At 61.5% G+C, this 56,326-nt stretch carries 54 protein-coding genes and 1 tRNA gene (1 of these 55 only partly in view); 15 read left to right on the top strand and 40 right to left on the bottom strand.

Annotated elements, in window-relative coordinates; genetic code table 11:
* Positions 1–99 precede the first annotated feature (99 nt).
* Complete coding sequence (locus PQR54_RS32840) at positions 100–1,215, bottom strand: AI-2E family transporter (protein ID WP_408253018.1); 1,116 nt, start codon at positions 1,213–1,215, stop codon at positions 100–102.
* Positions 1,216–1,485: 270 nt separating this feature from the next.
* Between PQR54_RS32840 and PQR54_RS32835 the strand changes: the two genes are divergently transcribed.
* The 4 genes from PQR54_RS32835 (at position 1,486) to PQR54_RS32820 (ending at position 5,441) form a co-directional block, all read left to right on the top strand.
* Positions 1,486–2,700, top strand: coding sequence for a DUF2863 family protein (locus PQR54_RS32835; protein ID WP_408253016.1), 1,215 nt, complete (start codon positions 1,486–1,488; stop codon positions 2,698–2,700).
* A gap of 234 nt (positions 2,701–2,934) precedes the next feature.
* Positions 2,935–3,813 (top strand): response regulator transcription factor, encoded by an 879-nt coding sequence (locus tag PQR54_RS32830; protein WP_408253014.1) that lies wholly within the window; start codon positions 2,935–2,937, stop codon positions 3,811–3,813.
* Positions 3,814–3,926: 113 nt separating this feature from the next.
* A complete protein-coding gene (locus PQR54_RS32825; protein ID WP_408253026.1) occupies positions 3,927–4,601 on the top strand; it encodes an energy-coupling factor ABC transporter permease in 675 nt (224 codons plus the stop codon).
* A gap of 183 nt (positions 4,602–4,784) precedes the next feature.
* Positions 4,785–5,441, top strand: a complete 657-nt coding sequence (locus PQR54_RS32820) for a BspC domain-containing protein (RefSeq protein ID WP_408253012.1) — start codon at positions 4,785–4,787, stop codon at positions 5,439–5,441.
* 113 nt (positions 5,442–5,554) lie between these two features.
* Here PQR54_RS32820 and PQR54_RS32815 read toward each other — a convergent pair whose 3' ends face one another.
* Positions 5,555–6,709 (bottom strand): M14 family metallopeptidase, encoded by a 1,155-nt coding sequence (locus tag PQR54_RS32815; protein ID WP_408253010.1) that lies wholly within the window; start codon positions 6,707–6,709, stop codon positions 5,555–5,557.
* A gap of 33 nt (positions 6,710–6,742) precedes the next feature.
* On the bottom strand, positions 6,743–7,525 hold the full coding sequence (gene yaaA / locus PQR54_RS32810) for a peroxide stress protein YaaA (RefSeq protein WP_408253008.1): 783 nt from the start codon (positions 7,523–7,525) through the stop codon (positions 6,743–6,745).
* 57 nt (positions 7,526–7,582) lie between these two features.
* Here yaaA and PQR54_RS32805 point away from each other — a divergent pair, with 57 nt between their 5' ends.
* Together PQR54_RS32805 and PQR54_RS32800 are read left to right on the top strand one after the other, a co-directional pair.
* Positions 7,583–8,080 (top strand): putative toxin-antitoxin system toxin component, PIN family, encoded by a 498-nt coding sequence (locus tag PQR54_RS32805; protein WP_408253006.1) that lies wholly within the window; start codon positions 7,583–7,585, stop codon positions 8,078–8,080.
* A gap of 142 nt (positions 8,081–8,222) precedes the next feature.
* Positions 8,223–9,395 carry a pyridoxal phosphate-dependent aminotransferase gene (locus PQR54_RS32800; RefSeq protein ID WP_408253004.1) on the top strand — a complete coding sequence of 391 codons (1,173 nt, stop codon included), beginning with the start codon at positions 8,223–8,225 and terminating at the stop codon, positions 9,393–9,395.
* A 106-nt stretch (positions 9,396–9,501) separates the two neighbouring features.
* On the opposite strand, the gene PQR54_RS32795 is transcribed toward PQR54_RS32800, so the two are convergent.
* Entirely contained in the window at positions 9,502–10,149 is a 648-nt protein-coding gene (locus PQR54_RS32795) for a glutathione S-transferase family protein (RefSeq protein ID WP_408253002.1), read from the bottom strand.
* Positions 10,150–10,278: 129 nt separating this feature from the next.
* Between PQR54_RS32795 and PQR54_RS32790 the strand changes: the two genes are divergently transcribed.
* The 6 genes from PQR54_RS32790 (at position 10,279) to PQR54_RS32765 (ending at position 16,715) form a co-directional block, all read left to right on the top strand.
* Complete coding sequence (locus tag PQR54_RS32790; RefSeq protein WP_408253000.1) at positions 10,279–11,844, top strand: 3-hydroxyacyl-CoA dehydrogenase; 1,566 nt, start codon at positions 10,279–10,281, stop codon at positions 11,842–11,844.
* Entirely contained in the window at positions 11,841–12,629 is a 789-nt protein-coding gene (locus PQR54_RS32785) for an oxepin-CoA hydrolase, alternative type (protein WP_408252998.1), read from the top strand. Before PQR54_RS32790 ends, PQR54_RS32785 begins: the two co-directional genes overlap by 4 nt.
* 22 nt (positions 12,630–12,651) lie before the next feature.
* Complete coding sequence (locus PQR54_RS32780) at positions 12,652–13,368, top strand: histidine phosphatase family protein (protein ID WP_408252996.1); 717 nt, start codon at positions 12,652–12,654, stop codon at positions 13,366–13,368.
* 21 nt (positions 13,369–13,389) lie between these two features.
* Positions 13,390–14,496, top strand: coding sequence for a phosphotransferase (locus tag PQR54_RS32775; RefSeq protein WP_408252994.1), 1,107 nt, complete (start codon positions 13,390–13,392; stop codon positions 14,494–14,496).
* 104 nt (positions 14,497–14,600) lie between these two features.
* Positions 14,601–15,860, top strand: coding sequence for an acyl-CoA dehydrogenase family protein (locus PQR54_RS32770; protein ID WP_408252992.1), 1,260 nt, complete (start codon positions 14,601–14,603; stop codon positions 15,858–15,860).
* Between the two features lie 153 nt (positions 15,861–16,013).
* Positions 16,014–16,715 carry a glutathione binding-like protein gene (locus PQR54_RS32765; RefSeq protein ID WP_408253024.1) on the top strand — a complete coding sequence of 234 codons (702 nt, stop codon included), beginning with the start codon at positions 16,014–16,016 and terminating at the stop codon, positions 16,713–16,715.
* 92 nt (positions 16,716–16,807) lie between these two features.
* On the opposite strand, the gene PQR54_RS32760 is transcribed toward PQR54_RS32765, so the two are convergent.
* The 30 genes from PQR54_RS32760 to PQR54_RS32615 all read right to left on the bottom strand — a co-directional run bounded on the left by PQR54_RS32760 (position 16,808) and on the right by PQR54_RS32615 (position 45,228).
* Positions 16,808–17,284, bottom strand: coding sequence for a MaoC family dehydratase (locus tag PQR54_RS32760; protein ID WP_408252990.1), 477 nt, complete (start codon positions 17,282–17,284; stop codon positions 16,808–16,810).
* Entirely contained in the window at positions 17,281–17,739 is a 459-nt protein-coding gene (locus tag PQR54_RS32755) for a MaoC family dehydratase (RefSeq protein WP_408252988.1), read from the bottom strand. Before PQR54_RS32755 ends, PQR54_RS32760 begins: the two co-directional genes overlap by 4 nt.
* Positions 17,740–17,774: 35 nt before the next feature.
* Entirely contained in the window at positions 17,775–18,902 is a 1,128-nt protein-coding gene (locus PQR54_RS32750) for an acyl-CoA dehydrogenase family protein (RefSeq protein WP_408252986.1), read from the bottom strand.
* 10 nt (positions 18,903–18,912) lie between these two features.
* Positions 18,913–20,109, bottom strand: a complete 1,197-nt coding sequence (locus PQR54_RS32745) for an acyl-CoA dehydrogenase family protein (RefSeq protein ID WP_408252984.1) — start codon at positions 20,107–20,109, stop codon at positions 18,913–18,915.
* A 48-nt stretch (positions 20,110–20,157) separates the two neighbouring features.
* Positions 20,158–20,583, bottom strand: coding sequence for a DUF1178 family protein (locus PQR54_RS32740; RefSeq protein WP_408252982.1), 426 nt, complete (start codon positions 20,581–20,583; stop codon positions 20,158–20,160).
* A gap of 227 nt (positions 20,584–20,810) precedes the next feature.
* A complete protein-coding gene (locus tag PQR54_RS32735) occupies positions 20,811–21,335 on the bottom strand; it encodes a helix-turn-helix transcriptional regulator (protein WP_408252980.1) in 525 nt (174 codons plus the stop codon).
* 54 nt (positions 21,336–21,389) lie between these two features.
* Positions 21,390–21,635, bottom strand: coding sequence for a hypothetical protein (locus PQR54_RS32730; RefSeq protein WP_106306779.1), 246 nt, complete (start codon positions 21,633–21,635; stop codon positions 21,390–21,392).
* A gap of 341 nt (positions 21,636–21,976) precedes the next feature.
* The gene (locus PQR54_RS32725; RefSeq protein WP_408252977.1) at positions 21,977–22,561 is read right to left on the bottom strand and encodes an NUDIX domain-containing protein; all 585 of its coding nucleotides are present in this window, start codon (positions 22,559–22,561) and stop codon (positions 21,977–21,979) included.
* 42 nt (positions 22,562–22,603) lie between these two features.
* Positions 22,604–22,900 carry a DUF2818 family protein gene (locus PQR54_RS32720; protein WP_054034952.1) on the bottom strand — a complete coding sequence of 99 codons (297 nt, stop codon included), beginning with the start codon at positions 22,898–22,900 and terminating at the stop codon, positions 22,604–22,606.
* Positions 22,900–24,372, bottom strand: coding sequence for an NADH-quinone oxidoreductase subunit NuoN (gene nuoN, locus PQR54_RS32715; protein ID WP_408252975.1), 1,473 nt, complete (start codon positions 24,370–24,372; stop codon positions 22,900–22,902). Before nuoN ends, PQR54_RS32720 begins: the two co-directional genes overlap by 1 nt.
* Before the next feature lie 23 nt (positions 24,373–24,395).
* The gene (locus PQR54_RS32710) at positions 24,396–25,886 is read right to left on the bottom strand and encodes an NADH-quinone oxidoreductase subunit M (protein ID WP_408252973.1); all 1,491 of its coding nucleotides are present in this window, start codon (positions 25,884–25,886) and stop codon (positions 24,396–24,398) included.
* A gap of 14 nt (positions 25,887–25,900) precedes the next feature.
* A complete protein-coding gene (gene nuoL / locus PQR54_RS32705; protein WP_408252971.1) occupies positions 25,901–27,988 on the bottom strand; it encodes an NADH-quinone oxidoreductase subunit L in 2,088 nt (695 codons plus the stop codon).
* Between the two features lie 17 nt (positions 27,989–28,005).
* Entirely contained in the window at positions 28,006–28,311 is a 306-nt protein-coding gene (gene nuoK / locus PQR54_RS32700) for an NADH-quinone oxidoreductase subunit NuoK (RefSeq protein ID WP_006052894.1), read from the bottom strand.
* Positions 28,312–28,331: 20 nt separating this feature from the next.
* Positions 28,332–29,021 carry an NADH-quinone oxidoreductase subunit J gene (locus PQR54_RS32695; RefSeq protein ID WP_106306767.1) on the bottom strand — a complete coding sequence of 230 codons (690 nt, stop codon included), beginning with the start codon at positions 29,019–29,021 and terminating at the stop codon, positions 28,332–28,334.
* A gap of 193 nt (positions 29,022–29,214) precedes the next feature.
* A complete protein-coding gene (gene nuoI / locus PQR54_RS32690; RefSeq protein ID WP_012432383.1) occupies positions 29,215–29,703 on the bottom strand; it encodes an NADH-quinone oxidoreductase subunit NuoI in 489 nt (162 codons plus the stop codon).
* 15 nt (positions 29,704–29,718) lie between these two features.
* Positions 29,719–30,783 (bottom strand): NADH-quinone oxidoreductase subunit NuoH, encoded by a 1,065-nt coding sequence (gene nuoH / locus PQR54_RS32685; protein ID WP_106280370.1) that lies wholly within the window; start codon positions 30,781–30,783, stop codon positions 29,719–29,721.
* Positions 30,784–33,117 carry an NADH-quinone oxidoreductase subunit NuoG gene (gene nuoG / locus PQR54_RS32680; RefSeq protein ID WP_408252968.1) on the bottom strand — a complete coding sequence of 778 codons (2,334 nt, stop codon included), beginning with the start codon at positions 33,115–33,117 and terminating at the stop codon, positions 30,784–30,786.
* A gap of 123 nt (positions 33,118–33,240) precedes the next feature.
* Positions 33,241–34,569 (bottom strand): NADH-quinone oxidoreductase subunit NuoF, encoded by a 1,329-nt coding sequence (gene nuoF, locus PQR54_RS32675; protein ID WP_106306762.1) that lies wholly within the window; start codon positions 34,567–34,569, stop codon positions 33,241–33,243.
* Entirely contained in the window at positions 34,566–35,051 is a 486-nt protein-coding gene (gene nuoE, locus PQR54_RS32670; protein WP_106280364.1) for an NADH-quinone oxidoreductase subunit NuoE, read from the bottom strand. Before nuoE ends, nuoF begins: the two co-directional genes overlap by 4 nt.
* A 131-nt stretch (positions 35,052–35,182) precedes the next feature.
* Positions 35,183–36,436, bottom strand: coding sequence for an NADH-quinone oxidoreductase subunit D (locus PQR54_RS32665; RefSeq protein ID WP_408252965.1), 1,254 nt, complete (start codon positions 36,434–36,436; stop codon positions 35,183–35,185).
* A 9-nt stretch (positions 36,437–36,445) separates the two neighbouring features.
* Complete coding sequence (locus PQR54_RS32660; protein ID WP_106280363.1) at positions 36,446–37,048, bottom strand: NADH-quinone oxidoreductase subunit C; 603 nt, start codon at positions 37,046–37,048, stop codon at positions 36,446–36,448.
* A gap of 21 nt (positions 37,049–37,069) precedes the next feature.
* Positions 37,070–37,549, bottom strand: coding sequence for a NuoB/complex I 20 kDa subunit family protein (locus tag PQR54_RS32655; RefSeq protein ID WP_006052903.1), 480 nt, complete (start codon positions 37,547–37,549; stop codon positions 37,070–37,072).
* Positions 37,550–37,612: 63 nt separating this feature from the next.
* Positions 37,613–37,972, bottom strand: coding sequence for an NADH-quinone oxidoreductase subunit A (locus tag PQR54_RS32650; protein WP_012432376.1), 360 nt, complete (start codon positions 37,970–37,972; stop codon positions 37,613–37,615).
* Positions 37,973–38,134: 162 nt separating this feature from the next.
* Positions 38,135–38,219: transfer RNA gene (locus tag PQR54_RS32645), tRNA-Leu, on the bottom strand.
* Positions 38,220–38,332: 113 nt separating this feature from the next.
* Positions 38,333–38,710, bottom strand: coding sequence for a preprotein translocase subunit SecG (secG, locus tag PQR54_RS32640; protein ID WP_095419939.1), 378 nt, complete (start codon positions 38,708–38,710; stop codon positions 38,333–38,335).
* Between the two features lie 82 nt (positions 38,711–38,792).
* Positions 38,793–39,572: a triose-phosphate isomerase gene (gene tpiA, locus PQR54_RS32635; protein ID WP_408252962.1), complete on the bottom strand. Its 780-nt coding sequence runs from the start codon at positions 39,570–39,572 to the stop codon at positions 38,793–38,795.
* Positions 39,573–39,693: 121 nt separating this feature from the next.
* Complete coding sequence (locus tag PQR54_RS32630) at positions 39,694–40,710, bottom strand: NAD(P)H-quinone oxidoreductase (protein ID WP_408252960.1); 1,017 nt, start codon at positions 40,708–40,710, stop codon at positions 39,694–39,696.
* Positions 40,711–40,861: 151 nt separating this feature from the next.
* Complete coding sequence (gene pnp / locus PQR54_RS32625; RefSeq protein WP_408252958.1) at positions 40,862–43,018, bottom strand: polyribonucleotide nucleotidyltransferase; 2,157 nt, start codon at positions 43,016–43,018, stop codon at positions 40,862–40,864.
* A gap of 345 nt (positions 43,019–43,363) precedes the next feature.
* Positions 43,364–43,636: a 30S ribosomal protein S15 gene (gene rpsO / locus PQR54_RS32620; RefSeq protein ID WP_011487489.1), complete on the bottom strand. Its 273-nt coding sequence runs from the start codon at positions 43,634–43,636 to the stop codon at positions 43,364–43,366.
* A 188-nt stretch (positions 43,637–43,824) separates the two neighbouring features.
* Positions 43,825–45,228, bottom strand: a complete 1,404-nt coding sequence (locus PQR54_RS32615) for a branched-chain amino acid ABC transporter substrate-binding protein (protein WP_408252956.1) — start codon at positions 45,226–45,228, stop codon at positions 43,825–43,827.
* A gap of 184 nt (positions 45,229–45,412) precedes the next feature.
* On the opposite strand from PQR54_RS32615, the gene PQR54_RS32610 reads away from it, so the two are divergent.
* The 3 genes from PQR54_RS32610 (at position 45,413) to PQR54_RS32600 (ending at position 48,507) form a co-directional block, all read left to right on the top strand.
* The gene (locus PQR54_RS32610) at positions 45,413–45,964 is read left to right on the top strand and encodes a hypothetical protein (RefSeq protein WP_408252954.1); all 552 of its coding nucleotides are present in this window, start codon (positions 45,413–45,415) and stop codon (positions 45,962–45,964) included.
* Between the two features lie 228 nt (positions 45,965–46,192).
* Positions 46,193–46,828, top strand: a complete 636-nt coding sequence (locus tag PQR54_RS32605; RefSeq protein WP_408252952.1) for a carbonic anhydrase — start codon at positions 46,193–46,195, stop codon at positions 46,826–46,828.
* Positions 46,829–46,926: 98 nt separating this feature from the next.
* Positions 46,927–48,507 (top strand): SulP family inorganic anion transporter, encoded by a 1,581-nt coding sequence (locus PQR54_RS32600; RefSeq protein ID WP_408252950.1) that lies wholly within the window; start codon positions 46,927–46,929, stop codon positions 48,505–48,507.
* 111 nt (positions 48,508–48,618) lie between these two features.
* Here PQR54_RS32600 and PQR54_RS32595 read toward each other — a convergent pair whose 3' ends face one another.
* The 6 genes from PQR54_RS32595 to ilvN form a co-directional block, all read right to left on the bottom strand.
* On the bottom strand, positions 48,619–50,166 hold the full coding sequence (locus PQR54_RS32595) for a 2-isopropylmalate synthase (RefSeq protein ID WP_408252948.1): 1,548 nt from the start codon (positions 50,164–50,166) through the stop codon (positions 48,619–48,621).
* Positions 50,167–50,558: 392 nt separating this feature from the next.
* A complete protein-coding gene (pssA, locus tag PQR54_RS32590; protein ID WP_408252946.1) occupies positions 50,559–51,425 on the bottom strand; it encodes a CDP-diacylglycerol--serine O-phosphatidyltransferase in 867 nt (288 codons plus the stop codon).
* Positions 51,426–51,449: 24 nt separating this feature from the next.
* Positions 51,450–52,088 carry a phosphatidylserine decarboxylase gene (locus PQR54_RS32585; protein ID WP_012432365.1) on the bottom strand — a complete coding sequence of 213 codons (639 nt, stop codon included), beginning with the start codon at positions 52,086–52,088 and terminating at the stop codon, positions 51,450–51,452.
* A gap of 117 nt (positions 52,089–52,205) precedes the next feature.
* The gene (gene ltrA, locus PQR54_RS32580) at positions 52,206–53,906 is read right to left on the bottom strand and encodes a group II intron reverse transcriptase/maturase (RefSeq protein ID WP_171925029.1); all 1,701 of its coding nucleotides are present in this window, start codon (positions 53,904–53,906) and stop codon (positions 52,206–52,208) included.
* Between the two features lie 1,167 nt (positions 53,907–55,073).
* Positions 55,074–56,090, bottom strand: a complete 1,017-nt coding sequence (ilvC, locus tag PQR54_RS32575; RefSeq protein ID WP_074763518.1) for a ketol-acid reductoisomerase — start codon at positions 56,088–56,090, stop codon at positions 55,074–55,076.
* Positions 56,091–56,211: 121 nt separating this feature from the next.
* A protein-coding gene (gene ilvN / locus PQR54_RS32570; RefSeq protein WP_012432363.1) for an acetolactate synthase small subunit crosses the window boundary here: on the bottom strand, positions 56,212–56,326 show its 3' end. It continues 377 nt past the right edge of the window; the window shows 115 of its 492 coding nt (coding positions 378–492); its start codon lies off the right edge, out of view; the stop codon is at positions 56,212–56,214.

Here is a 56,326-nt window from a genome sequence, read left to right as displayed (position 1 = left end):
CGCTGGCTCTCCCGCCTCCCGCGCCTCGGTGTCCGAAGCACGAAAGAGCGAGATTCTAGCGAGCCGCACACCGCCTTGCAAGCGTTATCTGGAATTTATTCAAGGCACCTTTTTTACAGGGCCCGGCTCATCGACAACAAGCGCCTTCACGTCGGGTGTCGTGGCGCGCGCAGCTGGCGCGCCTATCGTCCAATCGTGGAGCACGGTATATGCGACCGCCAGCAAAGTCGGGCCGATGAAAACACCGAGGAAGCCAAAAGCGAATGCACCACCCAGGATACCGAGCATCACCAGGATAAGAGGCATGTCGCTATTCTTGCCAATCAGGATTGGCTTGATGACATTGTCGGACATGCCGACGGCCAACACGCCCCACACCACCAGGAAGATCGCCCATCCCGTCGCGCCTCCGTGGTACAGCCAGATTGCCGCGGGCAACCAGACGACAACAGGACCGCCCGGAATCACCGACAGGAAGAATGTCGCCAACCCGAGGAGCGCCGGCGCCGGAACCCCAGCGATCCAGCATCCGAAACCGGCCAGGATACCTTGCACGAGCGCCGTGCCGAGAATTCCGTAGACGACGCCTTTAACCGTGCTGCCAGCCAGTGCCAGCAGATAATCGGCACGCTCGCCGGCAATACGCCGCATGCCCGCATTCAGCCAGGCAGCCGCGCCCTCTCCCCCTGTATAAAAGAAGAAAGCCAGCACGATGCTCAACGCCAGCAACCCGAGACCATGCGTAACAGCAATCGCGGCCGCCAGAATCCACTTGCCGGCGGGCGCCGCGAGCGTACGCAATTGCGCGATCAGTTCCGAATTGCTACTTGTGAGCCGCTCCCAGAATGCCTCGATGCTAGAACCCACCAGCGGAATTCGAGCAACCCACGGCGGCAAATCCGGCAAGCCGGCCTCGAAGAGCCGCTGCACCAGCGCGACGATCTCGTGTACGTGCGCCCCAAAGGCAAAGCCCGCGTAGACGAACGGTCCAAGCACCACAATCAGAATGATCAACACGATCAACGTGGCGGCCCCTTTGCGACGGCCGCCCAAGGCCGCGGTCAGCCGCCGGTACAAGCCCCACGAGCTATAGCTAAGAATCGCGCCCCACAGCAGCGCGGTCGTGAAAGGCGCCAGCACTAGCAGCGAGCCGCCCACCAGAATAATTAGCGCGAACACCGCGGCAAGACGTTCGATCAGTTGGTCCGATTTCACGATGAATCTCCTGTTACGCCAAACTCCCGTGTCGAGCGGACGTAAGTTTGTAGAGCGCTCTCTGAAAGGGTCAGTATAGAAGCGAGGCGTGCGCCCGGGGCGTCTTATATCATCAGGCCAGGTCGCCTAGCAAAGGCCCGACGGGTCCGCTCAATAGTGCTGATTTTCCCTGTAGAAACGTCCTAATTCTTCCGGCATTGCCGGCTAAACAATATGGCGGCATAGAAAAGACTAGAATATAAGGTTCTGTGCACCCCAATTTCCGGATTTATGCGCTCGCGAATCGCCAAACGTCTCCCCCCCGATGCCGACAAGCTTGTCGGTCTCTCGCTCGCGCTTTTCGCGTCGGGCAGCCGCACCGAGGACCGCTTCTGGGAAGCGAAACTCGACGCGCTGCTGGCCAAGATCGTCCGCAACGCCAACCAGACTACGCTGGACGCCGCGCTTGATCATCTGCAGCAAAATCATCCCGATGCCTACGGCGCGCTCGCCGATATGGCGGAAACCCATAGTGAATCGTTCATCGTCGAACATGAAGGCGTGCCTTACGAGGCGCTGCTGATCGCCGCGCCCGTGCTCGCTTGGACGCGCTACATGATCCCGTCCGGCCCGCTCAAGGCCGACGCCGCCGACGCCCTGCGCGCGCATCTGCAGGCGCATGTGCTCGCGGCCAACACGCGGGTCGCCATGGCGCCGTTCCTGTACAGCATCGATCAACTGCCACGCCATCATGTCGAAACCTGGCGCATCGCCCAGCAACTCGCGCAGGCGGCCATGGCTGGCGGAAACGTCAAACTGAATTTCGGCGAGTTGCCGGAAACCTCGCCGATCCTGGCTGACCCGCGCTTCCTGCTGGCCATGGTCGCGGCGCCGGTCGGCGAACCCACATTCCGCTGGCAGGAAGAAGAACACGGCAACCGGATCGAACGCGGGCAATGCCTGGAACAATGGGCTACGCAAGGCGGCGCCAATCTGTCGCTGGTGTTGCCGGGCTGCGAATTCGAGTGCCTGCTGCCGGACGCCTATTACTCGGCCTGCCGCGACGCCGACGAACGCGTGCGTCCTCACACGGTGCGCACCGCCGTGCGCTATCTGTTCGACACGATCGGCGCGGCGCCGCAGGAGTTGCGCGCCGTTGTCGCAGGCTTCGGCGAGCGCCGCATCGACGAATACCGCGTCGGCTTCACGCGCCGCGGCAGCAATGACGTGATCTACGGCGTCGTGTGGCCGCTGTACGGCCGTGAAAATGGCGAACCCGGCATCGACGAAGAACCGCAGGAAACCGCCGCGTCGGACGATCCGCTCGAAGAAATCGTCGCGTTGCTCAAGGAAACCGGCGTGACCGAAGTGCGCCGCCATGCAGGCCGCTTCGAGCCGGAATATTGCGACGACTGCGGCGTACCGCTGTATGCCGATCCGCTCGGCGAAATCGTCCACGCCGAAATGCCGGAGGACGCGGAGCCCGCGCAGCCGCACTTCCATTGATCATCCTCGCCGGCGCATTTTGTGCGTCGGAGTCGACATAAAAAAGCCTCGCCGCGCGCGGGGTTTTTTTGTGCCCGTTCGGTTTTACGTCATTCCTCTTATGCCTTTTGGACAGGCCGTCAAACTGAAGGGAATTTGTCATCATAGGCATGGCGACGCATCGCAAACGCATCCGGCTCTCACGCGCCGTGCGCACGCATCGCGCCACTTCGCCCGACTCATCTGGAGACATGCATGCGATTCTCGATACTCAACTCAGACGCGGAACGACGTGACGGGCTCAAGGCACTGCTGCGGCAAATCGACCGTCTGGCGCGTTTCAACGAAGCACAAGACTGGCGTCAGGTCGAACGCACGCTCAAGCGTCAGCGGCCCGATCTGCTGCTGGTCGACTGGCAGGACTGGATGTCGATCGCGGATATTCGCCATCTGCTCAGCCATTACCCTGACCTGCGCATCGCCGTGCTCTCCGACCAGATCTCGCCGGCCGCCGTGCGAGATCTCATGGACGAAGGCGTGCTCGGCGTCGTGCCGCGCGACACCGATCCCTGCTTGATCGTGCGCGCGTTCGAAATGGTGCTGCTGGGCGGGCACTACGTACCGCCTGGCGCGCTGGCGCTCGATCCTCCGCTGCCACCGGACATCACTATCCGGCCGTTCGACGAAAAGAGCCCGCCGCCGCGCCGCGCCAGACTGGCCAACGTACTGTCGCCCCGTCAGCAGCAGATCATGCGCTGCGTCCATATGGGCAGTACCAACAAGATGATCGCGCGCACGCTCGGCATCAGCGAAGGCACCGTCAAGATCCATCTGACCAGCATATTCCAGCAACTCGGCGCGCCGAATCGCGCGGCCGCGGTCGCGCTCTATAACGGCTGGCTGTCCAACCATTTGCAAGTGCTGCGCAATGGCGGCGACGGCCCGGTGCGCCCAATCATGGGTCAGCCCGGCGTAGTGCCGTTGCGGCGTCGCGCGCGGCGGCGCTTTCAGTATCCGTTGCCGACTAACGACACTGCCGCATTGTTGCCCATGGCGGCAGAACCCGGCGCACCGTATGGCGACACACCGTCCACCGGGCCCGCATCCGACCCGCTTGCACAAGGTCCTGCATGAACGCATGCCGGCGCGCGCAACAGAATCCGGGCGGGCACTTTCCGGCAGCGTTTGCGCCTGCTGGCATGGAATCCGCTCACACCTTTTCTCGTCCAACGAGTAATATGAGACTCATGGGTTTCCTCTACACACCGCTTCCGTTCTGGGTCGCTGTCGGTGGCTGGGCCGCCACTGCGATAGTGGTCGCGCTCGCGCTGTGGAAAAATCCTTTCAAACGACTTCAGGACGGCACACTGCAGCATGTCTGGCTTGCGATCATCGTCGCAGTGTCGGTGCTGTGGGCAAGTAATGCGTGGCTCGACGACGGCACGGTCATGCATCTGCTTGGCGCCACGTTAGTTGTCACGTTATTCGACTGGGCGTTGGCGCTGATTGCCATGGCGGTGGTCACGGGTCTTGCCGCCGTCGTCTTCGATGCGCCATGGCAGGGCATCGCACTCACGTTCCTCGTGTACGGCGCACTGCCGGTCGGCATTTCCACTTTGCTCCAGCGCATCAGCATCGCGTGGCTGCCGCGCAATCTGTTCATGTTCATCCTCGGTCAGGGCTTTGTCTCGCCTGCCATCGCCGTGTCGCTTACGGCGGCCGCCGCCCTCGGCATTCATATCGCGCTCGCCGACGGTTCGATGACCGTGGTGCCCGCCGGCTACGCGTTCAGCGTGTTCCTGCTTGCCACCGGGGAATCCTGGTTCACCGGCATGTCAACAGCGTTGATCGCGGTCTACCGCCCTGCATGGGTCACCACTTATGATGTGCGGAGATACCGACTGGGCGGACCACGCACCTGACACTCACGCGGGCACTGAACGCGTACTAACCGCGCGCACTAACGACGATCAGCGACTCGGCCACGTCGAGCCGCCTGTGCCCACACACTACCAACAGGACAAAATATTTGTGTCAGGATTGAACTCCACCCTCTTGCCGGGCATCTTACGTGCCTCATGTCTGATTAGCGTCTAACTACCTAGATGGATCGCACCAACGTACCGCGCCGATTGCTGCGGATGGTCGGCCGGTTGGCAACATGTGCGGCGAGTCTCTCGCTCATATGCTCTGCGCCCGCATTCGCCGATCAACTCGAACAGCACAACGATCTCGTCAACAAATTTGTCAATGACCTGCACGCGGACCCGCTCGTTGCGGACTGCGCGGCTCATGGCAACTTTGTCGCCAGCACGTCGACCGCCTTCGACCATGTCGAATTTCCACCTAGTTCGTTCGACAGCGCGCATGCGTCGGTCACGCCGTGGAACGATTCGTTCGACGAGGGCAAGCAGCGCGTCAAGGTAGACAATATTGTCACCGTCGAAGGGCTCGGCATCCGCCAGAGCGGCGGCGGCGATCCTGCCGATCTCAAGTTCCGCTGCGGCTATGTCGGCGCGCAGATGCTGGCGTTCAGCTGGAACGATCCGGTGCCGCCGGCCCGTGCGCGCAGTTCGGAACCTTCGGGGTCGCGTGTATCGTCGGGCAAGCATAAGAGCGCCAAGGGCAAGCATTCAGCGAGCGGCAAGACAACGAAGAAAGCCACCACCAAGTCTTCCAAACCGAGCTCGGGCAAATCGTCGCGAACAAGCTCGAACAAAGCAACTGCGAAAAAGACGCCGGCGAAGAAGAAAACTCAATAGCAGCTCACGCTTGCGGCAGCCACCCGCCAGCGCGGCAGATCAACCACGCGTCCCAATGAAAACGAGGCACACACTGTGAAGTGTGTGCCTCGTTTTTTTATGTGCAGCGACGTTCAGGCAAATGTTTCCACGTGCCGCAAGATCGCCTGCAGCATCGCAGCGCCGAGCGCCGCGCTGCGCTCGCCGTTCCAGCCCACTCGTTCGTCGGGCAGATTGGCGTTGTCTTTGAACGGCATCTCCAAAGTCAGCGACAGGCAGCCGAATTCGTTGCCGATATACTTCGACGCCAGCTTCAGTGCGTCCTCGCGATACTTGCTCGCAGCGTAGCCATACTTGTCCTGGAAATCCGGGCTCGCCTGCTTGAATGCTTCAATGAACGCTTTCTGCTCCTGCCCTTGCCGTTCGGTAAAACCGGGCAGCATTTCGGAGCCGGCCACGAACACATAGGGCAGCGCCTCGTCGCCGTGGATATCGAAGAACAGATCGCAACCGGTGGCATGAATTGCGTCGCGCACCGCCAGCACCTCGGGGCTGCGCGCGGCATCCGGCTCCATCCACTCCCGATTCAGATTCGCGCCGGCCGCATTCGTGCGCAGATTGCCGTGCACACTGCCGTCCGGATTCATGTTCGGCACGATGTAAAAGACTGCGTGATCGTAGAGCTTGCGTGCCACCGGATCGCCCGCCCAATCGCCCCAACCCGCGAGCCGCTTCACCAGACCCTCGATAAACCATTCGGCCATCGTCTCGCCTGGATGTTGGCGCGCGATCAGCCAGATCTTCTTCTTGGGCGTATCGCCGGTTTGCGGCGTGCCGAGCGTGAGCAGCGACATGGGCCGGCCTTCCACGCTCGTGCCCAACTCGGTGAGCGTGGCCTGCGGCATCTGCTGCACCGCGCCGAGAAACTCCGAGTGACGCTCTTCGCTGTACGGTTCGAAGTACGCGTAGTAAATACGGTCGAAATCCGGCGTGTGATCGATCGTCAGCACGCGGCCGTCGTACGAGGTAGGCACGCGAAACCAGTTCACGCGGTCGTAGCTCGCCACTGCCTGATAGTCGCGCCAGCCTTCGGCAAAGGCGCACGCCGCCGCATTCTCGAAAGTCATCACGCAGCGTTCGCCAGCGGCGCCCGACAAGCGGAAATAAAACCATTGCGCGAACTCGGCATGGCTGTCCGGCCGCACGCGCAGACGGATATTGCCTGCGTCTTCGCAGGAGAGCACTTCGATCGCGCCCGCGTCGAAGTTGCTTGTAATCGATAACGTCATGATTTTCTTCCCTGCTTGTCCCCGCGGCGACGCTTATTCAGCGACGCGGCGGCGGAATACGTAAGTGGAATCGTTCGAGGCGTCGGAGTCGAACGCATAGCCGTCGATGTCGAAGTCCTTCAGTTGCTCAGGTCTGTCGAGGCGGTTCTCCACGGCATAGCGCGCCATCAGGCCACGCGCGCGCTTTGCGTGGAAACTGATGATCTTGTAGCGGCCGCCCTTCCAGTCTTCGAAAACGGGCGTGATGATCGGCGCTTCGAGCAGCTTCGGCTTGACCGATCTGAAGTATTCGCCCGATGCGCAGTTCACCAGCACGCGCGACGCCACCGTGTTCTTCTTCAATTGCGCATTCAACGCCTGCGTGATCCGCTCGCCCCAGAACGCGTACAGATCCTTGCCGCGCGGGTTAGCGAAACGCGTACCCATTTCGAGCCGGTACGGTTGCAGCAGATCGAGCGGACGCAGCAAACCGTACAGGCCGGACAACACGCGCACGTGATTTTGCGCATAGTCCAGATCCGCCGACGACAGCGTCTTCGCATTGAAGCCCTCGTACACGTCGCCGTTGAACGCCAGCACCGCCTGCTTGGCGTTGTGCATGCCGAACTTGGGCGACCACTCTGCGTAACGCTGGAAATTGAGGTGCGCGAGCTGATCCGAAATGTCCATCAGGGAAGCGATCTGCTGCGGCGACAAACGGCGCAATCCGCCGATCAATTCGGCCGCGTCGTCGACAAAATCGGGGATCGTGTGCTTTTTGACGTGAGGCGGGGTTTCGTAGTCGAGCGATTTCGCCGGCGACAGAACGATTATCATAGAGGCTTGCAGGCACGCCGTGCCTGGCGGTCAAAGACGAAAGCCAGATTGTAACGAATGCCCGGTTCCCATGCCTCACCCGACGCTTTGCGCGTCGTCCTCGATTCCAATGTGTGGATCGACATTCTCGTGTTCGACGACCCGCACACGCGGCCTATCGCGGCCGCGCTCGAAAGCGGCGCGCTGACCGCGCTGATCGACTCGCGCTGCCTCGCCGAACTGACCTACGTGCTCGACTACCCGCAATTCGTGCATCGGAATGTGGACAAGGCCGTGGCGCTGGCGGTCGTTTCACGGCTCGCGCAGTTGATCGAACCCGAGGCGCACGCGGAAGACGCCAGGCCCTTGCCGAAATGCAAAGACCGCGACGACCAGAAGTTTCTCGAGCTCGCGCACGCCGCGCGGGCCGACTGGCTGGTCTCGAAAGATCGCGCTGTGTTGAAGCTGGCCAGGCGGATCGCGCGTGACTTCGGCTTTCAGATCGCCCAGCCGGCGCCGTTCGTTGCCGCTATCGGCATGTCCCTGAGCGCCGCCGGCGAGCCTTTAAGCGCATGACCCTCGAGCCACATGGCCTTGGCCAGACGGCTAACGTGAACTCCGCGGTGCGCACACGGCGCCGCGATTCCCTACAATCAGGCTTCGCCCGTTTCAAACGACGCCTTTGTCTAACCCTTTTGCCCACGCTCCGGACAGCGCCATGAATGCACCGCACGACACGCCTTCGAGTCCCACGTTTCCGTCTCGCCTGCCGGACGTCGGCACGACGATTTTCACCGTGATGAGCGCGCTCGCCGCCGAAAAAGGCGCGGTGAACCTGGGTCAGGGCTTTCCCGATTTCAACTGCGATCCGCGCATCGTCGACGCGGTCGCGAACGCCATGCGCGACGGCCACAACCAGTACCCGCCGATGGGCGGCGTCGCGCCGCTGCGTCAGGCGATCTCGGACAAGATCGAGAAACTGTACGGCCGCCGCTACAACGCCACCACCGAAATCACCGTTACAGCGGGCGCAACGCAAGCGTTGCTGACCGCGATTCTCTGCACAGTCCACCCGGGCGACGAGGTGATCGTGGTCGAGCCGACCTACGACAGCTACTTGCCGTCCATCGAACTGGCCGGCGGCAAGCCGGTGTTCGTCACGCTCGACGCGCCCGACTACGCGATCCCGTTCGACAAACTCGCTGCCGCGATCACGCCGAAAACGCGGCTGCTGCTGATCAACACGCCGCACAATCCGACCGGCACGGTGTGGCGCGCGCAAGACATGCGCAAGCTCGAAGAGATCGTGCGCGGCACCAACGTGCTGATCCTGTCCGACGAAGTGTATGAACACATGGTCTACGACGGCGCGCCGCACGAGAGCGTGGCGCGCTATCCGGAACTGGCGCAACGCAGTTTCGTGGTGTCGAGCTTCGGCAAGACGTATCACGTAACGGGCTGGAAGGTCGGCTATGTAGCAGCGCCCGCCGCGCTCACCGCAGAGTTCCGCAAGGTGCATCAATTCAATGTGTTCACGGTGAACACACCGATGCAGATCGGCCTCGCCGACTACATGAAAGATCCCGCTCCATATCTCGACCTGCCGGCGTTCTATCAGAAGAAGCGCGACTTCTTCCGCGCCGGCCTCGCGAACTCACGCTTCAAGCTGCTGCCGTGCACGGGCACGTACTTTCAGTGCGTCGACTATTCGGCGATCAGCGATTTGCCCGAAGCCGAATTCGCGCAATGGCTGACCGGCGAGATCGGCGTCGCGGCCATCCCGGTTTCGGCCTTCTATCACGAGGCCCATGAATCGGGCGTGGTGCGCTTCTGCTTTGCCAAGCAGGAAAGCACACTGGCCACCGCGCTCGAGCGGCTGGCGCGCCTCTAGCATGCCCCGCGCGATGCAGCGAACGAACCAACGTTCCTCGCCATTGCGCGCAGCGGCCCGGGCGTGCGCGGCACGCTCCGGTTCGCCTGCTTGCGGGCAGCGCCCGTCAAGCCGGGCGCGACGCCGCGATATACGCCTTGCGGTCGTCGGTCACACGCTGCGCGGCCGGCCTCACGTTGATCGCTTTCTGATAGCTCTTCCAGTCGATCCCGGCGTCGAGCAGAAAATCGCTGCCGTAGATGGTCTGCGTCGCCATGCCCACCAGCGGCAAGCTCACATAGCCGGCCGTATCCGCGACGCTGAAGCGCTCGCCCCTCAGATACGGCCCGAACTTCGCGATCCGTTTGAAGCCGGCAATGTGATGCCTGAGCAGTTTCTCGACACGCCCTTTGGTCGCCTCGGTCACGGTGCCACCAAAGAAGGCTTCCTTGTAGAGATTGCGCACGGTCAGTTCGAGATGCACGTCGACGAACATGATCAGTTCGCGCTCTTTGGCCGCTTCCCATGGGTCGGCGGAGAAAATCGCCTTGTCGGGAAAACGCGCCGCCAGATACTCGACGATGCATTGCGATTCGCTCAGATCGCCGTCTTCAGTTTGAAGATAAGGCACTTTGCCGAGCGGCGAATGCTCGAGCATGGCCTCGTCCTGACTCGGCTTCACGGACACTTCCTCGAACGGAATGCCGTGTTCGAGCAGCACGAACTTCACTTTGTTGTAATAGTTAGAGAGCGCGAAACCGCACAGCTTGATCATGGGGTGTCTCCTTGCTTCATGTTGTATGCGACCGCCCATCAATGTCACGACAGCGGTCTTCGGACAGTCATCATCCAGTAAATTGCACGATCGTGCTATTCTAAAATAACCATGGAGTCGAGCATTCCAATGACCTCTCGCAATTTCAGCATCGACACTATCGGCATTGTCGGAACCGGAGCAATGGGCCGTGGTATCGCGCAGATTGCCGCACTGGCCGGTCTCACCGTGCGCCTGTACGACACCAACCCTGCTGCGATCGGCGCCGCGCGCGACTACCTCGCCGAGACTTTCGCCAAATTGACCGCCAAAGGCAAGCTCGACCAGGCCCGTTCGCTTGCGGCACTCGCGAATGTGAGCGGTGCGCAGAGCATCGGCGAGTTGGCCGGTTGCGATCTGGTCGTCGAGGCGATCGTCGAGAAACTCGACGTGAAACAGGCGCTGTTCCGCGAACTCGAGACCGTCGTCAGTGGCCGTTGCGTGCTGGCGTCCAATACGTCGTCGCTGTCCATCACCGCGATTGCCGCCGGCTGCAGTGACCCGTCGCGCGTGGTCGGCTATCACTTCTTCAATCCCGTGCCGCTGATGAAGGTCGTCGAAGTGATCGACGGTCTGCGCAGCGACCCCGCAGCAGGCGACGCGCTGATGAATCTCGCGCGCCGCATGGGTCACACGCCGGTGCGCGCGAAAGATATGCCCGGCTTCATCGTGAATCACGCGGGCCGCGGCATGAATACCGAAGGCTTGCGCGTGGCCGGTGAAGGCGTGGCGAGCTTCGCCGACATCGACCGCATCATGCGCGAGCAAGCGGGCTTTCGCCTCGGCCCGTTCGAGTTGCTCGATCTGACGGCGCTGGACGTCTCGCATCCGGTGATGGAATCGATCTATCACCAGTTCTATGAAGAGCCGCGCTTCACGCCGTCGCCCATTACCGGCACGCGGCTCGCGGGCGGACTGATCGGCCGCAAGACGGGCGAAGGCTTTTATCGCTACGAAGACGGCAAGCAGCAAGTGCCCGCCGAAGCGCCCGCGCCTACCGAGTTGCCGGTCAGCGTGTGGGTCAGCAAGCGTTATCCGCAAGCCCATGACGCGGTCGTGCAACTGATCGAGAAAGCCGGCGTGAAGCTCGACGACGGCGCCTCGCCCGCAGCGAACTCGCTGATCGTCGTTACACCGTTCGGCCACGACGCGACCACGGCCGCAGTCGATGAAGCGCTGGACGCAACTCGCGTCGTCGCAATCGATGCGCTCTTCCCGCTCGTCGGCGCGCAACGCCGCACGCTGATGACAACGCCCGCCACCACGCGCAACGCGCGTGACACGGCGCATGCGCTCTTTGCCGCCGACGGCGTGCCCGTCACCATGATCCGCGACTCGACCGGCTTCGTCGCGCAACGCGTGGTGGCGACCATCGTCAACATCGGCTGCGACATCGCGCAAAAACAGATCGCCACACCCGAGGACATCGATCTCGCCGTGACGCTCGGCCTCGGCTACCCGCGCGGCCCGCTAGGTCTCGGCGACGCGCTCGGCTCGACAACCATTCTCACGATCCTGCGCAACATGTTCAGTGTGCTTGGCGATCCGCGCTATCGTCCTTCGCCCTGGCTTGCGCGGCGAGCGCAACTTGGCATGTCGTTGACCCAACCCGACGCAGCTGACATCGAAACGAAGACTCAGGAGACACAACAATGAGCGCCGAACTGCTCACCTCGCGCCCCACCGAAAGCGAATCGACAATGGTCCTCACGCTCTCGAACCCCGGCGCACGCAACGCGCTGCATCCGGACATGTACGCCGCCGGCATCGAGGCGCTCGACTCGGTGGAGCGCGATCCGTCCATTCGCGCCGTCGTGATTACCGGCGCCGACAACTTCTTCTGCGCGGGCGGCAATCTGAACCGCCTGCTGGAAAATCGCGCGAAAGATCCGTCCGTGCAAGCCGAGAGCATCGATCTGCTCGGCGAATGGATCTCGGCGGTGCGTCTTTCGTCGAAGCCGGTGATCGCCGCAGTGGATGGCGCGGCCGCCGGCGCGGGATTCTCGCTCGCGCTCGCGTGCGACCTGATCGTGGCCGCGGACGAAGCCAAATTCGTCATGTCGTACGCACGCGTCGGCCTGACGCCCGACGGCGGCGGGTCGTGGTTTCTCGCTCAAGCCCTGCCGCGTCAATTGGCCACCGAAGTGTTGATCGAAGGCAAACCGATCGGCGCCACGCGTCTGCATGAGCTCGGTGTCGTCAACAAGCTGGCGAAGACCGGCGCCGTGCGCGACGCCGCAGTCGCCTGGGCCGACGAACTCGGCAAGATTTCGCCGAACTCGGTCGCCCGCATCAAGGGGTTGATCGGCGCGGCCGGCACGCAGTCGCTCGCCGATCATCTCGTGGCGGAGCGCGACAGCTTTGTCGCCTCGCTGCATCATCGCGACGGGCTGGAAGGGATTTCCGCATTCCTCGAAAAACGCGCGCCGGTCTATAAGTGAACAACGAGTGAACGAAGGGACGATGCCTGACTATCAACTGCCCAAGCGCCGTCGCATCTTTCTGATGCGTCACGGCGACGTCACCTACTTCGACGAATCCGGCCGCGCGATCGATCCCGAAACCGTGCCGCTGAACGCTAACGGCCGCGAGCAGGCCAGCGCGGCAGGCCGCGTGTTCGCCGAACAGCAGGTCCGTTTCGACCGGGTGATCGTTAGTGGTTTGCCGCGCACCATCGAAACCGCGCGGCGTGTGTTGGCCGAGACCGGCCAGCAGATCGAACTTGAAATCGAGCCCGCCTGGGAAGAGATTCGCGGCGGCAAGCTCAGCAATATTCCGCTGCAGGACATCGAGGCCGCGTTTCTCGGCGTGTTCGACGGCATCGTGCCGGAAAGCACGCGGTTTCTCGACGGCGAGACCATCGGCGCGCTCTTCGATCGCGTCTTGCCCGCGGTCGCGGCGCTGCGCGCGGACACGTCGTGGGACACCGTGCTGCTCGTTCTGCACGGTGGCGTGAACCGGGCGATCCTGTCGCATGCGCTCACGGCCGGCGGCCGCACGTTCTTCGGCCATCTGGCGCAAGCCACCGGCTGCATCAACGCGCTCGACGTGGGCGCCGCGCCGCGCGACTGGGTCCTGCGCACGATCAACTATTCACCACCGTCGCCGCTGCATCGCGACGTCCGCAACACCATGATGGAAATGCTCTACGCACAATTCACCCAATACAAGCGTAGCTGAACCCCGAACTGGAGGAGACAGATGGTGCAAGCCACACAGACCGGCGAACCAGAACATCGACCGGATTATTCGGATTTCGAAGGCACGCGCCCCGTCAGCGAGCGGCAACGCTTCGACGCCGACGCGCTTGCCGTCTGGCTGACGCAGCATGTCGACGGATTTTCCGGACCGCTCACGTTGGAACAATTCGCCGGCGGCCAGTCCAATCCGACGTTCAAGCTGCTCACGCCGTCGCGCTCCTATGTGATGCGCGCCAAGCCTGGGCCAGCGGCGAAACTACTGCCGTCGGCGCACGCCGTCGAACGTGAATACCGCGTGATGCACGCGCTCGCCGACACCGACGTGCCGGTCGCGAAAATGCTCGCCTTGTGCGAGGACGAAAGCGTGATCGGCCGCGCGTTCTATGTCATGGAGTTCGTCGAGGGCCGCGTGCTGTGGGATCAATCGTTGCCCGGCATGACGCCAGCCGAACGCGCCGCCATCTACGACGAAATGAACCGCGTGATCGCGGCGCTGCACAGCGTCGACGTCGCGGCTGTGGGTCTCGCCGACTACGGCAAGCCGGGCAATTACTTCGCGCGTCAGATCGGTCGGTGGAGCAAGCAGTACATCGCATCCGAGACCGAACCGATCGATGCGATGCAGCGTCTGATCGAATGGTTGCCGCAGCATATGCCGGCGGAAACGGGTGAGCGTGCATCGGTCGTGCATGGCGACTATCGGCTCGACAATCTGATCTTTCACCCCGAGGAACCACGCGTGCTTGCTGTGCTCGACTGGGAGTTATCGACGCTCGGCGATCCGCTCGCCGACTTCGCATATCACTGCATGGCGTGGCACGTCGACCCGGCGCAATTCCGTGGCATCGCGGGACTCGATTGGGCGGCGCTTGGCATTCCCGACGAGCAACAGTACGTCTCGCGTTACTGCCAACGCACCGGCTTCGAGATTCACGGCGACTGGAATTTCTACCTGGCGTACAACATGTTTCGTATCGCTGCGATCCTTCAGGGGATCATGAAACGCGTCGTCGACGGCACAGCAGCCAGCGCTCAGGCGCTCGATGCCGGCCGCCGCGCCAAGCCGATGGCCGAACTCGCCTGGCGCTACGCGCAGAAAGTGCGCTGACTGGCATCGCGTGCTGAATTGCGCGTCCGCTTGCGCGTCCGGTCCTGCGTTCTGCTGCGCTCCGAACAAACGTCGTCTGTTACCCGTCATCCGCGAGGTCTTACATGAATTTCGATTACACCCCGAAGGTTCAGGCGTTGCGCGAGAAACTGCTCGCCTTCTTCGACGAGCACATCTATCCGAACGAGCAGGCGTTCTATGCGGAGATCGCACGCAATCGCCAAAGCGGCAACGCGTGGCTGCCGACCGAACTGATCGAACAACTCAAACAGAAAGCGCGCGACGCCGGCTTGTGGAACCTGTTCCTGCCCGACTCCGTGCGCGGCGCCGGCCTGACGAATCTCGAATATGCGCCGTTGTGCGAGATCATGGGCCGCGTGCCTTGGGCGCCTGAAGTATTCAACTGCAACGCGCCCGACACCGGCAACATGGAAACGATCGAGCGCTATGGCAGCGACGACAACAAGCGTGCGTGGCTCGAACCGCTGCTGCAAGGTCAGATCCGTTCGGCGTTTCTGATGACGGAGCCTGAAGTGGCGTCGTCGGACGCGACCAATATCCAGACCAGCATCGTGCGCGACGGCGATTATTACGTGGTCAACGGCCACAAGTGGTGGTCGTCCGGCGCGGGTGATCCGCGCTGCAAGATCTATATCGTCATGGGCAAGACCGATCCGGAGGCACCGCGTCACCAGCAGCAGTCGATGATCCTCATTCCCGCCGACGCCACCGGCATCACCGTGCATCGGCCGCTCACTGTGTTCGGCTACGACGACGCGCCGCATGGGCACATGGAAATCACGCTCGAAAATGTGCGCGTGCCGGCCGGCAACATGCTGCTCGGCGAAGGCCGCGGCTTCGAGATCGCGCAGGGCCGACTCGGGCCGGGACGCATCCATCACTGCATGCGTCTGATCGGTCTTGCTGAACGCGCGCTCGAACTCATGTCGAAACGTTCGCTGCAACGTGTCGCGTTCGGCAAGCCAGTCGCCGCGCAAGGCGTCACGCAGGAACGTATCGCCGAAGCACGCTGCATGATCGAGCAGGCGCGTCTTCTCACGCTGAAAACGGCTTACATGATGGACACCGTCGGCAACAAGGGCGCGCGCGGCGAGATCGCGATGATCAAGGTCGTCGCGCCGAACATGGCGTGTCAGGTGATCGACTGGGCGATTCAGGCGCACGGCGGCGGCGGTGTCAGCGACGACTTTCCGCTCGCGTATGCCTACGCGTCGGCGCGAACGCTGCGTTTCGCCGACGGTCCCGACGAAGTGCACCGCAACGCGATCGCCAAGCTCGAACTCGCGCGTTATATGGATGCGGGCGCGGCGGCTCGTGTGGAGAGGCCGATCACGCGGGTTTGATGCTGAGTCGAGCCCAGCCCAGAAGTTCAGCACGGCGCCGCGAGGTCGCGGTTGACTTGCAGCGCCGCAAGCAGCATCGCGCGATCTATGCTCTAATTTTCGTCAACAGCGGCGCCCTTCGAGGCGCCGTTTTCACGAGACAAAGGAACTATGATGATCGACGTCTATAGCTGGGCAACCCCGAACGGCCACAAGATCCACATCATGCTCGAGGAGACGGGGCTCGCGTACAACGTTCACGGTGTGAATATCGGTGCGGGCGACCAGTTCAAACCCGAGTTTCTCGCCATCAGCCCGAACAACAAGATTCCGGCAATCGTCGATTCCGAAGGCCCCAAGGGCGCCGCCGGCCAGCCGTTCGCCCTGTTCGAATCCGGCGCGATTCTGATTTATCTCGCCGAGAAGACCGGCAAGTTTCTACCCACCGATCCGGCCGCGCGTTACTCGACGCTGCAATGGCTGATGTTCCAGATGGGCGGTCTGGGGCCGATGCTCGGCCAAACGCACCACTTCCGCAACTACGCGCCGGAGCAGATTGAATACGCGGTCAACCGTTACACGAACGAGACGAAGCGCCTGTATGGCGTGATGGACACACAACTAGCCAAGACGCAGTATCTCGCGGGTAACGACTATACGATCGCGGACATCGCCGCTTTTCCATGGACACGGTCGTGGCAAAACCAGGGTCTGGAACTCGACGCGTTTCCGAATGTGAAGCGCTGGCATGAAGAGATCGCCGCACGTCCGGCGGTAGTGCGCGGTGTGGAAGTGCTGGCGTCCGCGCGTCAACCGCTCATGGACGACAAGGCGAAGGAAGTGTTGTTCGGCGCGACGCAATACGCGAAACATTGAATTCGCAGCTACGGCTGAATCTGAAACTGCTTCTGGAGAAAGGCGCGAGCAGGCATGAATGCCGCTCGCGCGTTTTTCTCCCTACGCCGCGGCTAGAAATAATGCCGCGTGATGAACTCCGCGACACACACCTGCCGCTCACTGCCCTGGCGCTCCAGCGTCACGTTCCACACCACTTGCACGCCGTTGTTATCAACTTCGGTAACGGACTCGACCGCGAATTTCGCGCGCAACTGTGAACCGACCGGCACCGGCGACGTAAACCTCACGCGGTTCAATCCGTAATTGACGCCCATGCGCTGCTCGAGCGCCACCGTCTTACCGAGTAGCGCCGGAATCAACGATAGCGTCAGGAAACCGTGCGCCACGGGAGCGCCGAACGGCGACTCGCGCCGCGCCCGCTCCGGGTCGACGTGAATCCATTGATGGTCACCGGTCGCTTCAGCGAAACGATCGACGCTCACCTGATCCACCGTCAGCCATTCGCTCACGAGCGGCTCGGCGCCCACCAACGCGCCCAAAGCCGCAGCGCTGCCGAAGGTTGCGGCGGGCGCCGCGCTGCCCGTCATGATGCGGCGCCTGGATTGCGCAGCCCGAATAGTCCCTTCGAGCGCACCGTGATCACCGTTTCGCCATGCTGATTGATGCCTTCCCACTGCGTCGACACGATGCCGCGATCCGGCTTGCTCTCCGAGATGCGCTTGTCGAGCACGGCGTTCGTCATGGTGATCGTGTCACCGACACGCACCGGCTTCAACCAGCGGATATCGTCGATACCGGGTGAGCCCATCGACGTGGAACCGGCGAACGCGTTGCGCACCAGCATGCCCATCATGACCGAACAGGTATGCCAGCCACTCGCGACCAACCCGCGGAACGGCGACTCGGCGGCTGCGGCTTCATCCAGATGAAACGGCTGCGGATCGAACTTCTGTGCAAACTCGACGATCTCTTCGCGCGTGAACGTGTGCTTGCCGATTTCAATGCTTGTGCCGACTATCAAGTCCTCGTAACTCAAACCCATCGTCGCACCTCCTTGTATCCGATTCGAATGTCTGATCAGGCTTCGGCGGTCACGAAGCCAGGTAGCGCGGCGAACCGCGCGAGATGGTGATCGACATCGCCCAATGTGGTTTCGATGATAGCAAGCCGTTTGAACAGATGCGCCGCGGCCACTTCGTTCGTGACGCCCATGCCGCCATGCAACTGAACCGCCTGCTGGCCAACGAAACGCGCGGCCTGACCGACCCGTGCCTTCGCGGCGGAAACCGCGCGGCGACGTTCGTCTGCATCCATGCTCGTGTAGCGCATCGCGGCCAGATACGTGACCGAGCGCGCCTGCTCGGCGTGAATCAACATCTCGACCATGCGATGCTGCAAGGCCTGAAACCGCGCGATCGGCTGGCCGAACTGCTGACGCGTCTTGGTGTAGTCGACAGTGGCGAGGTTCAAGGCGTCGAGCGCGCCGATCGCCTCGGCGCACAACAGCACCGTGCCGTAATCTGCGATGTGTTCGAGCGCGGCCGCACCGGCGTGTTTGCCGGCAAGGCGGCGCGCGGGCGTATTGTTGAATTCGAGTGTGGCGGCACGCTGGCCGTCGATCGTGCGGTAGTCCGTAATCTTGACGCCTGCCGCATTGCGCGTCACGACGAAGAGTGCGATCTCGCCGTTCAGCCGGGCCGGGACGATCCAGTGATCCGCTTGCGCGCCGTGCTGCACCACCGACTTAGTGCCTGTCAGTGTCAGTTGCTCGCCCTGCCCGCTTGCGCTTGTCTCGACCGCGAACAGGTCGTAGCGCGAATGCGGTTCGTGAAATGCCACCGCCAGTTTGATCTCGCCCTGAGCTGCGCGCTCAAGCAGCGACGCGTCTTCGCCCTGGTCCCCACCCGCGAGGCGCAATGCCTCGATGCCGACCGCAGTCGCCCAATAAGGCTCGACGACCAGCGCGCGACCCAGTTCCTGCATGACCACCAGCATATCGATCGGGCCGCCGTTGAAACCGCCTTGCGCTTCCGGCACCGGCAACGCTGTCAGGCCCAGTTCGGCAAACGCGGCCCAATGCGCGTCAGACACGCCGGCTTCCGATCGCACAATCGCCTGACGCGCTTCGAACCCGTAGCTCTTGTCCAGATAGCGACGCAGCGCGTCGGCGAATTGCTGCTGTTCGTCGTTGAAAGTGAAGTCCATGCGCCGCTCCTCAGAGTCCGAGAATCATCTGCGCGATGATGTTCTTTTGAATTTCGTTCGAGCCGCCGTAGATCGACGTCTTGCGGAAGTTGAAGTAGTACGCGGCAAGAGGCGCGGCATCGTCGTCGCCGGCCAGGCTGTGTTCGCGTTCGCCTTCGAGGAACGGTATGTCGAACGGTGCGGCAAGCGGCCCGACTGCTTCGAACATCAGTTCGGTCAAGGCTTGCTGGACTTCCGTGCCCTTGATCTTCAGCATCGACGCTTCCGGCCCCGGTCCGCGTCCGCCTGTCTCGTTGGCGACGACGCGTTGCACGGTGACTTCGAGCGCCATCAACTCGATCTCGAGGCTCGCGACTTTCGCGGCGAACACCGGGTCTTGCAGCAGCGGCTTGCCGTTCTTTTTCTGATTCAGCGCAAGGCGTTTCAGAAAAACGAGCTCGCGCTTCGACTGACCGACCCGCGCGATGCCGGTGCGCTCGTGGCCCAGCAGATATTTCGCGTAAGTCCAACCGCGATTCTCTTCGCCAACCAGATTCTCGACCGGTACCTTCACGTCTTCGAAAAAGACTTCGTTGACTTCGTGGTCTTCGTCGAGCGTAATGATCGGCCGCACGGTGATGCCCGGTGTTTTCATGTCGATCAGCAGGAACGAGATGCCCTCCTGTTTTTTGGCGCCGCTGTCCGTGCGCACCAGGCAGAACATCATGTCGGCGTATTGGCCGAGCGTGGTCCAGGTTTTCTGACCGTTGACCACGTAATGGTCGCCGACGCGCTCGGCGCGTGTGCGCAGCGAGGCGAGATCCGAACCCGAGCCCGGCTCGGAATAGCCCTGGCACCACCAGTCCGTACCGTCGAGAATGCGCGGCAAGTAGTAGCGCTTCTGCGCCTCGTTGCCATACTTCATCAGCACGGGGGCCACCATGGAAACACCGAAGGGCAGCACGGATGGCGCGCCGATGCGCGCGCACTCTTCGTCCCAGATGTGCCGCTGGGTCGCGTCCCAGCCCGGGCCGCCATATTCTTTCGGCCACGCGATTACCGACCAGCCACGCGTGCCGAGCAGTTTATGCCAGCCTGCGTAGTCTTCGCGGGCAAGACGCTTGTGATTGAGTACCTTGTCGCTCAGCTCGCGTGGCAGATTCGCTTCGAGCCAGGCGCGGATGTCTGCGCGGAACGCGTTATCAGCGGGGGAATAGTCCAGATCCATGTGTCGTGCCTCCTGGCCGCTACCACCCGCCGCCAGTGAGCCACTGCGCTATTGCAGCGGTTCCTTCAAGGCAGCCGGGATTGGCAGCGGCATCACTTCGATGCCTTCTTCGACCAAGGCTTTCGCGTCTTCCGGCGTCGTGACACCGCGAATATTGCGTGCGGGCGCTTCGTTGTAGTGAATGCGCCTTGCTTCCTCGGCGAAGCGGTCGCCCACGTTCTCGGTCTTTTCCAGTACCTCGCGCAAGGCGCGCATCACACGCGCCTGCATTTCCCCTGCGCCCGCTGGGGCTTTCGTTTCGGTCGCACCCGACAGGTTCAGGCGCGGGGCCGACGGCAAACGGCTCACCTCGTTCGCGCCGCAGATCGGACATTCGACGAGCTTGCGGGACCGCTGCGATTCGAAGTCATCAGCCGAAGCGAACCAGCCTTCGAAGCGATGGCCATGCGGACACTGTAAATCGAGGACCTTCATGTGGAATCAGGGCTTGCGTGCCAGTTTAGCGCAAAACGTAAATTTGTGAACGGTCGTTCGTAAATTTTTACGGACGAAGGTACCGACGCCAAAAGTTGCTGACATTCGAACGCGGTGGGCGATTTTAACGCTTTGCGCAAACGCCTGCCGAAGGCGCTCCGTAAGGCAAACAGGCTTGCCGATCACACACGCGTGCGCGGCTTCGCACGCTGCATGCCGTACTGCTTCTATGCGACAAGACATTCCAGTTGACGGCCAAGCCGCGGCTCGAGCTCGCGTGCCTCTTTCGCGAGGTTGATCTGCTTGACCGCTCTTGCAATGTCGAACACGTCTGCCTTGATTTCATAGCCGCCGCGCGCAGCGAGCCAGTCAAGGACGTCCGACAGATGCCATACCGACGCACTGCCCTCGTGGACCGGCGGCGGAAAGTCGAGTGCGTGGCTCAGCATCAGCTTGCGCATGTTTTGCCGCGACACGCCGGCGACTTCGGCGACGTCAGTCAGGCCGACGAAATCGGGGCCGGCCTCGACAAGACGCGCGGATGGCACCACCCGTTTTACGTCCTGGAGAGCGCTGACCAGCGCCTCGAATGCGGACGCGCCTTCGCGAGTAAAAAACAGCGCGATACGGCCCGGTTGCCCGATACCAACCGTGGCGTCGTCGCACCCGGCTTCGCCCAGACGCTCGACGATCGCGTCAAGATCGCAGTCTTCAGCCGCGAGCCGGTACTTCAATGTGAACACATATTCCATAAGTTACTCCTGCCTTCATTCAGTCCCAAGGCTTTCGCCCAAAGAACAGATTCGCTACCGCCGCGCCGTGCAGTTGTCGACGATGCGCCGCAGATGTCTGGCGTGATTGCCGGGATTCTTCGGCGTGCTCCAGACGCTCGATATGCAGAACTCGCCGCACCGACATTCCGCGTCTTTGTCAGGACAGTACATTTTTCCCCAAGCGTGACCTTTGCCACCGCCCTGAACACGCCAGCCATTTTTCTCGGCATACGCCAACGCGGCCTCGACCTCTTTCTTAGAATGCGTTCCTCGAACCATCTAATGCCCTCCAATTTAGCGAGTGGCGAATGGGTTGTCAAGTGACAACTCATTCGCCACCCGGAATCAAATGCGCCCACCACAACTTCGTCATCCGAAATAAAACGAACAGTGGCAGTCGCTCTCAATGGTCGATACTAGAGGGACAAAGGCCGTGGGGCGAGACTGTCGAATGGCATAAGGCAAACGACGCACTTTTAAGACGTCGGCCAACATGCCAGCAACTGCCCGATTCCGCACACCTCGCAATGAGAAAAGCCCCTGCCGGTCTTAGACCAACAAGGGCTTTTCTCAGACTTCCTAAGCGGCACGCAGCGCCCGCACCTTCTTCGCTGCGGGCGTTATTCGGGCTCCGCCAACGGCCACGCGCCCGACAACACCTTCTCCAGCCAGAACGTGCCGATCACCGTCTTGACGTCAGTGACCTTGCCGGTGCGCACCCACTCGGACATCTCCGGCACAGTCGCCGTGAACAGTTCGAGAAATTCGCCTTCGTCGAGCTTGCGCTCGCCGGCGGTCAAACCGCGCGCAAGGTAGATATCGATGAATTCGGTCGAGTAGGAAATGATCGGGTGAATGCGCGTCAGATAAACATACTCGCGCGCCGTGTAACCCGTTTCCTCCCGCAGTTCACGTATCGCGCAGGCCAGCGCGCCTTCGTTAGGATCGAGCTTGCCGGCCGGATACTCGACCATGACCTTGCCCATCGGATAGCGATACTGGCTTTCGAGCAACACACGGCCGTCGTCGAATAATGGAATCACCATCACGGCACCGAGATGTTGAACATATTCGCGCGTGGCGTGCTTACCATCCGGCAGGCGAACGGTATCGCACTTGAGCGTCAGAAACGGTCCCTGATGGATCGTTTTGCTCTCGATGCAGGTCTCTTTGAGCGCGGCGTCGTGATCGGGAAGTTCAGCCATATGCGGACCTTGGGGACACGGTGCGCCGACGGCGAGAAGCCGTCAGCGGCGTTTGACGAGATACTGGAAGGTGAAGCCAGGGAACGCGAACACCACGAACAGCGCGAACGTGATTGCGTAGAACTGCCAACCCTGTTCGAAGCGGTTACCCGCGCGCGCTTCCAGCAGAAAACCCAGCGCGCCGACCACGAAGTACAGCACGATCAATTCGGCAATCCGGATCCAGGCGCTTTTCTTCACCGCTTTCAACGGCACGGCGGCGAAGAGGCGCTGGTTCAGGAACGGCAGGTTGGCGCCGACCAGCGCCAACAGCACAATAAACCAACCCGCTGCCGACATCAGAGCAGCAGCGTGTGCTGGATAGCCTGCAGGCAGGCCTTCAACAACGGATCCGGCACGATACCGAGCACCAGTACGGCCACACCGTTGAACGCGAGCAACGCACGCGTGCTGGTGTCGGCGACAATGGGCGACTTGTCTTGCGGATCGTCGAAATACATCAGCTTGACGATACGCAGGTAGTAAAACGCGCCGAACAGCGAGGTGATCACGGCCAGCACCGTCAGCCAGGTCAAACCGGCGTTCATGGTGGCCTGCAGCACCGCGAGCTTCGCGTAGAAACCGACCGCGGGCGGAATGCCGGCGAGCGAGAACATCATGACCATCATCACGAACGCGAACACCGGGCTGCGCTGATTCAAACCCTTGAAGTCCTCGAGCGTGTCCGCTTCGAAATCGCGGCGCGCCAGCAGCATGATGACGCCGAACGTGCCCATCGTCGTGATCAGGTAGACGATGCTGTAGTACATCGCCGAGCCGTACGCGTTGGCCGCGCCCGTGGTCTTGCTGTCGACCACGCCGGCCAGCAGACCCAGCAGCACGAAGCCCATATTCGAGATCGCCGAATACGCGAGCATGCGCTTGACGTTGCGTTGCACGATACCGGTAATATTGCCGACGATCAGCGACAGCGCAGCGAGGATCACCAGCATTTGCTGCCACTCCACCGCCAGCGGCAGCAGGCCCATCACCAGGAAACGCAGGCCCCAGGCGAACGCGGCAACCTTCGGACCGCCGCCGACCATCAGTGTCATCGCCGTCGGCGCGCCTTGATAGACGTCCGGCACCCACATGTGGAACGGCACCGCGCCCATCTTGAACGCCACGCCCGCCACGATGAAGATCACGCCGAACAGCAGCACGCTCGGATCGTAGTGGCTCGTGCCGATCGCCTTGAACACTTCGTTCAGGTCGAGCGACCCGGTCGCGCCGTAGAGCATGGAGATGCCGTACAGCAGGAAACCAGAAGCCAGTGCGCCGAGCACGTAGTACTTCATGGCCGCTTCGTTCGACGGCGCTGCGTCACGACGCAGGGCGATCGCACCATACAGCGACAGCGACATCAGTTCCAGGCCGAGATACAGCGTCAGGAAGTTGTTGCCGGAGATCATCACGAGTTGGCCGAGCAGCGAGAACATGCCCAACAGGAAGAATTCGCCGCGGAACAGACCGCGATCCTCGAGGTAACGTCGCGAATACACGATCGACACCGCGTAGCCGAGCGTCACCACCGCTTTCATCACGTTGGCGAACGAATCCACCACGTACATGTGGCCGAAGTAGTAGCGCACTTGCGGATCGAACGCGTTCATCGCGAACCAGACGCCGGCGACCAGCGTCGAGAAGAACGCGATGAAGTACGTGGTACGGCGACCGGCCTGGCCGACGAACGTATCGTTGAGCCACGCGACGACAACGGCGAGCATCACCAGCGCGTCGGGCAACAGAGCAGTCATAGGGGCGTTTTGCATGGTCTTGAATTCCTCGCTCTGCGTTACTGAGGCAACGGCAGCTTTGACTGCGCAACGTGGGCGAGGAGGTTTTCCACGGATACGTGCATCACATCGGTAAAGGGCTTCGGATACAGGCCCATGAACAGCGTCAGTGCGGCAAGCACTGCCAGCATGAAAAATTCGCGACGGTTGATGTCGAGCAGGCCTTTCACGTGATCGTTGGCGATCGCGCCGAAGTACACGCGCTTGTACATCCACAGCGTGTAGGCCGCGCCGAGAATCAGCGTGACTGCCGCGCCGCCCGCGATCCAGAAGTTGTACTGGACGGCAGCCAGAATCACCATGAATTCGCCGACAAAACCGGAGGTGCCCGGCAGGCCGCAATTCGCCATGGAGAACAGCATGACGAACGCCGCGAACTTCGGCATCACGTTGACGACACCGCCGTAATCGGCGATCTGACGCGAATGCATACGGTCGTACAGCACGCCGATGCTCAGGAACATTGCGCCCGACACGAAGCCGTGCGAGATCATCTGCACGATCGCGCCTTCCACGCCGAGCTGGTTGAAGATGAAGAAGCCGAGCGTCACGAAACCCATGTGCGCGATCGACGAATACGCGACCAGCTTCTTCATGTCCGTCTGCACCATCGCGACGAGACCGATGTAGATCACCGCGATCAGTGAAAGCGTGACGATGACCGGAGCCAGAAAGTGGCTGGCGTCTGGCGTGATGGGGAGCGAGAAGCGCACGAAACCATATGCGCCCAGCTTCAGCATGATCGCGGCCAGCACGACCGAGCCGCCGGTCGGCGCTTCCACGTGGGCGTCAGGCAACCACGTGTGAACCGGCCACATCGGCACCTTCACGGCGAAGGCCATGAAGAACGCTATGAATATCAGCACCTGAGGCGTCATGGCGATCTGCGCATGCTGCCACGTGGCGAGGTCGAACGTGCCGGTCTCGATGTACAGGTACAGCAACGCGACCAGCATCAACAGCGAGCCCATCAGCGTGTACAGGAAGAACTTGAACGCCGCGTACACGCGGTTCGCCCCACCCCATACGCCGATGATGATGTACATCGGAATCAGCGTCGCTTCGAAGAACACGTAGAACAGCATGCCGTCGGCCGAACTGAACACGCCGACCATGATGCCCGACAGGATCAGGAACGCGGCCAGGTACTGGCCCACGTTCTTCGTGATCACTTCCCACGCGGCGATCACGACGATCACCGTGATCAATGCGGTCAACACGACGAACCACATCGAGATGCCGTCGACGCCCAGGTGGTACGTGATGTTGAAGCGCTCGATCCAGTTTGCCTTTTCGACGAACTGCAGATCGGCGGTGCTCGAATCAAAACCGGTAATCAGCGGGATCGTCACGATGAAGCTGACGACCGAACCGATCAGCGCAATCCAGCGCGCGGGAGCCGGGTTCTGGTCGGAACCGATGGCCAGGACCAGGAGGCCGACGAGGATCGGCAACCAGATCGCAATACTGAGAATCGGATAAGCGTGCATTAGTGTCCCTCGCCTTATTTGCCGCCGAGCGTTACAAACAGGGTCAGGAGCCCCAGCATGCCGATAATCATGGCGAACGCGTAGTGATAGATGTAGCCGGATTGGAGGAAGCGGATCACGCCGGCGAACCAGCCGATAAAGCGTGCGCTGCCGTTGACGATGCCGTCGATCACCACGACGTCGCCTTCCTTCCAGAGACCACGGCCAATCGCCACGGCGCCCCGCGCAAACACGACTTCGTTGATCTTGTCCATGTAGTACTTGTTATCGAGCAACGTGTAGATCGGGCCGAACGCGCGCTTGATGACAGCCGGCAAGTCCGGACGAACCAGGTACAGGAACCACGCGACCACTACGCCGGCCAACGCCAGCCAGACCGGCAGACCCGCGACCGAGTGCAGGCCCATCGACGCCCAGCCCTGGAACTCTTCAGCCATCTCATGCAGCGCCGGATGGTTTTCGCCGATGAAGATCACCTTGTCGAACGCCACGCCGTGCTGGAAAAAGTCGCCGTACAGCATCGGGCCGATGCCGATCGCGCCGATCACCACCGACGGGATCGCCAGCAGCACCAGCGGCAGCCAGACCACCCACGGCGTTTCGTGCGGCTCGTGAGCGTGGTCGTCGTGACCGTGGCCATGACCGTGCGAATCGTGACCGTGAGCGTCGTGACCATGGCCGTCATGCGCGTGAGCGGCGGCTTCGATGCCCATCGGCGATTCCGGATGTTTCGGACCACGGAAGCGCTCCTCGCCGTGGAACACGAGGAAGTACATACGGAACGAATACAGCGCCGTGACGAACACGCTCGCCACCACCGCGAAGTACGCGAAGCCCGCGCCCGGCAAATGCGACAGCTTCACTGCGTCGATGATCGAGTCTTTCGAGTAGAAGCCCGAGAAGAACGGCGTACCGATCAGCGCCAGCGAACCGACCAGCGACGTGATCCACGTGATCGGCATGTACTTGCGCAGGCCGCCCATGTTCCGGATGTCCTGATCGTGGTGCATGCCGATGATCACCGAACCCGCGCCGAGGAACAGCAGCGCCTTGAAGAACGCGTGCGTCATCAGGTGGAACACGGCGACCGAGTATGCCGACGCGCCCAGCGCGACCGTCATGTAACCCAGCTGCGACAGCGTGGAATACGCCACCACGCGCTTGATGTCGTTCTGGATAATTCCGAGGAAGCCCATGAACAGCGCGGTAATCGCGCCGATGACCATGACGAACGACAGCGCCGTATCCGACAGTTCGAACAGCGGCGACATGCGCGTGACCATGAAGATACCGGCCGTCACCATGGTTGCCGCGTGAATCAGTGCGGAAATCGGCGTCGGGCCTTCCATCGAATCCGGCAGCCAGACGTGCAGCGGGAATTGCGCCGACTTACCCATCGCGCCGATGAAGAGGCAAATACAGGCGACCGTCAGCAGACCCCAGTCCGTTCCCGGAAAGCTCAGTGCCGCGAGTTCAGTGCGCTTCGCGAACACGTCGCCGTAGTTCATCGAACCGGCGAACGCGAACAGCAGGCCGATACCCAGCAGAAAGCCGAAGTCGCCGATGCGGTTTACGATGAACGCCTTCATGTTCGCGTAAATCGCCGTGGGGCGCGTGAAGTAGAAGCCGATCAGCAGATACGACACCAGACCCACCGCTTCCCAGCCGAAGAACAGCTGCAGGAAGTTGTTGCTCATCACGAGCATCAACATCGAGAACGTGAACAGCGAGATGTACGAGAAGAAGCGCTGGTAGCCGTCTTCGTCGGCCATATAGCCGATCGTGTAGATGTGCACCATGAGCGACACGAAGGTCACCACGCACATCATCATGGCCGTCAGCGAGTCGACCAGGAAGCCGATCTCGAACTTCGTCTTGCCGATCGACATCCATTCGTAGATGGTCGCGTTGAAGCTCGCGCCGTTCAGTACCTGGAAGAAGACGATGGCCGACAGGATGAACGAGATCGCGACGCCGAGGATCGTGACCGAATGCGCGCCGGCTCGCCCTACCGCTTTTCCGGCCAGACCGGCAACCAGACAGCCGGCCAGCGGTGCCAGCGGGATCGCCAGCAGCAGGTTTTCATTGAGTATCGTGGACATAACCGCTTTTCCTGAAATTAACCTTTGAGCTGATCGAGATCCTCGACATTGATCGTGTCGAGACTACGGAACAGGGTCACCAGAATCGCGAGGCCGATTGCCGCTTCCGCTGCTGCAACCGTCAGCACGAAGAAGACGAAGATCTGGCCATGCACGTCGCCGAGGTAATGCGAGAACGCGACGAAATTGGTGTTCACCGCGAGCAGCATCAGTTCGATCGCCATCAAAATGATGATGACGTTGCGACGGTTCAGGAAAATGCCGACGATGCTGATCGCAAACAGGATCGCGCCGAGGACAAGGTAATGGGCAAGGGTCAACATGATTTCTATCTCCTGTCCGCTCAGCTGTTCTTGGCTGGTGCCGAGTCGGCCGCTGCTGCTGCCGCTGCCGCGGCTTCTTCCGCCGCGACGGTTGCCGCGGTCTTTTCCGATTTCATCTTCACGACGCGCACGCGGTCTTGAGCACGCACCTTGACCTGCTCGCTGACGTTCTGACGCTTGCTGTCTTTCTTGTGGCTCGTGGTCAGCGCAATCGCGGCGATGATCGCCACCAGCAGCACCAGACCGGCCACTTCGAACGCGAAGATGTAGTCGGTGTAGATGACCTTGCCGATCAGGCGCGTGTTCGACCAGTCGCCCATGCCGTTCGCGGCGGCCGTGGTGTCGCGCAGCGCCGTGGCGGTCGCGCCGTAGCCGTGCCACAGGATCAGCGCGGTTTCGATCACGATGATCGCGCCCACCAGCGTGGCCATTGGCACGAAACGTTTGAAGTCTTTGCGCAGCACGTCGATGTTGATGTCCAGCATCATCACAACGAACAGGAACAGCACCATCACCGCGCCGACGTAGACCAGCACCAGCAGAATTGCGAGGAACTCGGCCTGCAGCAGCATCCAGATCGCGGCTGCGTTGAAGAACGCCAGCACCAGAAACAGTGCGGACGACACCGGGTTGCGCGAGGTGATCACCTTCAGCCCTGAAACCACCAGGAGCAGCGCGAAGATGTAGAACAGTACGGTCGTGAATTCCATGATTACCGGTTCATCGTTAGGCCATCGTCAGGCATTGTTCTTCGGCACCTGCGGCCGGCATACAACTGGCATAGCGCCAGAACTGCCGCACAGGTGCGCCGTGCCGCGGCGTTCAGACCGCGGCGGCCGGCCCGACAACAGGCCGTGATTGCTGCATTACTGCCGCATTGACTACTTTGTTAACTAAAGCGCTTCAACGATACGGTGCGTCGGCTGCCTTGTTCGCCGCGATCTCCGCTTCATAGCGATCGCCCACGGCCAGCAGCATGTCTTTCGTGAAGTACAGGTCGCCACGCTTCTCGCCGTGATACTCGAGAATGTGCGTTTCGACGATCGAATCGACCGGGCAGCTCTCTTCGCAGAAACCGCAAAAGATGCACTTGGTCAGGTCGATGTCGTAACGCGTGGTGCGGCGGGTGTTGTCCGCGCGCGTTTCCGACTCGATGGTAATGGCGAGCGCCGGGCACACTGCTTCGCACAGCTTGCAGGCGATGCAGCGCTCTTCGCCGTTTTCGTAGCGGCGCAGCGCGTGCAGCCCGCGGAAACGCGGCGAGATCGGGGTCTTCTCTTCCGGGAACTGCACGGTCACTTTGCGCTGGAACGTATAACGTCCGGTCAGCGCGAGGCCTTTGAGCAGCTCCGTGAGGAAGAAGGTCTTGAAAAAGTTTTGGATTGCGGTCATAGGTTCATCCGCCCTTTATTTCCAGATGTTCAACGGCGACATGATCCAGAAGCCGACCACCACCAGCCATACCACGCAGACCGGAATGAAGATCTTCCAGCCGAGACGCATGATCTGGTCATAGCGATAGCGCGGGAATGTGGCACGCGCCCAGATGAACACCGACAACAGGAAGAAAACCTTGGCGACGAGCCATACGATGCCCGGGACGAACGACAGGAAGCCGAACGGTGCACTCCAGCCGCCGAGGAACAGTGTTGCAGCCAATGCCGAGATCACGATCATGTTGATGTACTCGGCGAGGAAGAACAGCGCGAACGCCATACCCGAGTAATCGATCATGTGGCCCGCGACGATTTCCGACTCCCCTTCCACCACGTCGAACGGGTGACGGTTCGTTTCGGCGATGCCCGAGATGAAGTACACGACGAACATCGGCAGCAGCGGAAGCCAGTTCCACGACAGGAAGTTCAAGCCGTACGACGCGAAGATGCCGTGTTCCTGCGAAGCGACGATGCCCGACAGGTTCAGCGTGCCGGCGGTCATCAGCACGACGACGAGCGCGAAGCCCATCGAGATTTCGTACGAGACCATCTGCGCCGCGGCGCGCATGGCGCCGAGGAACGCGTACTTCGAGTTCGAGGCCCAGCCGGCCAGGATCACGCCGTACACGCCGATCGACGAGATCGCCATCGCGTACAGCAGACCGGCGTTGATGTCGCCGAGCACCGCGCCTGCCTGGAACGGAATCACCGCCCAGACCGCGAAGGCCGGCACCACCACCATGATCGGCGCGATCAGGTAGATCCAGCGGCTCGCCTGCGCCGGCTGAATCACTTCTTTCAGCAAGAGCTTCAGCACGTCGGCGATCGGCTGCAGCAGACCTGCGGGGCCGACGCGGTTCGGGCCGAGACGCACGTGCATCCAGCCGATCAGCTTACGCTCCCACAGAATCAGGTAAGCCACGCACAGCAGGATCACGACGGCCACCACCAGGATGCGCACCAGTGCCCACACCGTGGGCCATGCCACACCGAGAAGCTGGGTGCCGCCCGAGTTGATCGTATCGAACAAGCTCATTTACGCCTTCTCCACCACCAGTTCACCGAACAGGCTGCCCAGCGCTGCACCGGCAGGCGTAGCCGCCGATACGCGGACGACCGTCTCCGCAAGATTCGCGTCGCGCACGGCCGGCAACTGCACCGATTGCTCGCCCTGGCGCACGCGCACCGCGTCGCCTTCCTTCAAACCCAGTTTGTCGAACAGCGCAGCCGGCAGGCCGACCGTGTTCGCCGCACGTGCCGCTGCCGTGAGATGCAGCGACTCGGCGCGGCGCACCAGCGCGTCGGCGTGATAGATCGGCACGTTCGCAATGCGCTCGAACTTGCCTTCCGCCGCCTTCGCCGCCTTGCCGCGTGCAACCGTGGCACCCGTCTTGTTCGATAGACGCGACGTCAGTTCGCCGTCGCCGAGAGCAGCCGTGCGCACTTCTTCCGATGTGTCGAATTCGAAGCCGGGCAGGCCCAGCAGGCTGCCCAGCACGCGCAACACCTTCCATGCCGGACGCGTGTCGCCCAGCGGACGCACGACGCCGTTGAACGTCTGCACCGTGCCTTCGGCGTTGACGAACGTGCCAGCCGTTTCCGTGTACGGAGCGATCGGCAGCAGCACGTCCGCGTATTCCGCGCCGGTCTGGAACGGCGACATCACGACAACCATTTCAGCCTGCTTCAGCGCGGCCAAAGCCTGCGCCGGATTGGCCGTGTCGAACTCCGGTTCGACGTTCAGCAGCACATAACCCTTGCGCGGTTGCTCGAACACTTCGCGAGCGTTCAAACCGCCCTCGCCCGGCAACGCGTTCACGAGATGCGCGCCGACCGTGTTGGCCGCTTCCGTCAGGAAGCCCAGCGTCGCGCCGGTCGCGTCCGCGATCCATTGCGCCGCGGCGTGAATGACGGCGAAGTCCGGATGACGAACCGCGCTGTTGCCCAGCAGCACCAAGCGGCGTTCGCCTGTGGCGAGCGACTTCGCGACTTTCTTGTTCGCGTCCGTCGGCTGCGTGCCGGCGAAAGCTTCCGGCAGTGCCACGCCGTTGGCTTCCGACACCGCGCCGGCGATACCGGCCAGCGCGTCGAGCCATGCCGACGGCGCTGCGACCACGCGCTCCGCTTGCGGAATCAGCGCGTCGTCGTTGGTGGACTGCACGAGCGTGAGCTTCGCGCCGCCCTTGGCGGCCTGACGCAGACGCGCGGCGAACAGCGGATGATCGCGGCGCAGATCCGAACCGATCACCAGTGCGGCGTCGACGTTCGACAGATCGGCGATCGCGGTGCCGAGCCACGGCGTGCCGTTGACCGGTGTCGAGAAGTCCGACTGACGCAGACGGAAGTCGACGTTAGGCGTGCCGACCGCTTGCGCCAGTTGCTTCAACAGGAACAGTTCTTCGACGGTGCTGTGGGCGCTGCCGAGTGCGGCCAGCGCGTTCGCGCCGTGATCGCCCTTGATGCCCTTCAGCCCCTTCACCACGTATTCGAGCGCGGTTTGCCAGTCGGTCTCGACCCACTTGCCGCCTTGCTTGAGCATCGGCTGAGTCAAACGCTCGGGGCTGTTCAGGCCTTCATACGAGAAGCGGTCCTTGTCCGAAATCCAGCATTCGTTGATGGATTCGTTTTCGAACGGCAGAACGCGCATCACGCGATTGTTCTTCACCTGCACCACGAGGTTGGCGCCGACGGAATCATGTGGGCTCACCGACTTGCGGCGCGACAGTTCCCACGTGCGGGCGCTGTAGCGGAACGGCTTGCTGGTCAGCGCGCCGACCGGGCACAGATCGATCATGTTGCCCGACAGTTCCGAATCCACCGTCTTGCCGACGAACGACGTGATTTCCGAATGCTCGCCGCGACCCAGCATGCCGAGTTCCATCACGCCGGCCACTTCCTGGCCGAAACGGACACAACGCGTGCAGTGAATGCAACGCGACATTTCTTCCATGGAGATCAGCGGGCCGACGTTCTTGTGGAACACCACGCGCTTTTCTTCGCTATAGCGCGACGCCGACTTGCCGTAGCCCACGGCCAGATCCTGCAACTGACACTCGCCGCCCTGGTCGCAGATCGGGCAATCCAGCGGATGGTTGATCAGCAGGAATTCCATCACGGCTTGCTGGCCCTTCACCGCCTTGTCCGACTTGGTGCGCACGATCATGCCGGCCGATACCGGCGTGGCGCATGCAGGCACCGCCTTCGGCATCTTTTCGACATCGACCAGACACATCCGGCAGTTGGCCGCAATCGACAGCTTCTTGTGATAGCAGAAGTGAGGAATGTATGTGTCGACCTTATGCGCAGCCTGGATCACCATACTGCCTTCAGGCACCTCTACTTTCTTGCCGTCTATTTCAAGTTCAACCATGATGGTCAATCTTCCTTAACCTGTTACCGCTCAATCGTTCGCCCGTTCATCGCCCGTTTCAGGCGATGAATCCCGCGGATGACGTGTTCTTCTGCGTGCTTTTCTGCTTATCGATTCGCAGACTCAAGCCGCTACGGTTTCCGACGCCGCCGCTGCGCCGGCATGACCGCCGACGAGGCAATGCTTATGGGCGACGTGATATTCGAATTCGTCCCAGTAGTGCTTGAGCATGCCGCGAACCGGCATGGCCGCTGCATCGCCGAGCGCGCAAATCGTGCGGCCCATGATGTTTTCAGCGACCGAGTTCAGCAGATCCAGATCTTCCGGACGGCCGAGCCCGTGCTCGATACGATGCACGACGCGGTAAAGCCAGCCCGTGCCTTCGCGGCAAGGCGTGCATTGACCACACGATTCTTCGTAATAGAAATACGACAGACGCAACAACGAGCGCACCATGCACCGCGTCTCGTCCATGACGATGACCGCGCCCGAACCGAGCATCGAGCCGGCTTTGGCGATCGAGTCGTAGTCCATGTCGGTCTGCATCATGATGTCGCCCGGGATCACCGGGGCCGACGAGCCGCCAGGAATCACGGCCTTGATCTTCTTGCCGCCGCGCATGCCGCCGGCGAGTTCCATCAGCGTGGAGAACGGCGTGCCGAGCGGAATTTCATAATTGCCCGGACGTTCGACGTCGCCAGCGACCGAGAAAATCTTCGTGCCGCCGTTGTTCGGCTTGCCGATCTCGAGGTAATTCTGCGGACCGATCGCGAGCAGGAACGGCACTGCGGCGAACGTCTCGGTGTTGTTGATCGTGGTCGGCTTGCCGTACACGCCGAAGCTCGCCGGGAACGGCGGCTTGAAGCGCGGCTGGCCTTTCTTGCCTTCCAGCGATTCGAGCAACGCGGTTTCTTCGCCGCAGATATAGGCGCCGTAACCGTGGTGCGCATGCAGTTCGAACGAGAAGCCCGAACCCATGATGTTTTCGCCGAGGAACCCGGCGCGGCGAGCTTCGTCCAACGCCTGTTCAAAACGTTTGTAGACTTCCCAGATTTCGCCGTGGATATAGTTGTAGCCGACCGTGATGCCCATCGCATACGCGCCGATGGCCATGCCTTCGATCAGCGAATGCGGATTGAAACGCAGGATGTCGCGGTCTTTGAACGTGCCCGGTTCGCCTTCGTCCGAATTGCAGACGAGGTACTTCTGGCCGGGGAATTGACGCGGCATGAAGCTCCACTTCAGACCGGTCGGGAAGCCGGCACCGCCACGGCCACGCAGACCCGACGCCTTGACGTCGGCGATCACCTGCTCGGGCGGAATCTTCTCTTCCAGAATACGGCGCAGCTGGGCGTAACCGCCGCGCGCCACATAATCTTCGAGATGCCAGTTGTCGCCGTTCAGGCCGGCGAGAATCAGCGGTTTGATGTGACGATCGTGCAAAGACGTCATTTCGAAAGTTCCTCGAGCAGCTGGTCGATCTTCGCGCGGCTCATGAAGCTGCACATGCGATGGTTGTTCACCAGCATCACCGGCGCGTCGCCGCACGAACCCATGCACTCACCTTCTTTCAGGGTGAACTTGCCGTCGGGCGTGGTTTCGCCGAAGTCGATGCCGAGCTTCTGCTTCAGATATTCAGCAGCGCTGTCCGAGCCGCCGTCCGGGCCGAGCTGGCACGGCAGGTTGGTGCAGAGCGTGATCTTGTATTTGCCGACCGGCGAGGTCTCGTACATCGTGTAGAAGGTAGCCACCTCCTGCACGGCGACAGCCGGCATGCCGAGATAGTCCGCGACGAACTGCATGAGTTCGGGCGTCAGCCAGCCATGCTCTTCCTGAGCAGTGGCCAACGCCGACATCACGGCGGACTGTTTCTGATCGGCGGGATACTTCGCGATCGCGCGATCGATTTCTTTCAGGCCTTCAGCTGAGATCATTTTCAGACACGACTCTTTCAATTCCTACCGAACGAAAACCTGTCGCGCGCTGCATGATGCGACAGACCCGGCGTTCCTTTGCTTGACGCGCGCTTCGGTGCAATCTGAAGGCGCGCTCTGATGAATACGTCCTAGCGATCCACTTCGCCGAACACGATGTCCTGCGTGCCGATGATCGTCACGGCGTCGGCGATCATGTGACCGCGCGCCATTTCATCGAGCGTGGACAGGTGTGCATAGCCCGGCGCGCGGATCTTCAGGCGATACGGCTTGTTGGCGCCGTCGGAGATCAGATAGATGCCGAACTCGCCCTTCGGATGCTCGACCGCGGCGTATGCCTCGCCTTCCGGCACATGGAAGCCTTCCGTGAAGAGCTTGAAGTGGTGAATCAGCTCTTCCATGTTCGACTTCATACCGACGCGCGACGGCGGCGCAACCTTGTGATTGTCGACCATCACGGGGCCCGGATTCTTGCGCAGCCACTCAATGCACTGTTTCACGATCCGCGTGGATTGGCGCATTTCTTCGACGCGTACCAAATATCGGTCATAACAGTCGCCGTTGACCCCCACCGGGATGTCAAAATCAAGCTTGTCGTAGACCTCGTACGGTTGCTTCTTGCGCAGATCCCATTCGATACCCGAACCACGCAACATCGCGCCGGTCATGCCGAGATTCAGCGCGCGTTCCGGGCTGACCACGCCAATACCGACCAGACGTTGCTTCCAGATCCGGTTATCGGTGAGCAGCGTTTCGTACTCGTCGACGCACTTCGGAAAACGCGTGAAGAAATCGTCGATGAAGTCGAGGAGCGAACCCTGACGGTTCTCGTTCATCTTCGACAATGCCTTGGCATTGCGAATCTTCGACGCCTTGTATTGCGGCATTGCGTCAGGCAGATCGCGATAGACGCCGCCCGGGCGATAGTAAGCCGCGTGCATCCGTGCACCGGACACCGCTTCGTACACGTCCATCAGGTCTTCGCGTTCACGGAACGCGTACAGAAACACTGCCATCGCGCCGACGTCGAGCGCGTGCGCGCCGATCCACATCAGGTGGTTCAGCACGCGCGTGACCTCGTCGAACATCACGCGAATGTATTGCGCGCGCACCGGCACTTCGATGCCGAGCAGCTTTTCGATCGCCATCACATAGCCGTGCTCGTTGACCATCATCGACACGTAGTCGAGACGGTCCATGTACGGCACCGACTGAATGAATGTTTTGGTTTCAGCGAGCTTTTCAGTCGCGCGATGCAGCAGGCCGATGTGCGGATCGGCGCGCTGGATGACTTCGCCGTCGAGTTCGAGCACGAGGCGCAGCACGCCGTGCGCTGCCGGGTGCTGGGGGCCGAAGTTGAGCGTGTAGTTCTTGATCTCTGCCATGGCGTTCTCTTAGTGTTTCAGACCGCCATAGCGATCTTCGCGGATCACGCGCGGCGTGATTTCTCGCGGCTCGATCGTCACAGGCTGATAGACGACGCGCTTCTCTTCCGGGTCGTAACGCATTTCGACATAACCGGAGACAGGGAAATCTTTGCGGAACGGGTGACCAATGAAACCGTAGTCGGTCAGGATGCGGCGCAGATCCGGATGGCCTTCGAAGACGATGCCGTACAGGTCGAATGCTTCGCGCTCGTACCAGTTGACCGAATTCCAGATTTCGACGACAGACGGCAGGATCGGCACTTCGTCGTCTGGTGCGAACACGCGCAGACGCAGACGCCAGTTGTTCTGCACCGACAACAAATGCAGCACGGCCGCGAAACGCGGACCGTCGTAAGCGCCTTCAGCGTAAGTCTGATAGTCGACGCCACACAGATCCACGCACTGCTCGAAACCGAGCGAGCGGTCGTCGCGCAGACGCGTTGCCACGTTGAGGTAGTCGCCAGCTTTCACGACGATCGTCAACTCACCGATTGCTTCGCTGAGGTTCAGCAGGAGGCCGCCAAAGGCCGCCTCGAGGTTCGCTTTCAGGGTCTCGAGTTTGCTTGCCATATTGTGGGGGAGGCGTTGGCCTTATTGACGGGCGATTGTATTGGTGCGGCGAATCTTGGCCTGAAGCTGGATCACGCCGTACACCAGCGCTTCCGCAGTGGGCGGACAACCCGGCACATAGACGTCGACCGGCACGATCCGGTCACAGCCGCGCACCACCGAATACGAGTAGTGGTAATAGCCGCCGCCGTTTGCGCACGAACCCATCGAGATCACCCAGCGCGGCTCGGCCATCTGGTCGTAGACCTTGCGCAGAGCCGGCGCCATCTTGTTGCACAGCGTGCCGGCGACGATCATCACGTCCGACTGACGCGGACTCGGACGAAACACCACGCCGAAACGGTCAAGGTCATAACGGGCAGCACCCGCATGCATCATCTCGACCGCACAACACGCAAGACCGAACGTCATTGGCCACAACGAGCCGGTGCGCGTCCAGTTGATCAGTTTGTCAGCCGTGGTGGTGACAAACCCTTCCTTCAAGACCCCTTCGATACTCATTTGCTTTCCACTCCAGACGGGGCGGCAAGCCTTGGCCACCCACGCAAACCGGCGATTAATCCATCATTCCCAGTCGAGGCCGCCTTTCTTCCAGATATAGGCGAAGCCCAACAGGAATTCGAGCAGGAAAATCATCATTGCCAAGAAGCCAGGCCAGCCAATGTCGCGCAGGGCAACGCCCCACGGAAACAGGAACGCGGTTTCAAGATCGAAAATGATGAAAAGAATGGCGACGAGGTAATAGCGCACGTCGAACTTCATGCGCGCATCTTCGAATGCTTCGAAGCCGCACTCGTACGGTGCGTTTTTCTCGGTATCGGGCTTGTTGGGACCGAGGATCTTGCCGATACTGACCAGTGCTACGCCTAAACCGGTGCCCACAACGAGGAACAACAAGACGGGGAAATAGGCTGCGAGGTTCAAGACTATCCTCAATCGGTTGGTTCTGAGTGCCGTCAGGAGCATAGCACTCCTGACGCGAAATCACTTCCGAAACGCACATGCCGCAAGCCCAACGCAAGCCGCACGCCAGAAGTGAAAATGCCAGCCGAAGCGAAGCAAGCGGCTGGCATTTAGATAACATTTTGGTGCCGACGGCGAGACTCGAACTCGCACAGCTTTCGCCACTACCCCCTCAAGATAGCGTGTCTACCAATTTCACCACGTCGGCACTGCATGCAATCCGGGAAAACAACTTATAAAACCCGCGAATCGCTTCAAGACTTAGATTGTAACTGGTCTAAACAGATTGTTCAACGCACAAAAGCACGTTTGAACGAAAATTTATTTCGGCACGTCGGTTGCCGGAACGGACGCAGCCGAGGCCGGCAAAACAGCCGAGCCACCTGCCGGTGCCGAAGCAGCCGAAGCCGCGACCGGTGCAGTGACAGCCGCGCCCAGCACGCCTGCGGAAGGTTTCGCACGATACGCGCCGAGGTAAGTGAGCGTCAGCGTGGTGACAAAAAACACCGCCGCGAGCACCGCCGTTGTACGCGACAAAAAGTTCGCCGAACCGGTCGCGCCGAACAGGCTGCCCGACGCGCCGCTACCAAAAGCCGCGCCCATATCGGCGCCTTTGCCGTGTTGCAGCAAGACGAGGCCAATCACCCCGAGTGCCGACAACAGCTGAACGACGATAATCAATGTTTTCAAATACAGCATCACACTCACCTGAGTCTTTATTTAACCGCGCTACACACTGCGTGTTGCGCGGGATGGGGTCATCCTCGCCAAGGCGCCCTGCTTAACCCGCGACGCTCGTTGCGGCCGCGGCCTTGCAGATCGCCAGGAAATCCTGGTCTTTCAACGACGCGCCGCCGATCAGGCCACCGTCGATATCCGGCCGGCGGAACAATTCTTCCGCGTTCTCCGGTTTCACACTGCCGCCGTACAACAGCGGGACATCCGCCACCGCCGCGCCCTTTGCCGCCAGACGCGCACGCAGGAACGCATGGACCGCCTGCGCCTGCTCCGAGCTTGCGCTCTTGCCGGTACCGATCGCCCAAACCGGCTCGTACGCGACAACAAGCCGCGCCGCCTCTTGCACCGACAATTTCGCCAGCACTTCGTCCAGTTGCGCGCCGACCACCTGCTCGGTCGAACCGGCTTCGCGCTCCTCAAGCGTTTCGCCGACACAGACGATCGGCGTCAAGCCTGCTTCCAGCGCGCGCTGCGTTTTCACCGCAACCAGCTCAGCGCTTTCGCGATGATAGGCGCGGCGCTCCGAGTGTCCGACGATCGCGAGCGTGGCGCCGAACTCCACCACCATCGGCGCGGCCACTTCGCCTGTGTAGGCACCATGCGTGAACGCTGACACGTCCTGCACGCCCCACCCCACCCGGCTGCCTTCCAGCAACGATTGAGACTGCGCGAGATACGGACTCGGCACACAGACGCCGACGCGCACGTCGGCCGGCAATTCGCCCGCGCCTTGCGCCACCGCTTGCAGCAGCGTGGCATTTTCGGCGAGGCGCCCGTGCATCTTCCAGTTACCGACTACCAGCTTGGCTCGTTGTTTCGACATCGTCTCGTCTTGTCTTGGCGGCGGACTTCGTTTGCGCTTACAGTCCGCCTTTCGGTTTCATGCGGCGTGCGCAAAACGCGCAATTTTACTGCGTGGGGTGGATCGGGTCAAACCGACCGTGTCAAGCGTCCTGACCCCAAGACAGTACGATCTTGCCGACGTGCGTGCTGCTCTCCATCAGCGCATGCGCGTCGGCAGCCTGCGCCGCCGGAAACACGCGATGCACCACGGGCTTGATGCGGCCAGCCTCGAGATGCGGCCACACGTGCTCTTTCAACTGCGCGGCAATCTTCGCCTTGAATTCGATCGGCCGCGGACGCAGCGTCGAACCCGTCACAGTCAAACGGCGGCGCAGCACTTCATTCAGATTCAGCTCCGCTTTAGCGCCGCCCAGCAACGCGATCAGCACAATGCGGCCGCCGTCCGCCAACGCCGTCAACTCGCGCGACACATAACTGCCAGCCACCATGTCGAGCACGACGTCGACACCGCGATCGTTGGTCAGCGACTTGATCACTTCGACGAAATCCTCAGTCTTGTAGTTGATCGCGCGTTCGGCGCCCAACGCTTCACACGCGCGGCACTTCTCGTCCGAGCCAGCGGTCGCGAACACGCGAAAACCGAGCGCATGCGCAATCTGGATCGCCGTCACGCCAATGCCGCTCGAACCGCCCTGCACCAGCAGCGTTTCGTTCGGTCCGCCCTCGCCCTTGCCGAGTTGCGCACGGTCGAACACATTGCTCCAGACCGTGAAGAACGTTTCGGGCAGCGAAGCAGCTTCGACATCAGACAAACCGGCCGGCACCGGCAGACATTGCGGCAACGGCGCGACCGCGTATTCCGCGTAGCCGCCGCCGGCCAGCAACGCGCACACGCGATCGCCAACCTTCAGACCGAACGGATTGTTCTTCTCGTCGATGTTTCCTTCGACGATTTCGCCCGCCACTTCCAGCCCCGGCAGATCCGACGCGCCCGGCGGCGGCGCATAGCCGCCTTTGCGCTGGAACACGTCCGGACGGTTGATGCCGGATGCGGCCACCTTGATCAGCACCTCGCCTGCTTTCGGCTGCGGCGTGGGCCGTTCAGCCAGCTTCAGGACGTCCGGCGCTCCGAATTCGGTGATTTCGATCGCTTTCATCTGCGTCAACTCCAAGATTGGATTGCGTTGCATGCCGGGATGTACAAATAGAGTACCCGTTTCTATAAACCTGCAATGCAATCCATCCTGCACGTTTCATAAAAAACGGCCGGCGCGCATTCGCGCTGCCGGCCGTTGTTCCGCTACCGCATTACTGCGGCGTCGGCTCGCCTTGCGGCGCGCCGTTTGCGCCATTCGCGCCTTCGTTCAGCAACGCCTTGGCCGACAAACGCACGCGGCCCTTTTCGTCCGTCTGGATGACCTTGACCTTCACTTGCTGGCCATCCTTCAGATAGTCGTTGATGTCCTTGATACGCTCGTTAGCGATTTCGGAGATGTGCAGCAGACCATCCTTGCCCGGCAGGATGTTCACGATCGCGCCGAAATCGAGCAGCTTGAGCACGGTGCCTTCGTACACCTGACCCACTTCGACTTCCAGCGTGATGTTCTCGATACGCTTCTTCGCTTCGGCCATCCCTTCGCTGCTCGTGCTGGCGATGGTGACGACACCGTCGTCCGAAATATCGATCGTCGTGCCGGTTTCTTCGGTCAGCGCGCGGATCACCGAACCACCCTTGCCGATCACGTCGCGGATCTTTTCCGGATTGATCTTGATGGTGATCATGCGCGGCGCGTAGTCCGACAGCACCGTGTTCGCGCCCGAGACCGCCGAGGTCATCTTGCCGAGGATGTGCATACGGCCTTCCTTCGCTTGCGCGAGGGCGACCTGCATGATTTCCTTGGTGATGCCCTGGATCTTGATGTCCATCTGCAGCGCGGTCACGCCTTGTTCCGTGCCCGCCACCTTGAAGTCCATGTCGCCGAGGTGATCTTCGTCGCCAAGGATGTCGGTCAGCACGGCAAACTTGTTGCCTTCGAGAATCAGGCCCATGGCGATGCCGGCGACGTGCGCCTTCATCGGCACGCCGGCGTCCATCAGCGCGAGGCAGCCGCCGCACACCGAAGCCATCGACGAGGAACCGTTCGATTCCGTGATTTCCGACACAACGCGGATCGAGTAGCCGAATTCGTCGGCGCTCGGCAGGCACGCAGCCAGCGCGCGCTTGGCCAGACGGCCGTGACCGATTTCACGGCGCTTCGGCGAACCGACGCGGCCCGTTTCGCCGGTCGCGAACGGAGGCATGTTGTAGTGGAGCATGAAGCGCTCGCGGTACTCGCCTTCGAGCGCGTCGATGTTCTGCTCGTCACCCTTCGTGCCCAACGTGGCCACCACCAGCGCTTGCGTTTCGCCGCGCGTGAACAGTGCCGAACCGTGGGTACGCGGCAGCACGCCGGTACGGATTTCGATCGGACGCACGGTACGCGTGTCGCGGCCGTCGATACGCGGCTCGCCGTTCAGGATCTGCGTACGGACGATCTTCGCTTCGATATCGAACAATACGTTGCCGACGGTTGCCTTGTCGGCCGCCACCGTGCCGCCTGCTGCAGCTTCTTCTTCCAGCTTCTTCGACGTCGCTGCGTAGACTTCCTTCAGCTTGGTCGAACGGGCTTGCTTGTCGCGCAGTTGGTATGCGGCGAGCAGGTCGGCTTGCGCCAGTTCCGCCACGCGTGCGATCAGCGGCTCGTTCTTCGCCGCCGGTTGCCAGTCCCATTCCGGCTTGCCGCCTTCGCGGACCAGATCATGGATCGCGTCGATCGCGATCTGCATTTGCTCATGACCGAACACCACGCCGCCGAGCATCACTTCTTCGCTTAGTTGCTGCGCTTCCGATTCCACCATCAGCACCGCGCGTTCCGTACCGGCGACGATCAGGTCGAGCGCCGATTCCTTCATTTGCGGACGCGTCGGGTTCAACACGTATTCGTTGTTGATGTAGGCCACGCGTGCTGCGCCGACCGGGCCGTTGAACGGCAAACCGGACACGGCGAGCGCCGCCGACGCGCCGATCAGCGCGGGGATGTCAGCGGGGATTTCGGGGTTCAGCGAGAGGACGTGGATCACGACCTGGACTTCGTTGTAGAAGCCTTCCGGGAACAGCGGACGCAACGGACGATCGATCAGGCGCGAGATCAGCGTTTCGCCTTCCGACGGACGGCCTTCGCGGCGGAAAAAGCCGCCCGGGATCTTGCCGGCTGCGTAGGTCTTTTCGAGGTAGTCGACGGTCAGCGGGAAGAAGTCCTGACCCGGCTTGGCCGTCTTGGCGCCGACCACGGTGGCCAGCACCACGGTATCCTCGACGTCGACGATCACGGCACCGCTCGCCTGGCGAGCGATTTCGCCGGTTTCGAGGCGAACCTTATGTTGTCCCCACTGAAATTCTTTGACGATCTTATTGAACATAGTCATTGCTTTTCCTCTTCGTAATGCCGCGCGGACCAGAAGCGGCGCGGCAACGCCAGGACCGGCGCCGCATGGGAAGAGTAGTGTTATGCCATTCCAGAGAACCACGCCTTACGTCAAGTACGCGCGCGAACCGCTGGAATGACACAAAGCTCCGCCCCTGAAGCCCGGCCATGAATCTCTTCTTTACTGCTTGCTCTACTGCCTGATTACTACTGCCTGCTCCCGCCGCATGAACCGGCACGCCACTGCGGAAAACAGCCGGCGCGCATCACATGAAGCGCACCGTGCAAAAACAAAATGCCTGTATCAGTGGAACTGACACAGGCATCTTGCTGAACGACTGGCCGATTACTTACGCAGACCCAGCTTCTCGATCAGTGCGCGGTAACGATCCGCGTCCTTACCCTTCAGGTAGTCGAGCAGCTTACGACGGCGGCTCACCATGCGCAGCAGACCGCGGCGGCTGTGGTGATCTTTCGTGTGTGCCTTGAAGTGAACGGTCAGTTCGTTGATGCGGGTCGTGAGCAGCGCGACCTGAACTTCGGGGGAGCCGGTGTCGTTAGCTGCGCGTGCGAATTGCGCAACGACTTCAGACTTCTTGCTTGTTTCAACTGCGGACATGTCGATTTCCTTAAGAACTAGACAGGCGGTCACGGAAGAAAGGCCGTGCCGTGGGTTACCCGTGTGCTTTCAATATTGCCGACGCACCCTTGATACAGGTTCGCCTCACAACGGGACGCGTATTGTAGCACAGCCGATTCCGGCCGCGAAGCCCGCTGCACCGGGCCGTGACGCGCGCCTCGCCCGCGTCACGGCCGCTTCATCTTGCAGACCGTCGGCAGGACCGTGCGCTCGGGCGGCAACGCCAGCACCGTGCGAAAACCGTAGCCGGAGCCTTCGTTATCGAAATGCACGCCCGGCGTACCGGCCTTGTCCATCTCCATTACGTAAAGGGGCTGAATCAATTGATGGTCGTCGGCGCGCATCCACGAGGCGTGGAAGCCGTTGTCGAACTTGATTCCTTCGAGGGCTTTCGCCACCGCCGTCGGGTCGGCGCTGCCGGCGCGGGTCATCGCCGCGGCCAGGGTCTCGATCATCAGCGGCATGCGCAGCACCGGGTAATCGTCCTGCGCGGCCGGAAAGCGGGCGCGGAAGGCGGCGTACCAGGCGTCGGACGCCGCGCCGCCGGCGTTCGGGTGCCAGTCGGCCACCGCGATCACGTGGCCGACGCCGGCGTCGCCCAACGCGGCGGGCGCGCCGAGGCTGTTGCCGTAGAAGGTGTAGAACTTCGTGTCCAGCCCCTGCTCGCGCGCGGCCTTGACGAGCAGCGTCAGGTCGTTGCCCCAGTTGCCTGTGATCACGGCGTCCGCCCCGCTCGCGCGGATCTTCGCGATGTACGGCGCGAAGTCCTTCACGCGCCCGATCGGATGAAATTCGTCGCCGACCACCGCGATGTCCGGACGCTTCGTCGCCAGCGTCGAACGCGCGAGGCTGCTGACGTCGTGTCCGAAGCTGTAATCCTGGTTCAGCAGATAGACCTTCTTCACCGCCTTGTCCCGCTGAATCACGTCGGCCAGCGCATCCATGCGCATGCCCGCGTGCGCGTCGAAGCGGAAATGCCAGAAGCTGCAGTTGGCGTTGGTCAGCGCGGGGTCGTCGGCGGAATAGTTGAGGAACAGTTCGCGGTTGCCCGGTTCGCGGCTGTTCTGCTTGTCGATCGCGCCGATCAGCGCGGCGGCGACCGCCGAGCTGTTGCCCTGCATGATGTAGCCGATATGGCGGTCGGCGGCCGCGCGCAGTTGTGTGAGCGCTTCTTCGGTGCCGCCCTTGCTGTCGAGCACGACCAGCTCGAACGGATGCGCGCCGTCGGCGAGCTTCACGCCGCCATGCGCATTCACCTGCTCGACGCCGAAGCGCAAGTTGCGCTCCACCGCCGCGCCCGCGTTGGCGAACGGGCCGGACATGCCTTCGATCAGCGCCAGCTGGATCGGCGCGCCGGTGGGCTTCCTCGCGGGCTTCGCCGCCGCGTTAGCTGCCAGGTTAGGCGCCGGGCTAGCTGCGGCGCCAACCGCCGGACCAGCTGCGGGGCCGACCACCCGGTTAGTCGCAGTCGCACCTGGCTCGCTCGCCGCATATGCCACCGCGGCCAGCGCCGCCATCGACATCGCCGCCAACGCCATCGCCGCGCTCCGTTGCCACTTCGCCATCGTCATCGCCCCGCCTGATTGGTGAAAGCGCGGATCATAGGTCGTTCGGGACGGAATAAGCAAGCCGGCGCAAGCGTTATCGTAGTGCCCAGCCGGCTCTTCACGAAGCGCAAATCTTTTGCCACAGCGCGTGTCAAAATAATGCGTCTCGATGATAAAAACCGCTACTCAAACGCCATCGGAGGAATACATGTTCAACCGCCATCACACCACGGCGGCCTCGATCGGAGCGCCGGCCGCAGGGCGTCTGCGCCGCGCGGCGCTCGTCTGCCTGAGCGCGCTGGCGCTCGCCGGCTGCGTACAGCCGTGGCAGCAATACACCCAAGGCGCGGACGAATCGACCATCGTCGCGCGCCTCGGCCCGCCGCGCGAAAGCTACGACCTGCCGAACGGCGGCAAGCGGCTGATGTGGCCGACCCAGCCGATGGGCGAAACTACCACCGCGGCCGACATCGACGCGGCCGGCAAAATCGTCAACGTGCGCCAGGTGCTGCAGCCCAACGAGTTCTATCGTGCGGAAATCGGCAAATGGACCAAGAGTGACGTGCTGGTGAACTTCGGCCGGCCGGTCGAAACGTCGTACTTCCCGTTGATGAAGCGCGAAGTCTGGACCTATCGCTATCTGGAAGACAACGTCTGGTACATGATGTACAGCTTTTATTTCGACGAGCAAGGCATCGTGCGTCTTACGCAGAAAACGCCCGACCCGTTGCACGATCCGGATCGCCGCAGCCTGTTCTGAGCGCCGCTCAAGCCGCTTCGCATAAATCTACAAAGCCGCCCTCCCAAGCGGCTTTTTTTTATTTATTGCGCATGACGGCGAATTTTATTTCGCGCACAGAGGATTTATTTTTTGATAGAAAGGCTTTCGTAAGAATTGTTTCGGTGCTGGCCTCCCCCTTGGAGCCGCACGAGCGCAGCCGTGATTTCGGCGCCGAATGAATTCGCCCCACTTACGGAGCCACTATCGATGAACCGCCCCAAACGCCTGCTGGTCGCCAACGTCGCCTGGGCGCACGAAACCGCCGTGCGCAACCCTGAGTTTTTTCGCGATCTGGTGCGAGGTCAGAATCCCCACGTTTTGTGGATCGGCTGCTCGGACAGCCGCGTGCCGGCCGAGACCATCACGCATTGCGAGCCGGGCGATCTGTTCGTCCACCGCAACATCGCCAACCTCTTCCAGCCCGACGACGACAATTCGGCGAGCGTCCTGGAATATGCGGTGAAGGTGCTGAAGGTCGGTCATGTGATCGTCTGCGGCCACTACGGATGCGGCGGCGTGCGCGCCGCGCTGCTGCCACCCGAGCCGAGCCTGCCGCATGTGAATCGGCGAATCGCGCCGCTTTGCTCACTCGCCAAAGCGCATCGCGAAGAACTGCAGGGTCACGAGGGCGAGCGTGAGCGCGTCAACCGTCTCGCCGAACTGAACGTGCTCGAACAGGTGCGCGGGTTGCGCGCGCACCCCATCGTGCGGGACGCCGACCAGGCGCCGCTCGTGCACGGCTGGATCTTCGCGCTCGAAGACGGACGCATCAAGGTCCTTACGTCCGGCTACGAAGCCGACGACGCGATGACCTGCGCGACCGCCGCCCACAGCGCCGCCTAGCGCGACACTTCGGCGACACTTCGGCGACACCTCATGCGAATCCGATCCGGTTCAGCTTTCGCCGCACTCCAGGCCCCACTCCTCACGGCACCGACACCATGAACCTTCGAGCTTTCTTCTCCACGTTTCAGCGCGACCTGCTTGCGGGCACGGTCGTTTTTCTGGTGGCTCTGCCGCTCTGTTTAGGCATCGCCAACGCATCGGGCGTCGAACCATTTGCCGGACTCGTTTCGGGCATCGTCGGCGGGCTGGTGGTGGCCGTGCTGAGCGGCTCACGCTTGAGCGTGAGCGGGCCAGCGGCGGGCCTCGTCGTGATCGTCGTCGACGGGATCGCGCAGCTCGGCAGCTTCTCCGCGTTCCTGCTGGCCGTGCTGCTGTCCGGCGCGATCCAGTTCGGCTTCGGCATGCTCAAGGCTGGTCGTTTTGCCGCCTATGTGCCGTCGCCGGTGATCAAGGGGATGCTCGCGGCCATCGGCGTGCTGCTGATCGTCAAACAGTTTCCGCTCGCGCTCGGGTTATCCGGCGTGAATGTGGCTTCCGGTGCGCAAGCCACTGCGCACACAGCCGGTGCGATTGCCACGCCGTTCGGTTCGATCTCGCTGGCGGCCTGCGTCATCACCTTGCTATCGCTAGCAATTCTGATCGGCTGGGAAACCCGCGCATTTCGACGCTTCGCACTGGTGCGCCGCGTGCCGGCGCCGCTCGCGGTCGTTCTGCTAGGGATCGGCGCGACGTTGCTGCTCAGTGTGCTGGCGCCATCGCTGGCGCCGCCCGCCGAACATCGGGTCACCCTACCGCCGCTGGAATCGTTCGCCGCGTTGCAACTCGCACTGGAGTGGGCCGACTTCGGGCCGCACTTCGCACAGCTCGTCAATCCCCATGTCTGGCGCGTCGCGATCACGCTGGCCATCGTCGCGAGTCTGGAAACGCTGTTGAGCCTCGAAGCCGTCGAGCAGATCGATCCCGAACGACGCGCCGCGCCGCCGGATCGCGAACTGAAGGCGCAAGGCGTGGGCAATCTGATTGCCGGCGCCATTGGCGGATTGCCGATCACGTCGGTGATCGTGCGCAGTTCGGCCAACGTGCATGCGGGCGCGCAAAGCCGGCTCTCGGCGATCATTCACGGCGTGCTGCTGCTCGTCAGCGTGTTTGCGCTCACTAGCGTGATCAACCTGATTCCGCTGGCCTGTCTCGCGGCGATTCTGATTTTCACGGGACTGAAGCTCGCCAAGCCGTCGCTGTTCGTCGCCGTCGCGAAACAGGGCTTTGCGCCGTTCGCGCCGTTTATCGTCACCCTCGTCGGCGTGCTCGCGACCGATCTGCTGATCGGCATCGTCCTCGGCATTCTGTGCAGCGTGCTGCTCGCGCTGTATGCGAATTTGCGCAGCCCGATCGTGCTCGCGCAACACGGCGATCACTATCTGCTGTCGTTTCGCAAGGACGTGTCGTTTCTCGGCAAAGTGCCGCTCAAGCACTACCTGCAGCAGATTCCCGACGGCGCCACCGTGATCGTCGATGCAACGCGCGCCGATTTCGTCGATCACGACGTGCGCGAACTGCTCGATACGTTCGTGGCCGATGCGCCGCGCCGCGGCATCGCCGTCGAAGTGCGGCACCAGGTCCAGGCGCAAGCGCGCGCCTCACGTGGCTGGTCGATGCGACGCACGGCAACGGAATAACGCCGCTCGCAATGAACAAAGCCCCGTGCCAATCAAGGCACGGGGCTTTGTTAACTCATACGGCAACGGTAGCCACGCAGCCGCGCTGTCAACGCGCGGCTACTGAGCCACTCACTCCGAACGTTGCGGATTCAACTTGTCAGCGTTCGAATACAGCTTGTTGAGCGCCGAGATATACGCCTTTGCCGAAGCCGCGACGATATCCGGATCGGTGCCCACACCGTTGACAATACGTCCGCTCTTCGACAGACGCACGGTCACTTCGCCTTGTGCCTGCGTACCGGTGGTGATCGCGTTCACCGAATACAGCAACAGTTCCGAGCCGCTGCCCACTTCCGTTTCGATCGCATTCAGCGTGGCGTCGACCGGGCCGTTGCCGCGCGCTTCGCCGGTCACTTCCTTGCCTTCCATGGAGAACACGATCTTCGCATGCGGCTGCTCGCCGGTTTCCGAATGTTGCGACAGCGACAGGAACTTGTAGTGCTCCTTCTCCTGCGCCTCGGCCGATTCTTCCGTGACGATCGCGATAATGTCCTCATCGAAGATTTCCGACTTGCGGTCGGCCAGTTCCTTGAAGCGCGCGAACGCCGTGTTCAACTCGCCTTCGCTATCCAGCGCGATGCCCAGTTCCTGCAGACGCTGCTTGAACGCGTTACGGCCCGACAGCTTGCCGAGCACGATCTTGTTCGCGCTCCAGCCCACGTCTTCGGCACGCATGATTTCATAGGTGTCGCGCGCCTTCAGCACGCCGTCCTGGTGAATGCCCGACGCGTGCGCAAACGCGTTCGCGCCGACCACCGCCTTGTTCGGCTGCACGACGAAACCGGTGATCTGCGACACCAGCTTGGAAGCCGGCACGATCTGCGTGGTATCCAGACCGATATCGAGGCCGAAGTAATCCTTGCGGGTCTTCACCGCCATCACGATTTCTTCGAGCGACGTGTTACCCGCGCGCTCACCGAGGCCATTGATCGTGCACTCGACCTGACGCGCGCCGCCGATCTGCACGCCGGCCAGCGAGTTCGCCACCGCCATGCCCAGGTCGTTATGGCAATGCACGGAGAACACCGCTTTATGCGAGTTCGGAATGCGCTCGCGCAGCGTTTTGACGAGCTGGCCGTACAACTCCGGCACGCCATAACCGACCGTATCCGCGATGTTGATCGTGGTCGCGCCTTCGGCAATCACCGCTTCCAGCACGCGGCACAGGAAATCCATATCCGAGCGGCTGCCGTCTTCCGGCGAGAACTCGACATCGTCGGTGAATTTGCGGGCGAAACGCACGGCCAGCTTCGCCTGCTCGAACACCTGGTCCGGCGTCATGCGCAGCTTCTTTTCCATGTGCAACGGCGAGGTTGCAATGAACGTGTGAATGCGGAAGTGATCGGCGGGTTTGAGCGCGTCGGCCGCGCGCTGAATGTCCTTATCGTTCGCGCGGGCGAGCGAGCAGACCGTGCTGTCTTTGATCAGGCCCGCGATCGTATGGATCGAATCGAAGTCGCCGTTCGAGCTTGCAGCGAAGCCGGCTTCGATCACGTCCACTTTCATCCGTTCGAGTTGCTTGGCGATACGGATTTTCTCTTCCTTCGTCATCGACGCGCCGGGCGATTGTTCGCCGTCTCGCAACGTGGTGTCGAATATGATCAGTTTGTCGGACATGTCGAGTCTCCTGCGGAGTCGTTCAATTGTGGGGAGGGGATATTGGAATCTGGCTGTCTGCGCCACCGCTGGCGACGCTCGATCACGGACGAGGCGAACCGAGGGCAAAAACGATCAGCGTGGCCGAAAGCGTGATGGTCGGCGCGGCAGACGCTCCAGCATAGGCGCGCTCAGCGGCGCGCCGCCTGTCGAGACTTGTTCCGCGGCTCGGCAAGGAACGTGAACGCATTGATCCAACGACTATAGCGGCATTCCCGCCGCCGTGCAATTAGCGCCGGACCTGCCTGCGACAGGCCGCGGAGCGCCGCCGGACGGCATCGCCAAAAGCAAAACGGCGGCCCGAAGGCCGCCGTTTTTCCATGCCGTGCCTGGCAGCGCACGCAAACCGATCGCTACCTGTCGACCGACACCGACCGAGCCGGATTCGCCCTACCCCGCACGGCCTGATAACCCCAGAAGACGTAGCCGGACAGGCCGTACAGCACGAACAGGCCGAACAGCATCAGCGGCGGGTCGGAGGACACCAGCACGAACGCGACCACCACCAGCAGAATCACACCGAACGGCACGCGATGACGCACGTCGAGCGCCTTGCCGCTGTAGAACGGCGCATTCGACACCATCGTCACGCCGGCGTAAATCGTCAGCACGAAAGCAACCCACGGCAACCACACCAGCTTGAGCGGCACGCGGTTGTCCGTGGCGAGCCACACGAAACCGGCGATAAGCGCCGCCGCGGCCGGGCTCGGCATGCCCTGGAAGAAACGCTTGTCGACCACGCCGATGTTCGTGTTGAACCGCGCGAGACGCAATGCCGCGCCAGAACAGTAGACGAACGCCGCGAGCCAGCCCCAGCGGCCGAGGTCCTTCAGAATCCACTCGTACATGACCAGCGCCGGCGCCACGCCGAACGACACCATGTCCGACAGGCTGTCGAACTGTTCGCCGAACGCACTTTGCGTATGCGTCATGCGGGCGACGCGGCCGTCCATGCCATCGAGCACCATCGCCACGAAGATCGCGATGGCCGCGATCTCGAAGCGCACATTCATGGCCTGCACCACGGCAAAGAAGCCGCAGAACAGCGCCGCCGTGGTGAAGGCGTTCGGCAGCAGATAAATGCCGCGCTTTCTCAGGAATTGCTGACGTTTGGCGCGCCGGCTGTCGACCGCCGCCTCCGTCACCATCGGCTTGTTACGGCGGAACGGACGCGGAAGCGGTCCGCTATTACGGGGTCGACGCGGTTTGAATGCGGCCATTCGGAAAACCTCCTTGGTGCCGCTTTATAGTTCAGCGAGGATCGTGGACGACGCCGAAACCTTCTCGCCGATCGACACACGCGGACGGCTGCCCACCGGCAGATACACGTCGACGCGCGAACCGAAGCGGATAAATCCGTAACGTTGACCACGGGTGAGCGGCTCACCTGCCCTTACGTAGCAAAGAATGCGCCGCGCGATCAGACCGGCGATCTGCACCGAAGTCACCGTCTGGCCGCCGGCCATTTCGATCACCACCGCATTGCGCTCGTTTTCGGTCGAAGCCTTGTCCACCGCGGCATTCAGGTAGGCACCCGGAAAATACTCGACCTTGGAGATCGCGCCATCCACGGGCGAGCGTTGCGAGTGGACGTTGAAGACGTTCATGAACACGCTGATTTTCAGCGCTTCACGATTGGCGTACGGATCATGCGCGGTTTCCACTGCGACGATACGGCCGTCGGCCGGACACAGCACGGCATTCGCCTGCGTGGGGATCGGGCGCGCGGGATCGCGGAAGAACTGCACGACGAAGATCAGGAGGAGCCAGAACAGCCATGAAAAGCCGAACCCCGCGATGAAGTGAACCAGCAGTGCAACGACGGCCGCGATGGCAATGAACGGCCAGCCTTCTCGCGCGATGATCGGATGAGGGTAATTCATGAATGGCTTCTGTGTTTTTGGAGGGTAGCCCCCCTTCCTCGCGGAAGAAGGGCCCCCTAAGAACCGTACGTGCGAGTTTCCCCGCATACGGCTCAAATCTACAAACAAAGCCCGGTCTTAGGACCGGGCCGGCTTAGTTACCGCAATTTTACCTGCGTGCACCTGCTGATGGCAGTGCGGGTGAAGCAGAACCCTGTTCGAGAGAGCGTCAGTGCCACCGTGCATCCGATACTCTAGATGATGGTCATGCCAGCCGGTCTCCTTTGTCAGGGCACAGCCACAATGCGAGCAAAGCCCGTCTTGCGACATATACAGCGAAACCCATTGCTTCCGATAACGCATTGAGTGTTCCATGCGCGCCTGTCGCAACTGTTCGCCGTACTGCTCCCACTCAGGATCAAAGGGATTGAATGCTCCTTTGACCTTTCTGTGTCGCTTAATTTCCGTACCGCTGATCTGGTACAGGCTAAGCAACCCCTTACCACCGTCGTCACGAGCTACAGGAACAGCGAACACCCAGTGTCGATTGCCCTCCGAGTGAAAGTATTTCTTCTTCACCCATTCGGCGCTCTTGTTCAGGTGCCGCCTCTTCGACCACCGCCAAAGCCTTCGGAAAATCAAAGACTCCATGCGGCTGTATGCCTCTTTGGCGACCACAGGACTGTGATACTGCGCCCAGCCCCGTAGCATCGGGTTCAGCAGTCGAATCAGATTCTCCTGCTTTACCGTCTTATGACCGCTGATCGTATCCGCCACCTTGCGATAGAACGTTTTCACGTTCTTCTTGCTCGGCTTGATGAGTAGCGTCCCCGAGTACTTACGGAAATTCCACCCCAGGAAATCGAAGCCTTGGTCAATGTGTGTGATCCGCGTTTTCTCCTCGGACAGTTGCAGACCTCGAACGGCAAGGAATGTTTCCACCCAAGGTCGAACTTCCTGCTCCAGCAACTCTTGCGAGTCACCGGTGATCACGAAGTCGTCCGCGTACCGCACCACATTGACTTTAAGCTTGTTGGCTTTTGCGATCCCAAACTTCGCACTAAGGTGCGCTAGCAGTTCTCGCTCCAGCCCGTTCAGCGTCACATTCGCCAGCGTCGGAGAAATGATCCCTCCTTGCGGCGTACCGGCCTCTGTCGCCTGAAGCTGCCCCTTGTAAATCAGGCCAGCTTTCAGCCATTTCCGGAGGATTTCCTTGTCCATCAGGACATGGGTCTCCAACCAGTTATGGCTAATATGGTCGAAGCATCCCTTGATATCCGCCTCCAGCACCCAACGGGCTGAGCCCTTCTGGGACATGGCGACGAATATCTGTGACATGGCGTCAGCCGTCGAGCGGTTTAACCTGAACCCATAAGAGTTCGGGTCGCTCGTCGATTCCGACACCGGCTCCAAGGCCAGCAGATACAAGGCTTGCATCGCCCTGTCCCGCATGGTCGGAATGCCCAGAGGGCGCTCCTTTCCATTGGCCTTGGGGATAAAGACTCTCCGTAAAGGCAGAGGCTTATATCCACGCCGCTTCAACCTGCCGACAGCAAGCCATCGGCTCTCAGGCGAGTCCCAAAGTTCGCGATCGACTCCAGCCGTTCGCGCACCCTGATTCTGCGTAACACGTCGTACCGCATACAGCTTTGCGGACAACGTGCGGGTCAACATCCGTTGCAGGGCTCTCCCCCTGCGCCAGTTGCCTTCCCGCGTCGCCTTCGCAATTCGAATCTGCATCCCTCTCACGTTCCGTTCAACCCGCCGCCAATCTACGGCGTACCAGTTGTCCGGCGCGTGGGAAAGCGCAGATCCGTCCTTTCGGACAGATACTCTCATGCTGCTCTCCTACTCGAAGAAGTGAATCCCGAGCGAAGAACAGATCGCCCCTTGCGGGAGCGATCTGCTCCCGCAAGGGGGTTAAAAACATATGCTGACGGTCCAGAAGCCCGACAGCAATCATCTTCCAGCTAAGGGTTAGTCAGCCATCTTGCGACGGTAGACCAGACGGAAGTCTGCCCGCTTTCGCGTGGGGTAATGTTCCAACCCCTATCCGACCCATTACAGACCGGCTTTCGCTTTCTCCGTCATCCCATACCTGCACAATCAACAGCGTCCCTCACGGTTCGCCTGCCAGTCAAACTACGACCGGCAACCATACAGGCTTACCACGTTCCCGGCATGTCACACGACTGACTTAGGTTCTGCCTATTCCCCGGCGGTCCGATGACGACGTAACCCGAATTTACAGCGGGTTATCCGACCGCACACCTGTTTGGTTGATGCCTGTCAGCAGCTTTGGCACCGTCCTACTTACGAGGTTTATCAGCAGTTCATTTGCATTAACCATATCAGCCAGCCTAGCCCCTCAACCCCGTTGCTGCTGGGAGTCTCCGGATGGTCATCTCGCAACCACCATCCGCCCGAACTTCCGGGGGGTACATTGTTAGAAGAGCTTCACACCCCACCGTTGCCAGTGACACATGTCTTCCTAGGCTACTGCTGGTCGTACAGCAGGTTCACTACCCTCGCCAATGCAGCCAGCGAGGCCGAACAATGACACACCGAGCTTTTCGCTCGTATCGTTTAGCGACTCCGTTGCCCTGAGGCGCAGGAATTGCAAACATCACCCCGCCCTGTCGGCGGAGATGAAGCCGCTGACTGGGCGGGACCTGACGGTAATCAGGTCAATGCAATACGGTTGACGGCGGAATGCACCGTGTCCCGTGTTCACTACTAAGGTGTGCCCCTAAGGACACATCTACTGCTTAAAGTGCGGCTCACAAGGGAGCCGCCTGCGGAGGGCATGGTGAGTCCAGTCGAGACCTTCCTCAATAACCCTCTAGTCGATGCCCCGTAACGTGGGGCTGACGGACACGAGCGTGCGTGTCGCACGTAAAACCGTAGGATAGCAAAAGCCGCCCAGGGTTCAGCACCCTTGGGCGGCTTTTTGATCTGTCCGGCCATTACGGCATAGCGCCGCACCGGACATCAGCTACGAGCAGCTTAGTTCTTCGACTGGTCGACCAGCTTGTTCGCGGCGATCCACGGCATCATGGAACGCAGCTTGGCACCGACCGTTTCGATCTGGTGTTCGGCCGTCAGACGGCGGCGCGATTGCAGCGTCGGTGCGCCAGCCTTGTTTTCGATGATGAAGCTCTTCGCGTACTCGCCCGTCTGAATGTCGGTCAGCACGGCCTTCATCGCCTTCTTCGTTTCAGCCGTCACGATACGCGGACCCGTCACGTACTCGCCGTATTCGGCGTTGTTCGAGATCGAGTAGTTCATGTTCGCGATGCCGCCTTCGTAGATCAGGTCGACGATCAGCTTCAGTTCGTGCAGGCATTCGAAGTACGCCATTTCCGGCGCATAGCCCGCTTCCACCAGCGTTTCGAAGCCGGCCTTGATCAAGTCGACCGTACCGCCGCACAGCACGGCCTGTTCGCCGAACAGGTCGGTTTCCGTTTCTTCGCGGAAGTTGGTTTCGATGATACCGGCACGGCCGCCGCCGTTCGCTGCTGCATACGACAAAGCGATGTCACGTGCTGCGCCCGACTTGTCTTGCGCGACGGCGATCAGATGCGGCACGCCGCCACCTTGCGAGTAGGTGCCGCGAACCGTGTGGCCCGGCGCCTTCGGCGCGATCATGATCACGTCGAGGTCGGCACGCGGAATCACTTGACCGTAGTGAACGTTGAAGCCGTGCGCGAATGCCAGCGCAGCGCCTTGCTTGGCGTTGGCGTGCACTTCTTTCGCATAGACTTCGGCGATCTGCTCGTCCGGCAGCAGCATCATGACCACGTCTGCGCCCTTGACGGCTTCCGCCACTTCCTTGACTTGCAGGCCGGCATTCTCAGCCTTGCTCCACGATGCGCCGCCCTTGCGCAGACCGACCGTGATGTTCACGCCGCTTTCCTTCAGGTTCAGCGCGTGCGCATGGCCTTGCGAGCCATAGCCGATGATCGTGACTTGCTTGCCCTTGATGAGGGAGAGGTCAGCGTCCTTGTCGTAGAAAACTTTCATGTCGGTTCCTTGGCTAAATTCGATGATTCAGTGAAATTCAAATGCTGCAAATAGTGTGTTGCGTGGCCGGGTTGGTGCAGGCACGGCCCGGCCTGGATCGAGACGGTTGAACGCTTACGCGTTACACCTTCAGAATGCGCTCGCCGCGACCGATACCCGAGCCGCCCGTGCGGACCGTTTCGAGAATCGCCGTAGCGTCGAGCCCTTCGATAAAGGCATCGAGCTTGTCGCTCGCG

The sequence above is a fragment of the Paraburkholderia phytofirmans genome, from assembly GCF_046028095.1.
Lineage (GTDB): Bacteria > Pseudomonadota > Gammaproteobacteria > Burkholderiales > Burkholderiaceae > Paraburkholderia > Paraburkholderia phytofirmans_A.
This window is presented reverse-complemented; position numbering and strand designations above follow the sequence as displayed.

Coding starts and splice junctions, on each gene's coding strand:
- PQR54_RS32835 (WP_408253016.1), top strand. CDS start 1,486: ATGCGCTCGCGAATCGCCAAACGTCTCCCCCCCGATGCCGACAAGCTT.
- PQR54_RS32830 (WP_408253014.1), top strand. CDS start 2,935: ATGCGATTCTCGATACTCAACTCAGACGCGGAACGACGTGACGGGCTC.
- PQR54_RS32825 (WP_408253026.1), top strand. CDS start 3,927: ATGGGTTTCCTCTACACACCGCTTCCGTTCTGGGTCGCTGTCGGTGGC.
- PQR54_RS32820 (WP_408253012.1), top strand. CDS start 4,785: ATGGATCGCACCAACGTACCGCGCCGATTGCTGCGGATGGTCGGCCGG.
- PQR54_RS32815 (WP_408253010.1), bottom strand. CDS start 6,709: ATGACGTTATCGATTACAAGCAACTTCGACGCGGGCGCGATCGAAGTG.
- yaaA (WP_408253008.1), bottom strand. CDS start 7,525: ATGATAATCGTTCTGTCGCCGGCGAAATCGCTCGACTACGAAACCCCG.
- PQR54_RS32805 (WP_408253006.1), top strand. CDS start 7,583: ATGCCCGGTTCCCATGCCTCACCCGACGCTTTGCGCGTCGTCCTCGAT.
- PQR54_RS32800 (WP_408253004.1), top strand. CDS start 8,223: ATGAATGCACCGCACGACACGCCTTCGAGTCCCACGTTTCCGTCTCGC.
- PQR54_RS32795 (WP_408253002.1), bottom strand. CDS start 10,149: ATGATCAAGCTGTGCGGTTTCGCGCTCTCTAACTATTACAACAAAGTG.
- PQR54_RS32790 (WP_408253000.1), top strand. CDS start 10,279: ATGACCTCTCGCAATTTCAGCATCGACACTATCGGCATTGTCGGAACC.
- PQR54_RS32785 (WP_408252998.1), top strand. CDS start 11,841: ATGAGCGCCGAACTGCTCACCTCGCGCCCCACCGAAAGCGAATCGACA.
- PQR54_RS32780 (WP_408252996.1), top strand. CDS start 12,652: ATGCCTGACTATCAACTGCCCAAGCGCCGTCGCATCTTTCTGATGCGT.
- PQR54_RS32775 (WP_408252994.1), top strand. CDS start 13,390: ATGGTGCAAGCCACACAGACCGGCGAACCAGAACATCGACCGGATTAT.
- PQR54_RS32770 (WP_408252992.1), top strand. CDS start 14,601: ATGAATTTCGATTACACCCCGAAGGTTCAGGCGTTGCGCGAGAAACTG.
- PQR54_RS32765 (WP_408253024.1), top strand. CDS start 16,014: ATGATCGACGTCTATAGCTGGGCAACCCCGAACGGCCACAAGATCCAC.
- PQR54_RS32760 (WP_408252990.1), bottom strand. CDS start 17,284: ATGACGGGCAGCGCGGCGCCCGCCGCAACCTTCGGCAGCGCTGCGGCT.
- PQR54_RS32755 (WP_408252988.1), bottom strand. CDS start 17,739: ATGGGTTTGAGTTACGAGGACTTGATAGTCGGCACAAGCATTGAAATC.
- PQR54_RS32750 (WP_408252986.1), bottom strand. CDS start 18,902: ATGGACTTCACTTTCAACGACGAACAGCAGCAATTCGCCGACGCGCTG.
- PQR54_RS32745 (WP_408252984.1), bottom strand. CDS start 20,109: ATGGATCTGGACTATTCCCCCGCTGATAACGCGTTCCGCGCAGACATC.
- PQR54_RS32740 (WP_408252982.1), bottom strand. CDS start 20,583: ATGAAGGTCCTCGATTTACAGTGTCCGCATGGCCATCGCTTCGAAGGC.
- PQR54_RS32735 (WP_408252980.1), bottom strand. CDS start 21,335: ATGGAATATGTGTTCACATTGAAGTACCGGCTCGCGGCTGAAGACTGC.
- PQR54_RS32730 (WP_106306779.1), bottom strand. CDS start 21,635: ATGGTTCGAGGAACGCATTCTAAGAAAGAGGTCGAGGCCGCGTTGGCG.
- PQR54_RS32725 (WP_408252977.1), bottom strand. CDS start 22,561: ATGGCTGAACTTCCCGATCACGACGCCGCGCTCAAAGAGACCTGCATC.
- PQR54_RS32720 (WP_054034952.1), bottom strand. CDS start 22,900: ATGTCGGCAGCGGGTTGGTTTATTGTGCTGTTGGCGCTGGTCGGCGCC.
- nuoN (WP_408252975.1), bottom strand. CDS start 24,372: ATGCAAAACGCCCCTATGACTGCTCTGTTGCCCGACGCGCTGGTGATG.
- PQR54_RS32710 (WP_408252973.1), bottom strand. CDS start 25,886: ATGCACGCTTATCCGATTCTCAGTATTGCGATCTGGTTGCCGATCCTC.
- nuoL (WP_408252971.1), bottom strand. CDS start 27,988: ATGTCCACGATACTCAATGAAAACCTGCTGCTGGCGATCCCGCTGGCA.
- nuoK (WP_006052894.1), bottom strand. CDS start 28,311: ATGTTGACCCTTGCCCATTACCTTGTCCTCGGCGCGATCCTGTTTGCG.
- PQR54_RS32695 (WP_106306767.1), bottom strand. CDS start 29,021: ATGGAATTCACGACCGTACTGTTCTACATCTTCGCGCTGCTCCTGGTG.
- nuoI (WP_012432383.1), bottom strand. CDS start 29,703: ATGACCGCAATCCAAAACTTTTTCAAGACCTTCTTCCTCACGGAGCTG.
- nuoH (WP_106280370.1), bottom strand. CDS start 30,783: ATGAGCTTGTTCGATACGATCAACTCGGGCGGCACCCAGCTTCTCGGT.
- nuoG (WP_408252968.1), bottom strand. CDS start 33,117: ATGGTTGAACTTGAAATAGACGGCAAGAAAGTAGAGGTGCCTGAAGGC.
- nuoF (WP_106306762.1), bottom strand. CDS start 34,569: ATGACGTCTTTGCACGATCGTCACATCAAACCGCTGATTCTCGCCGGC.
- nuoE (WP_106280364.1), bottom strand. CDS start 35,051: ATGATCTCAGCTGAAGGCCTGAAAGAAATCGATCGCGCGATCGCGAAG.
- PQR54_RS32665 (WP_408252965.1), bottom strand. CDS start 36,436: ATGGCAGAGATCAAGAACTACACGCTCAACTTCGGCCCCCAGCACCCG.
- PQR54_RS32660 (WP_106280363.1), bottom strand. CDS start 37,048: ATGGCAAGCAAACTCGAGACCCTGAAAGCGAACCTCGAGGCGGCCTTT.
- PQR54_RS32655 (WP_006052903.1), bottom strand. CDS start 37,549: ATGAGTATCGAAGGGGTCTTGAAGGAAGGGTTTGTCACCACCACGGCT.
- secG (WP_095419939.1), bottom strand. CDS start 38,710: ATGCTGTATTTGAAAACATTGATTATCGTCGTTCAGCTGTTGTCGGCA.
- tpiA (WP_408252962.1), bottom strand. CDS start 39,572: ATGTCGAAACAACGAGCCAAGCTGGTAGTCGGTAACTGGAAGATGCAC.
- PQR54_RS32630 (WP_408252960.1), bottom strand. CDS start 40,710: ATGAAAGCGATCGAAATCACCGAATTCGGAGCGCCGGACGTCCTGAAG.
- pnp (WP_408252958.1), bottom strand. CDS start 43,018: ATGACTATGTTCAATAAGATCGTCAAAGAATTTCAGTGGGGACAACAT.
- rpsO (WP_011487489.1), bottom strand. CDS start 43,636: ATGTCCGCAGTTGAAACAAGCAAGAAGTCTGAAGTCGTTGCGCAATTC.
- PQR54_RS32615 (WP_408252956.1), bottom strand. CDS start 45,228: ATGACGATGGCGAAGTGGCAACGGAGCGCGGCGATGGCGTTGGCGGCG.
- PQR54_RS32610 (WP_408252954.1), top strand. CDS start 45,413: ATGTTCAACCGCCATCACACCACGGCGGCCTCGATCGGAGCGCCGGCC.
- PQR54_RS32605 (WP_408252952.1), top strand. CDS start 46,193: ATGAACCGCCCCAAACGCCTGCTGGTCGCCAACGTCGCCTGGGCGCAC.
- PQR54_RS32600 (WP_408252950.1), top strand. CDS start 46,927: ATGAACCTTCGAGCTTTCTTCTCCACGTTTCAGCGCGACCTGCTTGCG.
- PQR54_RS32595 (WP_408252948.1), bottom strand. CDS start 50,166: ATGTCCGACAAACTGATCATATTCGACACCACGTTGCGAGACGGCGAA.
- pssA (WP_408252946.1), bottom strand. CDS start 51,425: ATGGCCGCATTCAAACCGCGTCGACCCCGTAATAGCGGACCGCTTCCG.
- PQR54_RS32585 (WP_012432365.1), bottom strand. CDS start 52,088: ATGAATTACCCTCATCCGATCATCGCGCGAGAAGGCTGGCCGTTCATT.
- ltrA (WP_171925029.1), bottom strand. CDS start 53,906: ATGAGAGTATCTGTCCGAAAGGACGGATCTGCGCTTTCCCACGCGCCG.
- ilvC (WP_074763518.1), bottom strand. CDS start 56,090: ATGAAAGTTTTCTACGACAAGGACGCTGACCTCTCCCTCATCAAGGGC.